Annotated in this window: 52 protein-coding genes and 1 pseudogene (2 of these 53 running past the window's edge); 33 read left to right on the top strand and 20 right to left on the bottom strand. The window is 72.7% G+C overall.

All coding sequences use genetic code 11. The features are described from left to right. Positions 1-150, bottom strand: partial view of an oxygenase MpaB family protein gene (locus ACFYZA_RS01870; RefSeq protein ID WP_388486296.1) — the beginning only. It extends 741 nt beyond the left edge of the window; only the first 150 of its 891 coding nucleotides appear in the window; the start codon lies at positions 148-150; its stop codon lies beyond the left edge, outside the window. A 118-nt stretch (positions 151-268) separates the two neighbouring features. Further along, positions 269-1,459 carry an acyl-CoA dehydrogenase family protein gene (locus ACFYZA_RS01865; protein WP_388486294.1) on the bottom strand — a complete coding sequence of 397 codons (1,191 nt, stop codon included), beginning with the start codon at positions 1,457-1,459 and terminating at the stop codon, positions 269-271. Between the two features lie 262 nt (positions 1,460-1,721). Between ACFYZA_RS01865 and ACFYZA_RS01860 the strand changes: the two genes are divergently transcribed. Together ACFYZA_RS01860 and ACFYZA_RS01855 are read left to right on the top strand one after the other, a co-directional pair. Beyond that, the gene (locus ACFYZA_RS01860) at positions 1,722-2,141 is read left to right on the top strand and encodes a CBS domain-containing protein (RefSeq protein WP_382587549.1); all 420 of its coding nucleotides are present in this window, start codon (positions 1,722-1,724) and stop codon (positions 2,139-2,141) included. Between the two features lie 102 nt (positions 2,142-2,243). After that, positions 2,244-2,441, top strand: coding sequence for a hypothetical protein (locus ACFYZA_RS01855; RefSeq protein ID WP_382587552.1), 198 nt, complete (start codon positions 2,244-2,246; stop codon positions 2,439-2,441). A gap of 30 nt (positions 2,442-2,471) precedes the next feature. Here the strand turns inward: ACFYZA_RS01855 and rho are convergent, their stop codons facing one another. Both rho and ACFYZA_RS01845 read right to left on the bottom strand, forming a co-directional pair. Further along, the gene (gene rho / locus ACFYZA_RS01850) at positions 2,472-3,674 is read right to left on the bottom strand and encodes a transcription termination factor Rho (protein ID WP_388486292.1); all 1,203 of its coding nucleotides are present in this window, start codon (positions 3,672-3,674) and stop codon (positions 2,472-2,474) included. Between the two features lie 246 nt (positions 3,675-3,920). Then, complete coding sequence (locus tag ACFYZA_RS01845; protein ID WP_388486290.1) at positions 3,921-5,291, bottom strand: DUF2252 domain-containing protein; 1,371 nt, start codon at positions 5,289-5,291, stop codon at positions 3,921-3,923. 156 nt (positions 5,292-5,447) lie between these two features. On the opposite strand from ACFYZA_RS01845, the pseudogene ACFYZA_RS01840 reads away from it, so the two are divergent. Continuing rightward, positions 5,448-5,561: pseudogene (locus tag ACFYZA_RS01840) on the top strand (D-2-hydroxyacid dehydrogenase family protein); the annotation flags it as partial. A 52-nt stretch (positions 5,562-5,613) separates the two neighbouring features. On the opposite strand, the gene ACFYZA_RS01835 reads toward ACFYZA_RS01840, so the two are convergent. Both ACFYZA_RS01835 and ACFYZA_RS01830 read right to left on the bottom strand, forming a co-directional pair. Beyond that, a complete protein-coding gene (locus ACFYZA_RS01835; RefSeq protein WP_388486289.1) occupies positions 5,614-6,456 on the bottom strand; it encodes a carboxymuconolactone decarboxylase family protein in 843 nt (280 codons plus the stop codon). A gap of 29 nt (positions 6,457-6,485) precedes the next feature. Continuing rightward, the gene (locus tag ACFYZA_RS01830; protein WP_388486286.1) at positions 6,486-7,232 is read right to left on the bottom strand and encodes an AraC family transcriptional regulator; all 747 of its coding nucleotides are present in this window, start codon (positions 7,230-7,232) and stop codon (positions 6,486-6,488) included. Positions 7,233-7,334: 102 nt separating this feature from the next. Here ACFYZA_RS01830 and ACFYZA_RS01825 point away from each other — a divergent pair, with 102 nt between their 5' ends. Then, the gene (locus tag ACFYZA_RS01825) at positions 7,335-8,546 is read left to right on the top strand and encodes an MFS transporter (protein WP_388487950.1); all 1,212 of its coding nucleotides are present in this window, start codon (positions 7,335-7,337) and stop codon (positions 8,544-8,546) included. A 6-nt stretch (positions 8,547-8,552) separates the two neighbouring features. Here ACFYZA_RS01825 and ACFYZA_RS01820 read toward each other — a convergent pair whose 3' ends face one another. The 3 genes from ACFYZA_RS01820 to ACFYZA_RS01810 all read right to left on the bottom strand — a co-directional run bounded on the left by ACFYZA_RS01820 (position 8,553) and on the right by ACFYZA_RS01810 (position 11,815). Continuing rightward, on the bottom strand, positions 8,553-10,112 hold the full coding sequence (locus ACFYZA_RS01820; RefSeq protein ID WP_382587924.1) for a bifunctional phosphatase PAP2/diacylglycerol kinase family protein: 1,560 nt from the start codon (positions 10,110-10,112) through the stop codon (positions 8,553-8,555). Between the two features lie 51 nt (positions 10,113-10,163). Then, positions 10,164-10,541 (bottom strand): DUF488 domain-containing protein, encoded by a 378-nt coding sequence (locus ACFYZA_RS01815; RefSeq protein WP_388486284.1) that lies wholly within the window; start codon positions 10,539-10,541, stop codon positions 10,164-10,166. 146 nt (positions 10,542-10,687) lie between these two features. Beyond that, positions 10,688-11,815, bottom strand: a complete 1,128-nt coding sequence (locus ACFYZA_RS01810; protein WP_382587569.1) for a hypothetical protein — start codon at positions 11,813-11,815, stop codon at positions 10,688-10,690. Between the two features lie 150 nt (positions 11,816-11,965). On the opposite strand from ACFYZA_RS01810, the gene ACFYZA_RS01805 reads away from it, so the two are divergent. Next, a complete protein-coding gene (locus tag ACFYZA_RS01805; protein ID WP_388486281.1) occupies positions 11,966-12,907 on the top strand; it encodes a tellurite resistance/C4-dicarboxylate transporter family protein in 942 nt (313 codons plus the stop codon). On the opposite strand, the gene ACFYZA_RS01800 is transcribed toward ACFYZA_RS01805, so the two are convergent. Further along, a complete protein-coding gene (locus ACFYZA_RS01800; protein ID WP_388486279.1) occupies positions 12,904-13,860 on the bottom strand; it encodes a TIGR01777 family oxidoreductase in 957 nt (318 codons plus the stop codon). The genes ACFYZA_RS01805 and ACFYZA_RS01800 overlap by 4 nt on opposite strands. A gap of 182 nt (positions 13,861-14,042) precedes the next feature. Between ACFYZA_RS01800 and ACFYZA_RS01795 the strand changes: the two genes are divergently transcribed. The 8 genes from ACFYZA_RS01795 to ACFYZA_RS01760 all read left to right on the top strand — a co-directional run bounded on the left by ACFYZA_RS01795 (position 14,043) and on the right by ACFYZA_RS01760 (position 20,565). Continuing rightward, positions 14,043-14,561, top strand: a complete 519-nt coding sequence (locus ACFYZA_RS01795; protein ID WP_382587578.1) for a DUF5709 domain-containing protein — start codon at positions 14,043-14,045, stop codon at positions 14,559-14,561. A 19-nt stretch (positions 14,562-14,580) separates the two neighbouring features. Beyond that, on the top strand, positions 14,581-14,829 hold the full coding sequence (locus ACFYZA_RS01790) for a type B 50S ribosomal protein L31 (protein ID WP_382587581.1): 249 nt from the start codon (positions 14,581-14,583) through the stop codon (positions 14,827-14,829). Positions 14,830-14,937: 108 nt separating this feature from the next. Further along, positions 14,938-15,930 carry a dihydroxyacetone kinase subunit DhaK gene (gene dhaK / locus ACFYZA_RS01785; RefSeq protein ID WP_388487947.1) on the top strand — a complete coding sequence of 331 codons (993 nt, stop codon included), beginning with the start codon at positions 14,938-14,940 and terminating at the stop codon, positions 15,928-15,930. Positions 15,931-15,950: 20 nt separating this feature from the next. After that, positions 15,951-16,547 (top strand): dihydroxyacetone kinase subunit DhaL, encoded by a 597-nt coding sequence (gene dhaL, locus ACFYZA_RS01780; RefSeq protein ID WP_388486277.1) that lies wholly within the window; start codon positions 15,951-15,953, stop codon positions 16,545-16,547. Further along, positions 16,544-16,957 (top strand): PTS-dependent dihydroxyacetone kinase phosphotransferase subunit DhaM, encoded by a 414-nt coding sequence (locus tag ACFYZA_RS01775; RefSeq protein ID WP_388486275.1) that lies wholly within the window; start codon positions 16,544-16,546, stop codon positions 16,955-16,957. The genes dhaL and ACFYZA_RS01775 overlap by 4 nt, the downstream gene beginning before the upstream one ends. Positions 16,958-17,350: 393 nt before the next feature. Then, entirely contained in the window at positions 17,351-19,372 is a 2,022-nt protein-coding gene (locus ACFYZA_RS01770; protein WP_388486273.1) for an FAD-dependent oxidoreductase, read from the top strand. A gap of 57 nt (positions 19,373-19,429) precedes the next feature. Beyond that, positions 19,430-19,975, top strand: a complete 546-nt coding sequence (locus ACFYZA_RS01765; RefSeq protein ID WP_382587592.1) for a PadR family transcriptional regulator — start codon at positions 19,430-19,432, stop codon at positions 19,973-19,975. Positions 19,976-20,130: 155 nt separating this feature from the next. Beyond that, entirely contained in the window at positions 20,131-20,565 is a 435-nt protein-coding gene (locus tag ACFYZA_RS01760; protein WP_382587594.1) for a MarR family winged helix-turn-helix transcriptional regulator, read from the top strand. 40 nt (positions 20,566-20,605) lie between these two features. Here ACFYZA_RS01760 and ACFYZA_RS01755 read toward each other — a convergent pair whose 3' ends face one another. Then, positions 20,606-21,169, bottom strand: coding sequence for a helix-turn-helix domain-containing protein (locus tag ACFYZA_RS01755; RefSeq protein WP_382587597.1), 564 nt, complete (start codon positions 21,167-21,169; stop codon positions 20,606-20,608). A 136-nt stretch (positions 21,170-21,305) separates the two neighbouring features. Between ACFYZA_RS01755 and ACFYZA_RS01750 the strand changes: the two genes are divergently transcribed. The 3 genes from ACFYZA_RS01750 to ACFYZA_RS01740 all read left to right on the top strand — a co-directional run bounded on the left by ACFYZA_RS01750 (position 21,306) and on the right by ACFYZA_RS01740 (position 25,765). Then, positions 21,306-22,442: an aryl-sulfate sulfotransferase gene (locus tag ACFYZA_RS01750; protein WP_388486270.1), complete on the top strand. Its 1,137-nt coding sequence runs from the start codon at positions 21,306-21,308 to the stop codon at positions 22,440-22,442. Then, a complete protein-coding gene (locus tag ACFYZA_RS01745) occupies positions 22,439-23,773 on the top strand; it encodes a uracil-xanthine permease family protein (protein WP_388486268.1) in 1,335 nt (444 codons plus the stop codon). Before ACFYZA_RS01750 ends, ACFYZA_RS01745 begins: the two co-directional genes overlap by 4 nt. 81 nt (positions 23,774-23,854) lie before the next feature. Beyond that, a complete protein-coding gene (locus ACFYZA_RS01740; RefSeq protein WP_388486267.1) occupies positions 23,855-25,765 on the top strand; it encodes an NAD-binding protein in 1,911 nt (636 codons plus the stop codon). A 41-nt stretch (positions 25,766-25,806) separates the two neighbouring features. Here the strand turns inward: ACFYZA_RS01740 and lysA are convergent, their stop codons facing one another. Further along, the gene (gene lysA, locus ACFYZA_RS01735; protein WP_382587605.1) at positions 25,807-27,147 is read right to left on the bottom strand and encodes a diaminopimelate decarboxylase; all 1,341 of its coding nucleotides are present in this window, start codon (positions 27,145-27,147) and stop codon (positions 25,807-25,809) included. A gap of 482 nt (positions 27,148-27,629) precedes the next feature. On the opposite strand from lysA, the gene ACFYZA_RS01730 reads away from it, so the two are divergent. From ACFYZA_RS01730 to ACFYZA_RS01695, 8 genes are all read left to right on the top strand, one after another. Next, complete coding sequence (locus tag ACFYZA_RS01730; RefSeq protein ID WP_388486265.1) at positions 27,630-28,433, top strand: GNAT family N-acetyltransferase; 804 nt, start codon at positions 27,630-27,632, stop codon at positions 28,431-28,433. 29 nt (positions 28,434-28,462) lie between these two features. Continuing rightward, positions 28,463-28,906 (top strand): VOC family protein, encoded by a 444-nt coding sequence (locus ACFYZA_RS01725; protein WP_388486263.1) that lies wholly within the window; start codon positions 28,463-28,465, stop codon positions 28,904-28,906. 84 nt (positions 28,907-28,990) lie between these two features. Continuing rightward, complete coding sequence (locus ACFYZA_RS01720) at positions 28,991-29,455, top strand: NUDIX domain-containing protein (protein ID WP_388486261.1); 465 nt, start codon at positions 28,991-28,993, stop codon at positions 29,453-29,455. A 152-nt stretch (positions 29,456-29,607) separates the two neighbouring features. Then, positions 29,608-30,921 carry an ROK family protein gene (locus ACFYZA_RS01715; RefSeq protein ID WP_388486258.1) on the top strand — a complete coding sequence of 438 codons (1,314 nt, stop codon included), beginning with the start codon at positions 29,608-29,610 and terminating at the stop codon, positions 30,919-30,921. 280 nt (positions 30,922-31,201) lie between these two features. Continuing rightward, positions 31,202-32,599 (top strand): family 2B encapsulin nanocompartment shell protein, encoded by a 1,398-nt coding sequence (locus ACFYZA_RS01710; protein ID WP_388486257.1) that lies wholly within the window; start codon positions 31,202-31,204, stop codon positions 32,597-32,599. After that, on the top strand, positions 32,586-33,854 hold the full coding sequence (locus ACFYZA_RS01705) for a SufS family cysteine desulfurase (protein ID WP_388486255.1): 1,269 nt from the start codon (positions 32,586-32,588) through the stop codon (positions 33,852-33,854). The genes ACFYZA_RS01710 and ACFYZA_RS01705 overlap by 14 nt, the downstream gene beginning before the upstream one ends. Positions 33,855-34,016: 162 nt before the next feature. Further along, positions 34,017-34,364, top strand: a complete 348-nt coding sequence (locus ACFYZA_RS01700) for an SH3 domain-containing protein (RefSeq protein ID WP_382587618.1) — start codon at positions 34,017-34,019, stop codon at positions 34,362-34,364. 217 nt (positions 34,365-34,581) lie between these two features. Beyond that, positions 34,582-36,705: an NPCBM/NEW2 domain-containing protein gene (locus ACFYZA_RS01695; RefSeq protein WP_388486253.1), complete on the top strand. Its 2,124-nt coding sequence runs from the start codon at positions 34,582-34,584 to the stop codon at positions 36,703-36,705. A 70-nt stretch (positions 36,706-36,775) separates the two neighbouring features. Here the strand turns inward: ACFYZA_RS01695 and ACFYZA_RS01690 are convergent, their stop codons facing one another. The 3 genes from ACFYZA_RS01690 to ACFYZA_RS01680 are packed head-to-tail and all read right to left on the bottom strand — an operon-like array spanning position 36,776 to position 39,068. Then, the gene (locus tag ACFYZA_RS01690; protein ID WP_388486251.1) at positions 36,776-37,483 is read right to left on the bottom strand and encodes a class I SAM-dependent DNA methyltransferase; all 708 of its coding nucleotides are present in this window, start codon (positions 37,481-37,483) and stop codon (positions 36,776-36,778) included. A 41-nt stretch (positions 37,484-37,524) separates the two neighbouring features. Then, complete coding sequence (locus ACFYZA_RS01685; protein ID WP_388486249.1) at positions 37,525-38,322, bottom strand: lysophospholipid acyltransferase family protein; 798 nt, start codon at positions 38,320-38,322, stop codon at positions 37,525-37,527. After that, positions 38,319-39,068, bottom strand: a complete 750-nt coding sequence (locus ACFYZA_RS01680) for a GNAT family N-acetyltransferase (protein ID WP_388487945.1) — start codon at positions 39,066-39,068, stop codon at positions 38,319-38,321. Before ACFYZA_RS01680 ends, ACFYZA_RS01685 begins: the two co-directional genes overlap by 4 nt. A 380-nt stretch (positions 39,069-39,448) precedes the next feature. On the opposite strand from ACFYZA_RS01680, the gene ACFYZA_RS01675 reads away from it, so the two are divergent. Further along, the gene (locus ACFYZA_RS01675; RefSeq protein WP_388486247.1) at positions 39,449-40,933 is read left to right on the top strand and encodes a peptidoglycan D,D-transpeptidase FtsI family protein; all 1,485 of its coding nucleotides are present in this window, start codon (positions 39,449-39,451) and stop codon (positions 40,931-40,933) included. Here the strand turns inward: ACFYZA_RS01675 and ACFYZA_RS01670 are convergent. Further along, complete coding sequence (locus tag ACFYZA_RS01670; protein ID WP_388486245.1) at positions 40,930-41,949, bottom strand: alpha/beta fold hydrolase; 1,020 nt, start codon at positions 41,947-41,949, stop codon at positions 40,930-40,932. The genes ACFYZA_RS01675 and ACFYZA_RS01670 overlap by 4 nt on opposite strands. Positions 41,950-42,213: 264 nt before the next feature. On the opposite strand from ACFYZA_RS01670, the gene ACFYZA_RS01665 reads away from it, so the two are divergent. Beyond that, positions 42,214-43,680 (top strand): hydrolase, encoded by a 1,467-nt coding sequence (locus ACFYZA_RS01665; RefSeq protein ID WP_388486244.1) that lies wholly within the window; start codon positions 42,214-42,216, stop codon positions 43,678-43,680. Positions 43,681-43,720: 40 nt separating this feature from the next. On the opposite strand, the gene ACFYZA_RS01660 is transcribed toward ACFYZA_RS01665, so the two are convergent. Further along, positions 43,721-45,004: a cytochrome P450 gene (locus ACFYZA_RS01660; protein ID WP_388486242.1), complete on the bottom strand. Its 1,284-nt coding sequence runs from the start codon at positions 45,002-45,004 to the stop codon at positions 43,721-43,723. A gap of 283 nt (positions 45,005-45,287) precedes the next feature. On the opposite strand from ACFYZA_RS01660, the gene ACFYZA_RS01655 reads away from it, so the two are divergent. Continuing rightward, positions 45,288-46,358: an esterase-like activity of phytase family protein gene (locus ACFYZA_RS01655; RefSeq protein ID WP_388486239.1), complete on the top strand. Its 1,071-nt coding sequence runs from the start codon at positions 45,288-45,290 to the stop codon at positions 46,356-46,358. Between the two features lie 67 nt (positions 46,359-46,425). Then, positions 46,426-47,334, top strand: coding sequence for a DUF4436 family protein (locus ACFYZA_RS01650; RefSeq protein WP_382587637.1), 909 nt, complete (start codon positions 46,426-46,428; stop codon positions 47,332-47,334). A 45-nt stretch (positions 47,335-47,379) separates the two neighbouring features. On the opposite strand, the gene ACFYZA_RS01645 is transcribed toward ACFYZA_RS01650, so the two are convergent. The 3 genes from ACFYZA_RS01645 to ACFYZA_RS01635 all read right to left on the bottom strand — a co-directional run bounded on the left by ACFYZA_RS01645 (position 47,380) and on the right by ACFYZA_RS01635 (position 52,493). Beyond that, complete coding sequence (locus tag ACFYZA_RS01645) at positions 47,380-49,689, bottom strand: glycosyl hydrolase family 18 protein (RefSeq protein ID WP_388486236.1); 2,310 nt, start codon at positions 49,687-49,689, stop codon at positions 47,380-47,382. A 244-nt stretch (positions 49,690-49,933) separates the two neighbouring features. Continuing rightward, positions 49,934-52,156, bottom strand: coding sequence for an NADP-dependent isocitrate dehydrogenase (locus ACFYZA_RS01640; protein WP_382587641.1), 2,223 nt, complete (start codon positions 52,154-52,156; stop codon positions 49,934-49,936). Between the two features lie 130 nt (positions 52,157-52,286). Beyond that, on the bottom strand, positions 52,287-52,493 hold the full coding sequence (locus ACFYZA_RS01635) for a cold shock domain-containing protein (protein WP_382587643.1): 207 nt from the start codon (positions 52,491-52,493) through the stop codon (positions 52,287-52,289). Positions 52,494-52,874: 381 nt separating this feature from the next. Here ACFYZA_RS01635 and ACFYZA_RS01630 point away from each other — a divergent pair, with 381 nt between their 5' ends. The 5 genes from ACFYZA_RS01630 to ACFYZA_RS01610 all read left to right on the top strand — a co-directional run. Further along, positions 52,875-53,435, top strand: a complete 561-nt coding sequence (locus tag ACFYZA_RS01630; RefSeq protein ID WP_382587645.1) for a hypothetical protein — start codon at positions 52,875-52,877, stop codon at positions 53,433-53,435. Positions 53,436-53,672: 237 nt separating this feature from the next. Then, positions 53,673-54,797 carry a mechanosensitive ion channel family protein gene (locus ACFYZA_RS01625; protein ID WP_382587647.1) on the top strand — a complete coding sequence of 375 codons (1,125 nt, stop codon included), beginning with the start codon at positions 53,673-53,675 and terminating at the stop codon, positions 54,795-54,797. 57 nt (positions 54,798-54,854) lie between these two features. Next, on the top strand, positions 54,855-55,313 hold the full coding sequence (locus tag ACFYZA_RS01620) for a helix-turn-helix transcriptional regulator (protein ID WP_388486233.1): 459 nt from the start codon (positions 54,855-54,857) through the stop codon (positions 55,311-55,313). Positions 55,314-55,323: 10 nt separating this feature from the next. Then, positions 55,324-55,734: a VOC family protein gene (locus ACFYZA_RS01615; RefSeq protein ID WP_388486230.1), complete on the top strand. Its 411-nt coding sequence runs from the start codon at positions 55,324-55,326 to the stop codon at positions 55,732-55,734. A gap of 70 nt (positions 55,735-55,804) precedes the next feature. Beyond that, on the top strand, positions 55,805-56,114 hold the beginning of the coding sequence (locus ACFYZA_RS01610; RefSeq protein ID WP_382587653.1) for a hypothetical protein. Its footprint extends 419 nt past the window's final position; only the first 310 of its 729 coding nucleotides appear in the window; the start codon lies at positions 55,805-55,807; the stop codon falls past the right edge of the window.

Raw genomic sequence — 56,114 nt, 5'->3', positions numbered from 1 at the left:
GTCGGAGTTCTGCATGACTCCGCGCACGGCCCGGGGGTGCAGGGCCTGGAGGTAGAGCGCCCTGACGCCCGCGATCCACATCATGGGGTCGCTGTGCAGCTGCCAGGTGACCGAATCGGGCCCGAAGTACCCCGGGTCGGCATCCGTCATCCGCCACCTCCAGTGAGTGTGCACTCAGGACCGGGCGTGCTGTGACACCAGCAGGTTAGTCCGCGCCCCGCGCCCGGGGTACCCGCCCGGTGGGCCGGGCTGCTCCCCGGACGTCGGGTCAGCGCCGGACCCGGGGCATCCCCAGGCCGATCCAGGCGATGATCTCGCGCTGGATCTCGTTGTTCCCGCCGCCGAAGGTGAAGATCACGGCGGAGCGGTAGCCACGTTCGAGCTCGCCGTGCAGGACGGCCTTGGCGGAGCCCTCCTTCATCGGGCCCGCGGCCGCCACGACCTCCATGAGCGAGGCGTAGGCGTCCCGGCGGGCTTCGGATCCGTACACCTTGACGGCGGAGGCGTCCTGCGGGGTGAGGGTGCCTTCCTGGACGGCGTTGACCATCTGCCAGTTGAGGAGCTTCATCGCGTCCAGGCGGGTGTGGGTGCGCGCGAGGTTGCGGCGGACCCAGCCGAGGTCGATGACGCGGCGGCCGTCCGCGAGCTTGGTGTCGGCCGCCCAGCGCTGGACGTCGTGCAGGGCGCGGATGGCCATGGTGCCGTGCGCGGCCAGGGTGACCCGCTCGTGGTTGAGCTGGTTGGTGATGAGCCGCCAGCCCTTGTTCTCCTCGCCGACCCGGCGCGTGGCGGGGACCTCGATGTTCTCGTAGTAGCTGGCGGTGGTGTCGTGCGAGGCGAGGGTGTTGATGAGGGTGCAGCTGTAGCCGGGGTCCGACGTGGGCACGAGGAGCATCGTGATGCCCTTGTGCGCGGGAGCCTGGGGGTCGGTGCGGACGGCGAGCCAGACCCAGTCGGCGGTGTCTCCGTTGGTGGTCCAGATCTTCTGCCCGTTCACGGTGTAGGTGCCGGTGCTCTCGTCGCCCTCCCGCACCGCGCGGGTCTTGAGCGCCGCGAGATCGGTCCCGGCGTCGGGCTCGCTGTAGCCGATGGCGAAGTCGGTCTCGCCGGAGAGGATCCTCGGCAGGAAGTACGCCTTCTGCTCGTTCGTGCCGAACTGCATGATCGTCGGGCCGACGGTGTTCAGGGCCATCAGCGGCAGCGGGACCCCGGCCTGGGCGGCCTCGTCGAAGAAGATGAACTGCTCCATGGGGCTCAGGCCGCGCCCGCCGTACTCCTTGGGCCAGCCCACGCCCAGCCAGCCGTCGCCGCCGAGCCGCCGCACGGTCTCGCGGTAGAACCGCTTCTGGGCGGCCGGGTCGGCGTACCGGGCGTAGACGTTGTCCGGCACGAGCTCGGCGAAGTAGGTCCGCAGCTCGGTGCGCAACTGCTGCTGCTCAGGCGTGTATTCGAGGTGCACGGCCCCTCCAGGACGGTCGCGGTACGGCGGCGCACACAGTAGAACGTGTTCCAAGAATCTGGAAGGGGAGCGCCGCCCCCGCACCCGACGCGGGGTCCGCGCGTGCGGGCCGCCGGGCCCCACCGGCCCCGGGGGACTCCGGGGCGCGCCCGGGACACCCGATCGGCGCCGAGCGGTCGCCGAAGGACCGGCGTGCGGCGAGCATGGCCGAGGCGCGTGCGCCGCACCCGCACCCCTTCCGCACCCTCGACCGGAGGCCTCCGTGACCACTGCCCGTGACCTGATGACCGCGGACGTCCGCTGCGTCCCGGCGACCGAAACCCTCGACCGGGCGGCCCAGTTGATGCGCGACCACGGGATCGGCGCGCTGCCCGTCAAGGGCGGCGAGGGCGAGCTGGCCGGGATCGTGACCGACCGGGACATCGTGGTCAAGGCGCTGGCCGCGGGCAAGGACGCCGCGAAGGTGACGGCGGGCGACCTCGCCGAGGGCGGCGTGCACACCGTCGACGCCGGCGCGGACGCCTCGCTCGCCGTCAAGGCGATGAGCGAGGCGCGGATCCGGCGGATCGTGGTGGTCGAGGACGGCACGCCGGTCGGCATGATCACCGAGGCAGACCTGGCGCGCAAGCTCACCGCGGAGGCCTTCGCCTCGTACGCGGGCCGGGTGTACGCACCCTCCTGAGCGGGGCCCGGCGCACCCGCGCGAAAGGGGCGTGTGGGCCGGATGCGGCCCGGGTAGGCGGGGGCGAGAATGGTGCATTACCGGACGAACACAGGAGGCGGCATGAACGACCGGCCCGAATCCAGCCCGCACGAGCCCGTGACCCCCGACGCCCTGCTGCACACGGGATCCGGGGGCGAGGTCAGCGCCGAGGACATCGTGCTCGCGTCCGGGCGGGACGTCACCCCGGAGAACCTGGCCTGGGCCGAGCGCAAGCTGGCCGCCGAGGGTCCCGCCGCCCTCGACAAGCTGCTCCCCTGAGGGCCTGACCCGGGTGGGCCCCCGGGCGCGCTACGCGGTGAGGCGGATCTGCCGCAGGAAGGCCGCGTTGTCGGGGGTCTGCCTCATCTTGTCGAGCAGCGCCTCCAGGGCGCCGTGCGCGTCCTGGTGGTGCAGCGCCCGGCGCAGACCGCGCACCGCGCTCAACTCGCCCGGTTTCAGGAGGAGTTCCTCGCGCCGGGTCCCGGAGGGTGTGATGTCGACGGCCGGGAAGAGGCGCCTTTCGGCGAGGGCGCGGGTCAGGCGCAACTCCATGTTGCCGGTGCTCTTGAGCTCCTCGAAGAAGAAGTCGTCGGCCCGCGATCCGGTGTCCACCAGGGCGGTCGCGAGGATGGTCAGGGAGCCGCCCTCCTCGGTGAGCCGGGCGGCGCCGAACAGGCGCTTGGGGCCGTGCAGCGCGGCCGCGTCCACTCCCCCGCTGAGGGTGCGCCCGCCCGGGCCCGCCGCGTTGTTGTGGGCGCGGCAGAGGCGGGTCAGCGAGTCCAGGAGCACGACGACGTCCTGACCCTGCTCGACCAGGCGCTTGGCGCGCTCGATGGCGAGTTCGGCGAGCGCGATGTGCTCCTTCGGCGGCCGGTCGAAGGTCGAGGCGAGCACCTCGCCGCGCACCGAGCGCAGCATGTCGGTGACCTCCTCGGGCCGTTCGTCGATCAGCACCACCATCAGATGGCACTCGGGGTGGTTCTCGGCGACGGCCTGGGCCAACTCCTTGAGCAGGATGGTCTTTCCGGTCTTCGGCGGGGCCACGATCAGACCGCGCTGGCCCTTGCCGACGGGGGCGACGAGGTCGACGACGCGGGTGGTGAGCCGGTCGGGCCGGGTTTCCAGGAGCAGCCGCTCCCGGGGGTGCAGCGGGGTGAGGTCGGCGAAGTGCGGCCGGCGCAGCGGCGCCTCGGCCGGGCGGCCGTTGACGCGCACGATCCGCTCGGGCGCGGCACTCTCGCATTCGATGAAGTCGCCCTTGCGCAGGGCGTGTTGGCGGATGAGGGCGGGCGGCAGCTTGATGTCGCCGGGGCCGGGGGCGTATCCGGTGGTCCGGAGCCTTCCCTGGCCGCCGGTGAGGTCCAGGACGCCGGCGAGCGGGGCCCCGGTGGGGTGGTCGTGGTGGATGGGGGTGGGGTGTTCGAGCGTGCTCAGCACAGGGGGGTCCCTTCGCGCGACGGGGCGCAGGAGAAGTCCGGGCCGTACAGCGGCCGGGAGGGGAACAGCGGGCACCGCGCTGGAGGCGGCACCGGGAGGAAACGAGCACGGACGCCGCGAAGAAGGGGCGTACACACGTGCTGGTCGCAGAGTAGCACCCTCGGCGCCCGGCGGGGGAGGTGACGTCGGGACAACGGCTCGTTCTGGACACAACTCCCTTGCGAGGGCGGCCATTTGAGGACTGTCACAGACTTGCGGGGGCGGCTGTTCGAGGACCGTCACAGAAACGGCGGCCCGCCGTCCGCACCGGCCTGACGGCCTTCAGACGTCGGTGACGGCCGTGATCGTGCCGTCGGTCAGCGCCGCCACCAGGGCCGCGTGGTCGGCGGCGTTCTGGTCGGCGTAGCGCACCGCGAACGTGGCGACGGCTCGCTCGAAGGCGTCGGAGCCCCCGAGGTAGGCGGCGATCGCGATGCGGTCGCCGGAACGGGCATGGGCCCGGGCCAGAGCCGTGCCGCACAGGCTCGCCCAGCCGGCCAGCAGGTGCGGGGTGAGGCCGTCGAGCTCGAAGGAGCCCTGAGGGGCGCGGAGTTGGCGCCAGTAGTAGTGCCGCCCCTGCGGCCCGGTCGTCCAGCCGAGGAAGATGTCGGTCCCGGCCTGGATGAGGCGCTGGCCCGCGACCACCCGGTGGCCGTGGTGGGCGTGGGCCGCGCCGGGCAGATGCGGTTCGACGACCGACCGCTCGGCCTCCTTGATCTGGAGGAACAGCGGGTCGTCGGCGCCCCGGCCCTCCAGGAGCACGACATGGCAGCGGACGCCGACGCCGCCCACCCCGGCGGTCCTGCGGGCCGCGTCCACGAAGCGGTACCGGTCGAGGAGAACGCGCCGCTCCTCGGTCAGCGACGACCGGTAGTCGTGGAAGACCTTGCGCAGGGCCACCAGGTCGGCGCCGGTCACCGGATCGAGCAGCGGCGGACCGGCCACGATGCGGCGCGTCCCGTCACGGATCTCAGTGAGCCGGGCCGGCGTGCGCGGGCCCGCACGGCCGCGCGACCCGCCCGGGCCCGCTCCGGCGGCCCCGCCCCGGCCGGTGCGGCGGAGCAGGCGGGCGATGTCCCGGGGGTCGACGCGCTCGTACCAGACGTCCAGCTCGCCGCGGCCGGCCAGCCTGCGCAGGCCACGGCGGTACGCCTCCGCCGCCGCCAGGGCCGCGGCGCGCACGGCCTCGTCGGGGTGCCCGTTGTCGCGGGCGGCGACGGCGGCACCGGCGGCGAGGCGCTTGACGTCCCATTCGAAGGGGCCGGGGCACGTCTCGTCGAAGTCGTCGATGTCGAAGAGGAGGGTGCCGTCGGGTGCGGCGAACACGCCGAAGTTCAACGGGTGCGCGTCGCCGCAGAGTTGGACGAGGAGACCGGTGTGCTCGGATGCGGCGAGATCGGCGGCCATCACGGCGGCGGACCCGCGCAGGAAGTGGAAGGGGCTCCGGGCCATCCGCCCGTACCGGACCGGCACCAGTGCGGGCACCCGGGTGCGGGCCTGCCCCGCGAGGACGGCCAGCGGGTCGGGCCGGTCGGCGCCCGGGATCCACCGGCCGTGCGCCGAGCGGGAGAGCCGCTTGCGGGCGGCGCGGCCGTGCCGCGCCCGCTCGTCGGGGCTCCCCGCGGGGCGTGCGGCGGGGCTCGGGCTCGTCATGGGCACACACTCCGGCGTTCGTCCGGGGCGGGCGGGCGGTGGGCGGGCCGGTCCCGTGGGAAGGGCGCCTGCTGCGGCTTCCCGCCGAACCGAGCGTATCCACCCCGGGCGCTCCCGGCACCCGCTGCGCCGGCCGGCCTGGCCGTGCGGGGCGGGCACGGGGTGACGGTGTGCGGGACGGAGAGCGGGCCCACTCCCCCGGTCGAGCTGACCTGGGCCCCGCCGCTCGGCCTGGCCCGGGGGCCCGTCGAGGAGAGCACGGCGCCGCGTTGACGGGGTGCCCGGTGCGGCGGACCGGCTGAGCGGGCCGGGGCGGTGCGGGTCACTGGCCCGCGCCGCGCTCCTCGAAGACCTCGCGCGCGGCGGTGATGCCGTTGAGCGCGGCGGGGAAGCCCGCGTAGCCCGCCATCTGGGTGATGAGCTCGATGACCTCCTCGCGGGTGCCGCCCACGTTGAGCAGGCCGTGGATGTGGACGCGCAGCTGGGCCGCGGCCGTGCCGAGCGCGGTGCACATGGCGACGCTGGCGAACTCGCGCGACCTCAGGTCGAGCGCGGGGCGGGAGTAGATGTCGCCGAAGGCGAACTCGATGATGTAGCGCGTCAGGTCGGGGGCGATGTCCCGCATCGAGGCGACGACCTGGTCGCCCGCGTGCCCGTCGACCTCGGCGAGCTTGGCGAGCCCGCGCTCGTACCGGTCGCCCGGCAGGGGCTCGGTGTCGACCGGGGCGGCGGAGACGTCCGGGCGCTCCTCGAAGACGTCGCGGGCGACGGCGAGGCCGTTGAGGGCGGCCGGGAAGCCCGCGTACACCGCGGTGTGGATCAGGATCTCGACGATCTCGACCGGACTGACGCCGACGTTGAGCGCGCCGTTGATGTGGAAGCGCAGCTGGGGCGCCGCGTTTCCCATGGCGGCCAGGGCGGCCACGTTCGCGATCTGCCGCTGCCGCAGGGTGAGTCCGGGCCGGGACAGGACGTCGCCGTATCCGAAGGCGACGGTCATGTGGCCGAGGTCGGGGGCGATGTCGGCCAGGCTGTCCAGGACCGCCGGACGCTCCTGGCCGCCGACGGTCCGGAGCAGGGCGAGCCCGCGCTCGTACCGCTCGTCGGTGGTCTCGGCGCCACGGGAGGAGGTGGGGGCGTTGCGTGCGTCGTCTGCGTTGCTCATGGACAAGACGCTACGAGTTGGAGCGTGCTCTAACGCAAGCGGCCGTGCGTGCCCGGCGTGTGGCCGAAGGCCCGGCGGAACACGTCGATGAACGCGCTCGTCGAGGACCAGCCACACCGGTGGGCCACGGCGGTCACCGGCGTGTCATCGGCCAGCAGTTGCAGCGCCCGGTAGAGGCGGAGCTGGGTGCGCCACTGCGGGAACGTCATCCCGAGGTCGGCGCGGAAGAGCCGGGTCAGGGTGCGCTCGCTCGCGCCGACCCGCGCGCCGAACTCGGCGAGGCCGCGCCGGTCGGCCGGGTCGGCTTCGAGCAGGGCGCACACGGCGGCCAGCCGGGGGTCCTTGGGCGCGGGCAGGGTGACGGGCCGTTGCGGCGAGGCGCGCAGCTGGTCGAGCAGCACGGCCCGCAGCCGTGCGCCTTCGGGAGTGCCGTCGTCGGGCGCGCGGGTGTGGGCGAGGAGCAGCTCGCGCAGCAGCGGCCCGACCATGAGCACGGTCGGGGCGTCCAGACCCAGCGGGTTCTCGTCGGCGGCGATCCCCATCAGATGCAGCTCAAGGCTGCCGTGCGCCCGATGGGAGTGCACGGTCCCGGCGGGCACCCAGATCGCGCGGCTGGCGGGGGCCACCCAGGTGCCCGCCCCGGTCGTGACGGCGAGGACGCCGCGGCTGGCGTAGACGATCTGGTGGTCGTCGTGCCGGTGCGCCTCGATGCTGTCGCCGGGCGCCATCGGCTGGGCTCGGGTGGGGGCGACGGGGGTGTGGCGGATATTCGGCATTGCTTGGCAATTTATCGGAAGCGGGACAGCCGCGTCGCTGGCGATGATCGGGCCGTGCGGAAGATACAGCGTGGTGAGTACGGGAAAGAGCCGGTGCGCGGGATGCGGGGGCGGGGTGGCGGACTGCTGCGACGGCCGGTGTTCCTGCTGGCCGTGGGGCATTCCTGCGTCGATGTGTACCAGGGTGCGGTGGCGGCCCTGGTGCCGTTCTTCGTCGCCGAGCGCGCCTACTCCTATGCGGCGGCCTCCGGGATCGTGCTCGCCGCCTCGCTGCTGTCCTCCCTCGTGCAGCCGCTGTTCGGCGCGCTGACCGACCGGTGGGCGATGCCGTGGCTGCTGCCGGTGAGCACGGCGGTGGCCGGGGCCGGTATCGCGCTGAGCGCCTGCGGCGGCACCTACGCCACGACCCTGGCGACGGTCGCCGTGTCCGGGGTGGGCGTGGCCGCCTACCACCCCGAGTCCGCCCGGGTGGCCCGCCTGGCGAGCGCGGGCAGCCACACCGCGATGGGCTGGTTCTCGCTCGGCGGCAACCTCGGCTTCGCCGCGGCTCCGCTGCTCGTCGCGGGGGTCGTCGGGGTGGGCGGCCTGCGGGCGGCTCCGCTGCTCGTCGTGCCGGCCGCGCTCGGCAGTGTGCTGTGCGTGCTCGCCCTGCGGGCGGCGCGGTCGCCGGGGCGGCCCGGGGCGGGTTCCGGCCGGGTGGTGGGCCGGGACGACCTGGCCGCGTTCGTGAAGCTGTGCCTGGCCGTCGTCTGCCGCTCGCTGGTCTTCGTGGGGCTCGCGGCCTTCGTCGCGCTGTACGCGCGCCAACGGGTGAGCGGCGGCCAACTGGTCGGCTCCGCCGCCCTGTTCACCCTGTACGCGGGCGGCGCGGCGGGCACCGTGGTGGGCGGCAGGCTCGCGGCCCGCTGGGACCGGGTGCGGGTGGTGTGCTGGTCGTACGCGGCCGCGGTGCCGGCGGTGGCCGGGGTGGTGTTCGTGCCGGGGCCGGCCTTCTACCTGTTCGTCGCGCTGACCTCGGCCGCCCTGTACGTTCCGTTCTCCTTGCAGGTGACGCTCGGTCAGGACTATCTGCCCAGCCGGATCGGTACGGCGAGCGGGGTCACCCTCGGCCTGACGGTGAGCGTGGGCGGTGTGGCCAGCCCGCTGATCGGGGCCGCGGCCGACGCGACCTCGCTGCGCACGGCACTGGCCCCGCTCATCGTCTTCCCGGTACTGGCCTGGCTCCTCACCCGTACGCTGCCGGAACCCGCGCGGCCCGAGCCTGCGGACGTGATGCAGCGGTCGCCCAACTCCCCCGCTCCACAGGGAGGTTGAGCCGTCTCAAGGCCGGGATCCCGCCCGGATCGCGGTGGCCCCGGCGGCGATGGCGGCCGTGGCGGTGCGGGCCCGCTGGGCGAGTTCGTCCTGGGGCTCGGCGGGGCTGTAGACGACGAGCACCCGGTCCGCCTTGTCGAGGAGCAGGGCGTCCGGCGCCGGCGCGGTCTCCCCGTCGTAGGCGAGGGAGTTGACGCCTTCGAGGCCGGTGAGCCGGACCGACCTCACACGCTCGCCCCGGTAGACGTGGGAGCGGCGCAGCGCCCCGGCCAGCGCGGAGACGACGAGCCGGGTGCGGGCGAGCCGCGCGTCGGCGTCGACCGTCCGCACGTCCAGAAGGCCCTCGTCGAGGCGGGGCCGGTGCGAGGGGGCGAGCCCTTCGGGCTGGTAGTGCCCGTTGCCCGCGAACAGCAGCCACAGTGCCCGTGGGCGGCCGTCGACCTGGAGGCGGAGGGGGGCGGCGGTGCGCAACACCCTCACCAGCGCGATCGCGGCGGCCGGCCACTTGCCGATCCGGCCCTCCATGCTTTCGCGCAGCCGTACCAGATCGGGGTAGAGGCCGATGCTGAACGTGTTGACGAACGCGGTCACGTCCTGGCCCGAACCGTCGCGGACCCGGGCCAGGTCGACCCGGATCGCCTCGCCGTGTTCGAGGGCGTACGCGGTGTCCTCGAAGGCGGAGACGCCCGCGTCGAGGGCGAAGTGGTTGAAGGTGCCGCCGGGGAACACCGCGAGGGCGAGGCCCTCGCGGGCGGCGCGTTCGCAGGCGGCGTTGACGGTGCCGTCGCCGCCGCACACCCCGAGCACCCGGTCGAGCTGCCCGGCGCGCGCGACGGCTTCGTCGAGGAGCTCGCCGAGGTCGTCGTCCGGGCCGAGTTCGACGATCTCGGCCTTGGGCAGCAGCAGCCGCAGATGGTCCTGGGCGGGCAGCCGGCCCGGAACCCCTTTGCCGGAGCCGGAGTTGACGACCACCACCAGCCCCTCGCCGCGTGCCAGCGTGGGCGCCGCGGCGCGGGTGTGCAGCGGGTGCGGGGGGTGGGGCCGGGGCGGCCACCAGTAACAGGTGACGGCGGCCGCGGCCACGCCGAGCGCGCACCCGGCCAGGACGTCGCCCGGGTAGTGGACGCCGACGTAGACGCGGGAGAACGCCACGGCGGCGGCGAGCGGGGCGACCAGCGCCCCGTAGCGGCTGGATTCCAGGGCCACACCGGCGGCGAAGGCGGCGGCGGACGCGGAGTGCCCGGAGGGGAACGAGGTGGTGCCCGGCGCCTTCGCGAGGCGGCGCACCAGCGGCACCGCGTCGATGACCGGACGCCGGCGCCGGGTCGCGTACTTGGCGACGGTGTTGGTGGTGAGCGAGGCCAGCGCCAGGGCGCCGATCCCGCGCCGGGCGGCCCTGCGGGCGGTGGGGCCGCCGGCCACCGCGAGTACGCCGGCCGCGGCGAACCACAGCTTGCCGTGGTTGGCCGCGTGGCTCAGCCGGGGCAGCACCTGATCGGCGCCGGCGAGCCGCATGGTCGCCACCCGCTCGAACCAGCGGCGGTCGATGGTCCCCATCCGTGACATCGGTGACATGCCTCCTGCCTAGCCCGGATGGCGAGCGGCCGCCCGCCGGGTTCACCCGGACGGGCAGCTCCGCCCGAGGACCGCGAGCAGTGTCGGCACATGGCTGTGGTCGATGTCCCGCACGGCGGTGACCAGGGTCAGGGCGTGGCCCTCGGCGAGTGCGGAGAGGCGGTCGAGGGCCCGGGTCTGCTCGGGTCCTGCCAGTTCGGCCTCGTAGCGCTCCTGGAAGGCGGCGAAGCGGGTGCGGTCCTCGTGGTACCAGCGGCGCAGTTCCGTCGAGGGGGTGACGTCCTTGGGCCACTCGTCGACGGCCGCACGCTCCTTGGACAGGCCTCTGGGCCAGAGCCGGTCGACCAGGACGCGTACGCCGTCGGCCTCCTCGGGCGGGTCGTAGACGCGGCGGACCCGCGGTTCTCTGCTGCTCGGCATCGTGTCTCCCGGCTCTCGCTCCGCACGGCTGTCGACCGTCCAACCCTGTCAACGGCCGAGGGGTTCCGCGACCGGCGGGAGAGGTCCACGGCGAACGCGCGGGGCGGCCCGGCTCGGCCGGACCGCCCCGTCGCGAGACGAGCGCGTCAGACGCCGACGGTTTCCTCGATCTCCTCTTCCTCCTCCTCTTCGGCGGATTCCGCCGGTAGCGCGGCGGGGGCCGTCTCCTGGGGCGCGGCGGGGGCGGCCGCCCCCGCCGGGGCCCGGCGGCGTTCGACCGCGCCCGCGATCGCCGTCACGGCCATGCCGAGGAGCAGCCAGGCGGCGAGGACCCACACATCGCGGCCGAGGCCGTGGCCGCCGAAGTAGACCAGGTCGCGGATTCCCTCGACGAGCCCGGCGCCGTTCCAGAAGGCGTGCAGGCTGCCGAAGAAGCCGTTCTGCAGCTCGGGCCGGAACAGGCCGCCGGAGCTGGTGAAGTTGAGCATCACGAAGAGCACCATCACGGCGAGCGTGGTCCAGCGCTTGAGGAAGGTGTGCAGTCCGGCGCCGAGGAAGAGGATGCCCGCCGAGTACAGCCAGGACATCGCCCACACGCCCCACAGGCCGTGGTCGACGAGGTGGAACAGCGGTCCCGCGAAGGCGGCCCCGATCAGGGAGACCACGAAGGAGACCCCGGCCACGAGGGCCGCCCGGGTCCGCTGCGAGAGCCCGGCTCCGGCCGCGCCGAGGACGGCGACGGAGGCGTACGAGCCGATGCTCACGGCGATGAGCAGGAAGAAGATGCCCGATCCCGTCGGGTCGCCGGGGACCGGCGGGACGACGTCGGTGACCTTGAGGGGGACGCCCTGGGCGGTGGCCGCCGGGGTGAAGACCTTCTCGACGGCGGTGGCGCTCATGTCGGACCCGGCCGAGGCGACGACGAGTTCGGGGGCCTTCGCGTCCAGGACGTAGGCGCCGGAGATGTCCCGGTCCTTGAGCTGGTGGACGGCGGTCGCGCGGTCGGCGAGGGTGCGGACGTCGAGCTGGTCGCCGGCCTTGTCCTTCAGCGTCTGCGCGAACACCTTCGCCTCGGGGCCCGCTCCCACGACCGCGACCGGCAGGTGGTGCGGCTCGGGGGTGGCGAAGGCGCCCAGGTAGGCGAGTCCCATGCCGAGGCACATCAGCAGCGGGGTGATCAGATGCGTGAGGACGTGTCGCAGCGCGGGGTTCGACGGCGCCGTACGCACGTCGCCCGGCGCGGTGACCCGACCGGCCTTGTGGCCTCCGGACATGACAGGACCCTTCTGATCGGACCCGCGGCCGGAAGCGGCCGCGAACCCAATGGTTGGCTTTTACAACTCCTATGAGTTGTACTATACAAGCATCTCCTCGGGGAAGCCACCACGGTGGCGAGCGGGACCCGGCCGCGCTGAGATGGGGCCATGGACCGCCAGGTGAACCCGTGGTGGGCGGAGCTGCCCCCGGCGGCCGGAGCCGCCGTGATGGCCACCGCGATCATCTCCATCGGGCTGCATCTGACCGGCCACGAGGCGCTCTCCCGGGTGGGGCTCGTGCTCGCGGGCGCGCTGTGGCTGCTGCTCGCCGGGGACTTCCTCGCACGGTTCCTCGGCAACCGGGCCCGCTGGTCGGGGGAGGCCGACACCCCGCCCGCGCTCACCGCCGTCGCGGCGACCACGGTGCTCGGCACCCGGCTCTCCGCCCTGGGCTGGCAGACGCCGGCTGCGGCCCTGCTCGCGCTGGCCACCGCGCTCTGGCCGGTACTGCTGACCGCCGTCGTGCGCCACTGGCAGCGCCGCATGCCCGGCGCGGCCTTCCTGGTGTGCGTGGCCACCCAGGGCCTCGGCGTGCTCGCCGCGACGCTGTCCCTGGCCGACGGGGCCGCGTGGCTGGGGTGGGCCGCGCTCGTGGCGTTCGGCCTCGGCCTCGTCCTGTACGGCGAGGCGCTCGTCCGGTTCGACTTCCGCGAGGTGCGGGAGGGGGCGGGCGACCAGTGGATCGCCGGAGGGGCCCTGGCCATCTCGGCGCTCAACGCGTCGAAGCTGACCCTCTCCCCCCTGTGGACCGGCGCCGCGCACACGGCCCTGCGCACGGCCGCGCTCGTGCTGCTCGGCCTCAATCTCGCCGCGTGCGCGGTGCTGCTCGCGGCCGAGGTGTACCGGCCGCGCCCGCGCTACGACATCAGACGCTGGTCCACGGTCTTTCCGCTCGGCATGACGGCGGCCGCCGCGCTGTTCACGTCGGCGGCCACCGGTATCGGCGCGCTGCACACGCTCGGCGAGGTCGTGCTGTGGATCGCGGTGGCGGCCTGGCTGCTCGTGCTCGCCGGATTCGCGCGATCCCAACTGCCGTACGAAAACGGCTAGTTGACCCTCCGACGCTCGGCACGCGACCGCCGGACCAGGTCGTCGGCGGCCCCGGCCCACTCGGGATGCCCGAAGGCGAAACCCGCGTCGAGGAGGCGGCCGGGCACCACGCGGCGGCTCTTGAGGAGCAGTTCGGTGTCCGAGCGCAGGGCGAACGCGCCGAGTTCGGCCATCCACTTCGTCGCGGGCAGCCCCACCGGGACGCCCCGTGCGGCGCGCAGGGCCCGCATGAAGTCGCGCTGCGGCAGCGGAACGGGCGCGGCGAGGTTCACCGGTCCGGTCAGGTCCTCGCGCTCGACGAGGAACTCCACCGCCCGGACGAAGTCGTGGTCGTGGATCCAGGACACGTACTGGGCGCCGCCCGCGACCGGCCCGCCGAGGCCCAGCCGGACCAGCTTCAGGAGCACGTCGAAGACGCCCGCGCGGTCCGGGCTCATCACCATCGCGGAGCGCAGCGCGACCTTGCGGGTCCTCGGCGTGCGGACCTGCTCCTGGGCCGCCTCCCAGGCCTTGGCGATCTCGACGCTGAACCCCCAGTAGCCGGGCACGTCCGGCTCGGCGCCGCCGACGACTCCGTCCGCCTCGTCGTTGGCCGCGTCGAAGCGGTGGGCGTACACGGTGGCGGTGCTCATCTGGAGCCAGAGCTTCGGCGGTCGCGCGGCGGCCTCGATCGCGTCGCCCACGACCCGGGCCGAGCGCACCCGCGAGTCCATCATGGCGCGCAGGTTGGCCTCGGTGTAGCGGCAGTTCACGCTGCGGCCGGCCAGGTTGATGACGACGTCGCTGCCGTCGACGACGTCCCCCCACGCACCCGGCGTCTCGCCGTCCCAGCCCACCTCGCGCTCGCGGCGCGGCCGGCGGGTGAGGATCACGACGTCGTGGCCGGCGGCCGTCAGCGCGCGGTCCAGGATCGCTCCGACCTGCCCGGTTCCGCCGGGAATCACTATCTTCATTGCGCCCCCTCGATGTGGAAGCGACCCTAGCGCATCGAATTGAACGCGTTCAAAGCAGCCCGATGATCACCCGGGTGGCTCGTCTGCGGTGGTCCCGGGGTCCGGGCGGGCCGAGACTGGGAACGGCTGCCGGATCGGACCGCGCGGCGTGCGAGCCGGCGGCCGCAACCCAGGAGGTAGCCGTGGTCGACAGTGAGGCGTGGGGGGACGAGGTCTATCAGCCCGACGGATCCGAGGTACAGGACGACGAGGGCATCCTGGGCGCCGAGGACACCCTGGACGACGGCCCCCAGGACCCCCTGGACGTGGGCTACTCCCCGCCGGAGCGCCCCTGGGCCGTGGAGCGCCCGGGCGTGACGGCCGCCGAGCGGCTGCGCGGCGACAGCCTGGAGCAGCGCCTGTCCGACGAGGTCGCCGAGGTGTCGGCGGCCGACGGCGACGGCATGGGCGACACCTGGGACACCGACGGCGAGCCGCGCGACAACGAGGTCGGCGGCGCCCGCGCCGGACGCCTGGTGGCCCCGGACGAGGGCGCCCACCCCGACGACGAGACCCGGATGCTCGCCACCGACGTGGGCATCGACGGCGCCGCCGCGTCGGCGGAGGAGGCGGCCATGCACATCGTCGACGAGGACGACACCGAGTACCTCGACGGATACGAGGACCCCGCCGGCACCCGCCAGTCCGGCGAGAACCGCTGACCGACACCCCGGAGCACCCATGCGACGCGACAAGCAGCCCTCGTACCAGCCGGTCGTCTTCCGTGACCGGGCGGCCGGATTCGCCTTCCTGACCCGGTCGACCGCGACGAGCGAGGAGACGATCGACTGGGACGACGGCAACACCTACCCGGTCATCGACGTGGAGATCTCCGCGGAGAGCCACCCGTTCTACACCGGCCGGGCCAGGACGGTGGACACGGAGGGGCGGATCGCCCGCTTCGAGCGCCGGTACGAGGGCAAGGAGTGACCTCGCAGGTCCGGCGGCCCCGGCGCCCCTGACCGGCCCCGCACCGGCAGGGTGCGTCGCGTGATACTGGGGTGGTCACACTCCGCACGCCTCGCCCTGGAGGTCCTGGTGAACATGCTCATCAATGTGCCCGAGACGGTCGTGGCGGACGCGCTGCGCGGCATCGCCGCGGCGCATCCCTCACTCACGGTCGACGTCGAGAACCGCGTGGTCGTCCGGCGGGACGCGCCGGTGGCCGGGCAGGTGGCCCTCGTGTCCGGCGGCGGGTCGGGGCACGAGCCCCTGCACGCGGGATTCGTGGGGCCCGGGATGCTCTCCGCCGCATGCCCCGGCGAGGTGTTCACCTCGCCCGTGCCGGACCAGATGGTGCGGGCCGCGGCGGCCGTGGACGGCGGCGCCGGGGTCCTGTTCGTCGTCAAGAACTACACCGGAGACGTCCTCAACTTCGACATGGCGGCCGAGCTGGCCGAGGACGAGGGGGTCGCGGTCGCCAAGGTGCTCGTCGACGACGACGTCGCGGTGACCGACAGCCTGTACACGGCGGGGCGGCGCGGCACCGGCGCGACCCTGTTCGTCGAGAAGATCGCCGGGGCGGCCGCGGCGGAGGGCGCACCCCTTGAGCGGGTCGAGGCGATCGCGCGCCGGGTGAACGCGAACGCGCGCAGCTTCGGGGTGGCCCTGACCGCCTGTTCCACCCCCGCCAAGGGCAGCCCCACCTTCGAACTCCCGCCGGGTGAGCTGGAGTTGGGGGTGGGCATCCATGGCGAGCCGGGGCGCGAGCGGCGGGCGATGATGACCTCGCGGGAGATCGCGGACTATGCCGTACAGGTCGTCCTCGACGATCTGCGGCCCACCAGTCCCGTGCTGCTCCTGGTCAACGGGATGGGCGCCACTCCCCTGCTCGAACTGTACGGATTCAACGCCGAGGTGCACCGGGTGCTGGCGGAGCGCGGGGTACCGGTCGCCCGTACGCTCGTCGGGAACTACGTGACCTCCCTGGACATGGCGGGCTGCTCGGTGACGCTGTGTCAGGCCGACGAGGAGCTGCTGCGGTTGTGGGACGCGCCCGTCAACACGCCCGCCCTGCGCTGGGGTTGCTGACCATGCCCGAAGGAGTGCTTGTGCTCGACGCCGCTTTCACGCGCCGCTGGATGTCCGCCACCGCCGCCGCGGTGGACCGGGAGGCGGCCCGGCTGACCGACCTCGACTCGGCGATCGGCGACGCCGACCACGGGGCCAATCTGCAGCGCGGCTTCAACGCCGTGACCGCGGTGCTCGACAAGGAGGCGCCGGACACCCCGGGAGCCGTACTCGCCCTCGCGGGGCGGCAGTTGATCTCCACGGTCGGCGGCGCCTCGGGCCCGCTGTACGGGACGCTCCTGCGCCGCACCGGCAAGGCGCTCGGGGACGCGGCCGAGGTGAGCCGGGAGCAGCTGGCCGAGGCGCTCGGCGCCGGGGTCGCGGCGGTCGCGCAGCTGGGCGGCGCGGCGGCCGGGGACAAGACGATGCTGGACGCGCTGCTGCCCGCCGTCGAGGCGCTCGGCGAGTCGTTCGCGGCGGCGGCCGAAGCCGCCGACTCGGGCGCCCTGGCGACCGTGCCGCTGCGCGCCCGCAAGGGGCGGGCCAGCTATCTCGGCGAACGGTCGGTGGGCCATCAGGATCCCGGGGCGACCTCCTCGGCACTGCTGATCGGCGCGCTGGCCGAGGCCGCCGCGTGAGCGCGCCGGGCCCGCTGGTCGGGGTGGTCCTGGTGTCGCACAGCGCGGCCGTCGCGGCGGCCGTCGCCGAGCTGGCCCGGGGCCTGGCCGCGGGCGGCGCCACCGCGCCCGTCGCGGCTGCGGGCGGGCTGCCCGACGGGAGCCTCGGCACCAGCGAGGAACTCATCGTGCGGGCGGCCGAGTCCGTGGACCGGGGTGCGGGCGTGGCCGTCCTCGTCGACCTGGGCAGCGCCGTCCTCACGGTCAAGGCGCTGCTCGCCGAGGGAGACGAACTGCCGGACGGAACGAGGCTGTTGGACGCCCCGTTCGTGGAGGGCGCGGTGGCCGCGGTGGTCAGCGCCTCGGCCGGGGCGGACCTGGACGCGGTACAGGCCGCGGCGGCGGAGGCGTACGGGTACCGCAAGGTGTGAGGCGACGGGTACCGCAAGGTGTGAGGCGTACGGGTACCGGGCGGCGTGAGGGCCGGCGGGCGGGGAGTGCGGGCCCGGAGGCCGCCCCGGTGCGGTCGGCCGTTGGCGGAGCCATTCCGGCCGGAGGTCATCCGCGGCGCACGCCGAGTACACCAAGGGGCTCGGCGCGGAGGCCGACGCCTTCGCCCCGCGCCGGTTCCTGACCTGGATCGCGCGCGCCTCGGGCCCGGCCCTGGGTGTGGAGGCCGCCGTGCTCTTCGATGTCCATCAGCTGGCCCCCGAGGGGCCGCCACCCTGGGTGTGAGCGGCACCTCACTGTTATGCAACTTGTTGCATAACCGGGTGCGCTGGTCTACAACGGGTGGCGACGACATCCCATCCGGAGGCGCCCCCATGACCGCGTACCCCCATCTGCTGAGCCCCCTCGACCTCGGGTTCACCACGCTGCCCAACCGGGTTCTCATGGGCTCGATGCACGTCGGTCTCGAAGAGGCCGAGAACGGCTTCGAGCGGATGGCCGCGTTCTACGCCGAGCGGGCGCGCGGCGGGGTCGGCCTCATGGTCACCGGCGGCATCGCCCCCAACGACGCGGGCCGGCCCTACCCGGGCGGCGCCCGCCTGACCACCGGGGAGGAGGCCGCCCAGCACCGGGTGGTCACCGACGCGGTGCACCGCGAGGGCGGCCGGATCGCGATGCAGATCCTGCACTTCGGGCGGTACGCCTACCACGAGGACCTGGTCGCACCCAGCGCGCTCCAGGCGCCCATCAGCCCCTTCGTCCCGAACGCGTTGAGCGACGACGAGGTCGAGGGGACCGTCGAGGACTTCGTGCGGGCGGCCGGACTCGCCCAGGACGCCGGGTACGACGGCGTCGAGATCATGGGCTCCGAGGGCTATCTGATCAACGAGTTCATCGCGGGCGCCACCAACCACCGCACCGACCGCTGGGGCGGCTCGTACGAGAACCGGATGCGCTTCCCGGTCGAGATCGTGCGCCGCACGCGCGAGCGCGTCGGCCCGGACTTCATCATCATCTACCGGCTCTCGATGCTGGACCTGGTTCCCGGCGGCTCCACGTTCGACGAGGTCGCCACCCTCGCCCGGGCCGTCGAGGCGGCCGGGGCGACGATCATCAACACCGGCATCGGCTGGCACGAGGCGCGCATCCCGACCATCGCGACCTCGGTGCCCCGGGGCGCCTACACCTGGGTGACCAAGAAGCTCATGGGGTCGGTGTCGATCCCGCTGATCACCAGCAACCGCATCAACACTCCCGACGTGGCCGAGCGGTTGCTCGCCGAGGGCCGGGCGGACATGGTGTCGATGGCGCGGCCCTTCCTCGCCGACCCGGAGTTCGTCGCCAAGGCGCGCGCGGGCCGCCCCGAGACCATCAACACCTGCATCGGCTGCAACCAGGCCTGCCTGGACCACACCTTCAGCGGGAAGATCACCTCCTGCCTGGTCAACCCGCGCGCCTGCCACGAGACCGAGCTGGTCCTGTCCCCCACCCGGCTGCGCAAGCGCCTGGCCGTGGTCGGCGCGGGGCCCGCCGGTCTCGCCTTCGCCGTGTCGGCGGCCGGGCGCGGTCACGCCGTCACCCTGTTCGACGCGGCCGACCGGATCGGCGGCCAGCTGAACATCGCCAAGCGGGTGCCCGGCAAGGAGGAGTTCGACGAGACGCTGCGCTACTACCGCACCCAGCTCGAACTGCTCGGCGTGGACGTCGAGTTGAACACCGAGGTGAGCGCCGACGACCTGCTCGCCGGCGGCTGGGACGAGATCGTGATCGCGACCGGCGTCACCCCGCGCACCCCCGAGATCCCGGGCTCGGACCACCCGAGCGTGGTGACCTATCTCGACGTCCTGCGCGACGGGGCGCCCGTCGGCGAGCGGGTCGCGGTCGTCGGCGCGGGCGGCATCGGCTTCGACGTCGCCGAGTTCCTGACCGACGGCGGGGACGCCGCGAGCCTGGACGCCGAGACGTACTTCCGGCAGTGGGGCGTCGACACCGCCTACGGCGAGCGCGGCGGGCTGCGCCGGGCCGAGCGGCCCAAGCCGCCGCGCCAGGTGCACCTGCTCCAGCGCAAGACGTCGAAGGTCGGCGCGGGCCTCGGCAAGACGACGGGCTGGATCCACCGCACCGAGCTCAAGCACCGCGGCGTGACGATGGTGCCGGGCGTGCGCTACGACCGCATCGACGACGCGGGCCTGCACATCACCGTGGACGGCGAGTCCACCGTGCTGCCCGTCGACACGGTCGTGCTGTGTGCGGGCCAGGAGTCGCGGCGCGGCCTGTACGAGGAGCTGAGCACGGCCGGCGCGGCCGTCCATCTGATCGGCGGCGCGGACGTGGCCGCCGAGCTGGACGCCAAGCGCGCCATCGACCAGGGCACCCGGCTCGCCGCGACGCTCTGACGGGACCGGGCCGGGTCCGGGCCGGACGCCGAGCCGGCCCGAACCTAGGATGCGGTCATGTCCCTGCCCCATGCGATCTTGACCGCACTGCTCGAAAAGCCCTCCTCGGGCCTTGAGCTGACGCGCCGCTTCGACAAGTCGATCGGCTACTTCTGGTCGGCCACGCATCAGCAGATCTATCGCGAGCTGGCGAAGCTGGAGCAGTCCGGCTTCATCCGGGCACTGCCGTCCGCCGCCCCGGCCCGGGGGCAGAAGAAGGAGTACGAGGTGCTGCCCGGGGGCCGTGCGGAGCTGGCCGCGTGGGCGGCGGCCGGGCAGGACCCGAAGCCGATGCGGGACCCGCTGCTGCTGCGGATGCGGGCGGCGGCGGTGATCGGAACGGGCGGTCTTCGCGCCGAGCTGGAGCGTCATCTCGCCCTGCACCGGGCACAGTTGACGACATATCAGGGGATCGAGACGAAGGACTTCCCGCCGGAGCGCGACAGCGAGCGGGACCGGCTGCGGCATCTGGTGCTGCGCGGCGGCATCGAGCTGGAGACGTTCTGGATCGGCTGGCTGACCGAGGCGCTCGACACCCTGGGCGAGGAGCCCGCAGGAACGTAGGCGGAGCCGCCCGCGGAGACGTGGGCTGAGCCGCCCACGAAGGAGGCTGAGCCCCTGGGGTGGCGAGGCGGGCGGCCCGCCCGGCGTGGCGTTCCGCGCATCCACCGTGGCGTTGTATTCTGCAACCGATCCGTGGAGACGAAAGGGGATCAGTCGTGCTCAGCCGAGACCAGTCGGTCGTCACCATCCAGCGTGAGCTGACCGCGTTCGCCCGGCGCGCCCGGGCCGCCGCCGCCCGGATGCACCCGGAGCTCTCGCTCGTCTCGTTCACCCTGCTCTCCCACCTGGAGGACCAGCAGGGCTGCCGGGCGACCGATCTGGCGGCCTACTACATGCTCGACAAGTCGACGATCAGCCGGCAGATCGCCGCCCTGGAGAAGCTCGGCTTCGTCGAGCGGATCAGCGACCCCGACGACCACCGCATCCAGCTGCTCCAGCTGACCCCGGCGGGCACCGCGAAGCTCGCCGAGGCCGCCGTACTGCGCCGCCAGGCCTTCCACGAGCGCCTCGCCGACTGGGAGCCGGCCGATCTGGACCGCTTCGCGGAGTATCTGCTGCGCTACAACAGCCGGGCCGAGGGCGGCAGTTGAGCCCCGACGCGACCGCCCTCCCCCAGGCCCCGACGCCCGCTCACGCCCCCTCGACGTGGTCGGAGACGGCGACGACGAGGACCCGGGTGCCGGGCAGCGTCGCCCGCCAGCGGTGGCGCACCCCGCCGGTGAGGTAGAGCGTGTCCCCCTTGGACAGGGCGTAGCCGCGGCCCTCCGCCTCGACCTCGGCCGCACCGTCGGCCACGTACATCAACTCGTCGTTGTGGTGCAGGAATTCACGGTCCGCCGCGCGCTCCCCGGTGAACTCCAGGGCATGCATCTGATGACGGCCCCGCACCAGCGGACGCACCCCGGCGTCCGGGGACAGGCCCGCGTCGTCGGCGGCGCGCACGACGTCGACCGCGCGTTCGGTGGCGTCGGCGGCGGCGAGCAGCTCCACCGCGGTGGTGTGCAGGGCGTCCGCGATGCGCTGGAGGGAGCGCATGCTGGGGCGGGCCCGTTCGTTCTCGATCTGGCTGAGGAACGGCACGGAGAGGCCGCTGCGGTCCGCGACGGCCGCGAGCGTGAGCTCCAGGGCCCGGCGCCGACGGCGCACCGCCCCGCCCAGGCGTGGCCCCGCACCCTTGTCACCTGCGTCGTTCACCGGCATCACCCCTCCCTGGGGATCACCTTACGCAGCGCCCGGAACGGTTTCGCACTCCCGTCACACCGCTGACACACAACGCCTCTACCTTCGAAGCTGTTTGAAGTCATCAAAGAAAGTTTGAAGGAGAGTCGTCGTGACCGCTCGTCCGACCGTCGTCGACCAGAACCAGCGCCGCCGCCGCGGCACCGGTCTCATCGCGCTCGACCCGGGCGCGGCCTGCCCGGGCTTCACGCTCTACGCACCGCTCACCGGGGGCGGCGAGGTGCATCTCGTGGACCTGCGCGGCGAGTCCGTGCACACCTGGCACCTCCCCTACCGGCCCGGGCGGCACGCCCGCGTCCTCGGCAACGGGAACCTGGCGTACAACGGCGTCCTGCCCGGCCAGGAGGCGCTGTTCCCCATGTGGCACAAGTACCGGGGCGGCGTGCTCCTGGAGGCCGCCCCGGACGGCACGGTCCTGCGCGAGCACCGCGATCCCCTCCAGCACCACGACGCGCACCACCTCGACGACGGGCGCATCCTCTACACGGCGCTCGAACCGCTGCGCGGCGCGGAGGCCGCCGCCGTCCTCGGCGGGGTCGAGGGCTCCGAGGCGGCGGGGGACACCGTGTGGGCCGACACCATCAAGGAGGTCGGACCCGACGGCACCGAGCTGTGGTCCTGGCGGGCCGCCGACCACCTCGACCGGGCCGAGTACCCGCTGCACCCCGACTACGCCCGCGAGCACTGGCCGCTGATCAACAGCGTGACCCCGCTCGCCGACGGGAACGTCCTGGCCAGCCTGCGCAGCGTGTCCGCGGTGGTCGTGATCAGCCGGGAGACCGGCGAGATCCTGTGGCGCACCGAACCCGGGTCGGTCTCCCAGCAGCACCATCCGACCGAGCTGGCGAACGGCAACATCCTCGTCTTCGACAACGGCGTGTTCCGGCCGGGCCACGACGTCCCGTACTCACGCGTCGTCGAGATCGAGCGCGCGAGCCGCGCGGTGGTGTGGGAGTACCACGATCCGGCCCGGGAGTCGTTCTTCGCGCCGTTCATGGGATCGGCACAAAGGCTGCCGGGCGGCAACACGCTCATCACCGACTCGCCCGCGGGCCGTCTCTTCGAGGTGACCCAAGAGGGCTATCTGTGCTGGGAGTTCGTGGTGCCGCAGTTCGGCGGTTACGAGGAGTCCGAGGTGCGCCGGCTCTTCCCCGCCGAGCCGAACGCGGTGTTCCGCGCCTACCGCTACAGCGCCGAGGAGCTGCCGTGGCTGGAGGCCCGCCCATGACCTCCCCGGTCGACGAGCGCGTCCCGCTGGGGCGGCTCGTGCCGCTCGCCCTCCAGCACGTGCTCGCCATGGTCGCGGCCCCCGTCTCCACCGTCTTCCTGACCGCGACCGCCCTGCGACTGCCGCCTGCCCAGACCGCCTCCCTGCTCAGCGCGGTCCTCGTGCTGTGCGGCGCCGGGTCGCTCCTCCAGTCGCTCGGCGTCTGGAAGTTCGGTGCGCGGCTGCCGTTCGTGATGCTGCCGGGCGGGGCGGCCGCCGCGCTGTTCCTCCAGATCGCCCGCGACCACGGCCCGGCGGTGGCGAGCGGTTCGGTGCTGCTCGCCGCCGCGCTGCTGCTCGCGGTGCTGCCGCTGTACGCCCGGGTGGTGCGCCTCTTCCCGCCGCTGGTGATGGGGGTGACCGTGCTCCTGATCGGGATCTCCATGGTCAAGGTCGCGGCCCAGCTCATCACCGGGCCCGGCGGCACGGCCGCCCCGCGCGCGGTGCTGCTCGCCACGGTGACCGTGGCCGCGACGATCGTGGCCCATCTCGTGCTGCGCGGGGTGTGGCGGCGCACGGCCGTCCTGATCGGCATGGCGGTGGGCACGGTCGTGGCAGTGAGCACGGGGCTCGGCGCGTTCACCCCGGCCGCCGGCTCCGGCTTCTCGCTGCCGGGCCTCTTCCCTTACGGAGCACCGGAGTTCGACCCCCTGGCGGCCCTGCCGCTGCTGGTGTTCAGCCTCACCACGCTGGCCGAGATCACCGGCCAGACCGTCCTGAGCAGCGAGACGGCGGGCCGCGTGCCCGACCCCGGCCGTGACGTGCCGGGAGTGGCCCGCGCGGACGCCCTCATCTCCCTCGTCGGCGGGCTCTTCGGTACGTCGCTGATGGTGACCAGTTCCGAGAACATCGGGATCGGCCGGCTCACCGGGGTGCGCAGCCGGTATGTGACGGCTGCCGCCGGAGCCCTGCTGGTCGTCGCCGGGCTGCTCTCCCCGCTCTCCCGCCTGGTCGCCGGGCTGCCCGCCGCGGTCGTCGGCGGCTCGGCGCTCGTCGTGTACGCGGTCATCGCCGTCATGGGCGTGGAGATGCTCGCCCGCGCCGAGCTCGGCGAGCGCTCCCACTCCCTCGTCGCGGCACTGGCGTTGGCGGTGGGCCTGCTGCCCCTGCTCGCCCCCGGCCTCTACAACGGATTCCCGGGCTGGGTCCGCACGGTCGCGGGCAGCGGGGTGGTCGCCGGGACCCTGGCCGCCGTGCTGCTGCACGCCCTGTTCACAACGGCGCGCGCCGACAGGGGAGTTGCCGCCCCGGCGCGCCTCGAACCGGCGGGCCGTCGACGCGGTGCCACCTGATGGGGCAAGGTCTGGAGTGTGCCCTCACTTCCTCAACAGCCGCTTCCGTCCCAGCCGCGGCCCAGGCCGCCCGTCGGACACATGATCGTCAGCGGGGACGGCGCGCTGGCCCACCGGCTCGCCGGTGAACTGCGCGAGGTGTACGGGGAGCGGGTGGTCCTCGTCGTGCCGCCGGCCGACACGACGCCCGCGTCCCGTCTCCCCGCCGGTGGCCGGGCGCGCGCCTCCGCGCTGTTCGGCCGCATGTCCTCGGTGGTGCTCCGCACCCCGGTCCCCGGGCCCGAGGGGGGCGGGGACACCCGGCTCGTGGAGGCGGTCGAGCCCAACGACGAGACCCTGACGGAGGCCGGCATCGGGCAGGCCGCGGCCGTCGCGCTGGTCCACCGCGACGACGAGACGAACATCCGGGCCGCCCTGATCGCCCGCCGTCTCAATCCGCGCGTCCGGCTCGTCATCCGCCTCTACAACCGCAAACTCGGCCAGTATCTCCAGGAGTTGCTCGACCAGGCCGCCGCCCTCGCCACACCGGGCCTCGGCCCGGGCGCGCCGGAGGCCTCCACCACGGTCCTGTCCGACGCCGACACCGCGGCGCCCGCCCTCGCCGCGACCGCGCTCGCCGGCACCAGCAAGGTCGTGCACGCCGACGGGGTGCTGCTGCGGGCCGGGCAGCGCCCGCCGCCACGCCCCGGCGAGGTCACCGACCCGGGCCTGTGCACGCTGGCCCTCCTCTCGTCGACCACCAACGACCCGGCCGGAGCGGAGGGTTCGGACCGCAGCGGCTCGGAGGGGCCCCGGCTGCTGCCGGACGAACGGTCGATGGACGAGGCAGGCCACCGCGGCCGGGTGGTCCTGGAGACCGTCACCTACACCGGGCCCGCTCAACCACCGGGCCGCTTCGCCGATCTGGGGGCGCCGCTCGGCAGGCTGTTCTCCCGGCGCCTTCGCTGGTCGCTCGCCGGGATCGTCGCCTCCGTGCTCGCGCTCGCCGTCGCGACCTGTCTGACCACCGGCGCCGACCCCCTGCACGCCGCCTATCTCACCCTGCTCGACATCTTCGCCATCGACGACCCGGCCAAGGGCCAGCCCGTTGGGCGCCAGATCCTCCAACTCCTGTCCGGGCTCGTCGGGTTGCTGCTTCTGCCGATCCTCGTCGCCGCCGTACTCGAAGGCCTCGGCACCTTCCGCAACGCCTCCGCGCTGCCCCGCCCCCCGCGCGGACTCTCGGGGCACGTGGTGCTGCTCGGCATGGGCAAGATCGGCGCGCGGGTCCTGGTACGGCTCCGCGAACTCGACATTCCCGTCGTGTGCGTGGAGGCCGACCCCGAGGCCCGGGGCATAGCGCTCGCCAGGCGGCTCCGCGTGCCCACCGTCATCGGCGACGTCACCCAGGAAGGGCTCCTGGAATCGGCCCGCATCCACCGGGCGCACGCCCTGCTCGCCCTGACCAGCTCGGACACCACCAACCTCGAAGCCGCCCTGTACGCCCGCTCGGTCAAGCCCGACCTGCGGGTGGTCATGCGGCTCTACGACGACGACTTCGCGACCGCCGTCCACCGCACCCTGCGCGCCGCCCATCCGGGAGCCCTCACCCGCAGCCGCAGCGTCTCGCACCTGGCCGCGCCCGCCTTCGCCAGCGCCATGATGGGCCGTCAGATCCTGGGCGCCATACCGGTGGAGCGCAAGGTGCTGCTCTTCGCGGCCGTCGATGTGGCGGGCCATCCGCAGCTGGAGGGCCGCACGGTCGAGGAGGCGTTCCGCGAGGGCGCCTGGCGGGTGCTCGCGCTCGACACGTCGTCGCCCGCCGACCGGGTGCCCGACCTGGGCGCCGCCCGCCGGGGCCGGGCCGGCTCCCCAGGCGACCTGGTGTGGCAGGTGCCGCCCGGCTATGTGCTGCGGCCCGAGGACCGGGTGGTGCTCGCCGCGACCCGGCGGGGCCTGGCCGAACTCCTCGGCCGCCGCCCCGCGTCACGAGTGGCCCAGCGTCCCCAGTGAGGACGCCTCAGGGCCCGGTGCCGTTCCGGCCCGGGGCCGGCTCACAGCCCGATGTCGCGGCTGCGGAAGTCGTCGAGCGACTCCCGACGCACCAGCAGCCGGGCGTGCCCGTCCGCGACCGCCACCACCGGAGGGCGGCCCACCATGTTGTAGCCGGAGGCCATGGACAGCTGGTAGGCGCCGGCCACCGGTACAGCGAGCAGATCGCCGGGGTGGATGTCGCCGGGCAGGTCCACCGCGGCCGCCAGGACGTCGCCCGCCTCGCAGTGCCGCCCGACGACGGTCGCCTTGCGGGGCGCGGCAGTTGAGGCCCGCCCGATGAGCCGGGGCGCGTACCGCACTCCGTAGAGCGCGGGCCTCGGGTTGTCGCTCATGCCGCCGTCGACCGCGACGAAGAGATTGTCGCCGGTGCGCTTCACGGCGAGCACGCGGTAGAGCGCGACGCCGGCGGGCCCCACCACCGCGCGGCCCGGTTCGACGAGCAGCCGGGGCACCGTGAGGGAGGCCGCCGCGCAGCTCTCGACGAGTTCGGCGCGCATCCGGCGGGCCAGCGCCGTGATGTCGAGCGCGTCCTCGCCGGGCCGGTAGGCGACACCGTGACCGCCGCCCATGTCCAGCTCGGGCAGCACCACCCCGTGGGTGTCGCGGATGCGGGCCATCAGGCCGACCATGCGGCGCACCGCCGACAGATAGGGCTTGACGGTGGTGATCTGCGACCCCAAGTGGCAGTGCAGTCCGGTGAGTTCGAGCTGCGGCTGGCCCAGGATGCGGGCGATGGCGTGCTGGGCGTGGCCGTCGGTGAGGGAGAGCCCGAACTTCTGGTCGTCGGTACCGGTACGGATCTTGTCGTGGCCGCCCGCGCTGATGCCGGGCACCACCCGGACCATCACCTTCTGGTGGCCGCCCGGGCCGACCGCCGCGGCGAGCCGGGCGATCTCGGAGGGGCTGTCGATGACGATGCGGCCGACGCCGAGGCGCAGCGCGGCCTCGATGTCGTGCGGGGACTTGGCGTTGCCGTGCAGCACGATCCGGTCGGCCGGGAAGCCCGCCGTGACGGCGAGTTCGAGTTCGCCCGCCGAGCACACGTCGAGGCCGAGCCCCTCGTCCGCCACCCAGTGGGCCATGGCACGGCACAGGAACGCCTTGGCGGCGTACAGCACCTCGGCCTCGGGGAACGCGCTGCGATAGGTGCGGCAGCGCTCGCGCACCTCGCCCTCGTCCAGCACATAGGCGGGGGTGCCGAAGCGTTCGGCGATCTCGGCGAGCGCGACGGCGCCCACCGCGAGGCCGCCGTGGCCGAGCCGGGAGGTGGAGGCCGGCCACACGGACAGGTCGTCCGGGGTGTGGGCGGGGGCGGTGGCCGGCAGGTTCATGGTGGTCATGGCTAGGTGCTCCTTGTCAGCCGATCCACCGGGTGAGCCCGTCGGCGGGGCGGCCGCCCGGTTCCGGGTCGTCGTCGCCGACGGGCTGTGCCATGGGAGCCTCCTGGAGGATCCGCGCGGTGGGTGGGGCGGCCCCGGCACGGGGAGGCGGGCCGGGGCACGTCGGCGACGCTACGCCCGCGCGCCCCGGCCGCCCGGCGCCCTGACGCGATGCTGACGGGAAGCGGGCACACACTGACGCGACGCTGACGCCGGGGGCGCGGGGAGCCTGCTTTGCTTGTCACTCCGGGGCGGCGCGCCCGCCTTGGGGGGGTCGCGCTCTTACCTGGCCGCACACGGGGTACCCATTCCTCACGGCAAAGCACGAGTAAAGGCACCTCGCCGCGCTCGCCGCACCGCACTGCGCAGCGCCTCGCACCAGCCGGCCTCGCCCCTCGCCCCACCCGAGGCCCGACATCCCCGCCGCCGGAACGGAGCCCGACGTGATCGAACTTCCCTTACCCCAACTCGCCACGCACGTAAGCCGTTTGGCGACCGACGAGCCGGGCCCGTCCGCCCTGGCCGAGCACGTGCTGACCACCGGGAACGGGCACGCCCTGGCCGACCGCGCCGTGCGCCCGCGCGCGCTCGCCCTGGACTGCGCCCGTCATGTACTGCTGCGCGGGGACCCGGACGCGCTCGACGCGGCGGACCTCGCGCCGCTCGCCCACCGCTACGTCGACGCGCCCGCCCCCTTCCTGCCGGTCCTCGGCGCGGCCTTCGACCAGGTGGTGCCGCGTGAGCGCATGGTCTACGTACAGCAGCGGCAGGTGACGCCCCCGCGTCCGCCGCGCACCGTGACGTTCCGCCCGCTGACCTCGTCCGACGCGCCCGCGCTGATCTCACTTCCCGCCGAATCGGCCTGGATTCACGCGAGTTGGGGAGGCCCTTCGGGGCTCGGCCGGTCCGGGCACGCCTGGGGCGCCTTCCACCAGGGGAGACTCCTGGCGCTCGCCTGCACCTACTTCCGCGGTGCCGCCTACGAGGACATCGCCGTGCTCAGCGCACCCGGCCGGCGCCACCAACGCCTGGCCCCGCACTGCGTGCTGGCGCTGAGCCGCGACATCGCGACGCGCGGACGCGAGGCCAGCTGGACCTGCTCCCGCCACGACCGGGCGAGCAGGCTGCTCGCCTGGACGGCCGGATTCCGGCTGGTGCGCGAGTGCGTCCACTACGCGACCGGCGCCCCGGTCGCGGACGGCGGCCGCGTGCCCGACGGCCACCGGGGCCCGGCCCGCGCCGGTTAGGCGGGGCGCGGCGGGGGCACTCGTCCGGCATGAGCGTACCCAAGACCAGCATCCTCGTACTGGACTGTGCCGAGCCCGTCGAACTCGCCGAGTTCTACGCCCAGTTGCTCGGCGGTGAGACCCGTGTCGCCGAGAATCCGGACTTCGTCGAGGTCATCGGCAGCAATGGCGTCCATCTGGCGATCCGCCGCGACCACGGGTACGCGCCGCCGAGCTGGCCGCGCCCCGAGGACTCCCAGCAGGCGCACCTCAGGATCGTCGTGGCGCTCGGCGACATGGACGCCGCCGAGCGCGAGGTGATCACCCTCGGCGGGATGCCCGTCGACACCAAGGACAACAACGGGCCGCGCGACGAACGTGTCTACGCCGACCCGGCCGGCCACTCCTTCACGCTGGCCGTGTCGGCCAAGCGCTCCGAGTACTCCGGCCCCGGGGCCCGCCCGGAGGACCCTGCCCGGGACTTACAGCCCTAGGACGCGCGGTCGTCGTATCAGCCGGCACCCCGCCAACGCCCCCGCCCCATGGCGCCGCGCGCGCCGGGCCCTCACACTGGCGGCATGGCAGGAAAGCGCAGCGCCGGGCTGTTGTTGTACCGCCGGTCGGCGGACGGTCTCGAAGTACTGGTCGGCCACATGGGCGGCCCGTTCCACGCCGGGCGCGACGCCGGGTCCTGGTCGGTTCCCAAGGGTGAGTACGGCCCCGAGGAGCCGCCCGAGGCTGCGGCCCGGCGCGAGTTCGAGGAGGAGTTCGGGCTGCCGGCACCCGAGGGCACGTGGGTGCCGCTGGGCGAGATCGTGCAGCGCGCCGGCAAGACCGTGACGGTGTGGGCGGTGGAGGGGGAGCTGGATCCGGCGGACGCGGTGCCGGGGACGTTCACCATGGAGTGGCCGCGCGGCTCGGGCACGCTGCGCGAGTTCCCGGAGATGGACCGCTTCGCCTGGCTGACCCCCGAGGCGGCGGCCCCCCTGCTCATCCAGGGCCAGCAGGCCTTCCTGGAACGCCTCATGGCACACCTGGCCTGAGGGACGTACTCCCCCACGAACCGGAACCCACCAGTCGGGCCTCCTTCACGCCCCTCAAGCTCATGGCTTAATTTAGGGCATGAGTTAAGACCAGGGACAAGGGCGCGGCAGGGGCTCTCGCACCGGTATGTTGCACGCAGGGAGGGAGCCACATGGCCACACCGAACAGAAGGACCGTCCGCGACCTGCGCCGGGACAACCGCAGCGCGGTACTGCGGCGGTTGTACTTCGACGGACCGATGAGCCGACAGGCGCTCGGCCCCGCCACCGGGCTGAGTTCAGGATCCATCAGCAACGTCGTCGCCGAACTCGCCGCCGACGGACTCCTGGAGGACGCCGGGGTGGTGGACTCCGACGGCGGACGGCCCCGCACCCTGCTCCGGGTCGCCCCCGACTGCGGCCACCTCATCGGCGTGGACGTCGGCGAGACCCGGGTCAGGGTCGAGCTGTTCGACCTGGTCCTGCGCGAACTCGCCCGCGCCGAGCTGTCGTTGGACGCGGGCGGCTACGACGTCGACCACATCGTGGGCCACATCCGCGAGGGCGTCGCCACCGTGCTGCGCGAGAGCGGACTCGATCCGGCGCGGCTGCTCGGCGTGGGGGTGGGCGTGCCGGGCATCGTCGACCGCAGCTCCCCCGACGGGGCCGTGGTGCACGGCCAGACCATCGGCTGGGACGCGGTGCCGCTGGAGTCCCTGCTGCGCGAAAGCCTCCAACTGCCGCCGGACACACGCTACTTCATCGAGAACGGCGCCAAGACGCTCGGCCAGGCCGAGCTGTGGTTCGGCGGCGGCCGGGGCGCCTCCGACGCGGTGATCGTCCTGTTCGGCTCGGGCGTCGGCGCCTGCATCGTCTCGGGCGGCGCGATCTACGGGGGCGCGCACAGCAGCGCCGCCGAATGGGGCCACACCACGGTGCACGTACGCGGCAGGCGCTGCCGGTGCGGCGCGCTCGGCTGCCTGGAGGCGTACGCGGGCGCCGAGGCGCTCATCCAGCGCTGGCGCGAAGCCGGCGCCGAACTGCCCCCCGACACCGGCGAGGAGACGGCGGTCACGGCGCTGCTCGCCGCCGCGTACCCGAAGGACCGGAGCGCCACCGCGAGTCCGGTCGCCCTCGCGGTGATCGAGGAGACCGCCGAGTACCTGGGCGCGGGCCTGTCCGACCTGATCAACCTCTACAACCCCGAGCGCATCCTCATCGGCGGCTGGGCCGGACTCCAACTCGGCCCGCACATCCTGGAGTCGGTGCGTCGGCATGCCACCGCCTACGCCCTGCGCCATCCGGCGGAGCGCGTCACCATCGGGCTCGGCCGGCTCGGCCCGGACGCGGTCACCGTGGGCGCGGCCACCCTCCCGCTGGCCGGCTTCTTCGCCCGCGGCGGCCATCGCGCGCCCGCCACCGAACAGGAGATCCCCGCGGAAAAGGCGGGCTGGCGCAGCGCGGTGGAGGAGAGGGCGGCCCGCTGAACCGCCCCTGATCAATTCACGCCGTCGATCTCCGAGTGCGACTGAAAAGGGCTTGGAACAGGCATTCCCATAAGTCCGGCTTTCAGGATCTAATAGGGGGTGCGACCAGTTTGAATCGAGTCCTTCATGTGATGATCCGAAACCGCCCCGACCTGCGTCGGGGCGGTTTTTCGTGGCCCCGCCACCGCATTTTCAGGACTGCCAGCGGCACATGCCTCTTGTGGCGCCGGAATTCCAGGAACACGATCGGTTCTCGTCCAACCCCGACGAGGAGGTACCGGTGAACACTCCTGCGTATAACGGCCGTTCGAGTCTCGGCCCGGACGCCGCACGGCAACTCGCCACCGCCACCAAGACCGTTCCGCAAATGCGCGGCATCACTCCGCGCTATCTGCTGCGCGCCCTGCCGTGGGTGGACGTCGAATCCGGCGTCTACCGGGTCAACCGCCGCCGCTCCTTCATCCTGGGCGACGACCGGATCAGCACCTACGACGAGGACGGCACCCCGCGCGTCATGGCGGGCGACCTGCGCGAGCTGCCCTACTTGCGCGAGGCCGACGACGCCCTCCTCGACGAACTCGCGGGCGCCTTCACCCCGGTGACCTTCGACGCCGGCCAGGTGCTCGTCCAGGAGGGGGACCCCGCCGAGCGGCTGTGGGTCCTGGTGCAGGGCCGCGCCGAGAAGCGGGTCACCGGACGCTACGGCGAGGACGCGCTGCTCGAAGTCGTGGGCGACGGACAGTACTTCTGTCTGGACTCCTGGACCCGCGGCGATCCGATGCCCTTCCGCGTCAAGGCGCTCACCCCGGGCACGGCGCTGTGCGCGGACCGGGCGACGCTCGCCCAACTCGCCGACCGCAGGTCGGAGTTACGCACCGCGATGGACGCGTACGCGTCGGGAGACGGGATACGGCCGGGCGCGGAGGCGCCCATCGACCTCAGCTCGGGGCACGTCGGCGAGGTCGAACTGCCGGGCACCTACGTCGATTACGAGGACGCGCCACGCGAGTACCACATGACGCTCGCCCAGACGGTGTTGCGCGTCCACACCCGGGTCGCGGACCTGTACAACGGCCCGATCGACCAGACGCGCGCCCAGTCCAACCTGACGGTGCAGGCGCTGCGCGAGCGGCAGGAGGCGGCCCTGCTCAACCACCCCGAGTTCGGCCTCCTGAACAACGTCTCCGCCGGCCAGCGCGTGCAGTCCCGCACCGGCTCGCCGACCCCGGACGACCTCGACGAGCTGCTGGCCCGGGTGTGGAAGCAGCCCGGCTTCTTCGTCGCGCATCCCCGCGCGATCGCCGCCTTCGGCCGCGAATGCACCCGCCGGGGCGTGCCGCCGGTCACCGACAACCGGTTCGGCAGCCCCCTGCTCACCTGGCGCGGGGTGCCGCTGCTGCCCTCCGACAAGGTGCGGTTCTCGGGCGGCGGAAACGTCGGCACCACGGAGATCCTGCTCATGCGTCTGGGCGAGGCCGAGCAGGGAGTGGTCGGGCTGCGCCCGGCCGGTGTCCCCGACGAGGTCGAACCGGGCCTGTCCATGCGGAACATGGGCGTCGACCAGAAGGGCATCACCTCGTACCTGATGACGGCCTACTTCAACACGGCCGTCCTGGTGGAGGACGCGATCGCCGTGCTCCAGAACGTCGAGGTGTCCAACTACCATGACTACGCCTGACGTTGGGGAGCGGATCGCCCGGCCGGGACGAGAACCCGGCGGATTCGCACCGGAGTCGGCGCGCAAGGACTTCCCGATCCTGCACCGCACGGTCAACGGGCATCCGCTGGTCTGGCTGGACAACGCGGCCACCACGCACAAGCCGCGCCAGGTCATCGAGGCGATCGCCGGTTACTACGGCACGGCCAACTCCAACATCCACCGCGGCGCGCACACCATGGCCCGCGAGGCCACCGAGATGTACGAGGCGGGCCGGGCCGCCGTCGCGGACTTCCTGGGGGCGCCCTCGCCCGACTCCATCGTGTTCGTACGGGGCACGACGGAGGCCGTGAACCTGGTCGCGCAGAGCTGGGGGCGGGCCGGCCTCGGCCCCGGCGACGACATCCTGGTACCGGTTCTGGAACACCATTCGGACATCGTTCCCTGGCAGTTGATCGCGCGGGAGACCCGGGCCCGCGTCGTCCCGGTGCCGCTCCTCTCCGACGGGCGGATCGACCAGGACGCCTACGCGGACCTGCTCTCCTCGCGCACCCGGCTCGTGGCGATCAGCCAGGCCTCGAACGTGCTCGGTACGGTTCCGCCGGTGCGCGAGATGACGGCGCTCGCCCATCGCTACGGGGCGAAGGTGCTGGTCGACGGCGCTCAGGCGGTGGCTCACCGGCCCGTCGACGTCACCGATCTGGACGCCGACTTCTACGCCTTCTCCGGGCACAAGCTGTACGCGCCCACGGGCATCGGCGCGCTCTACGTCAAGCCGGAGGTCCTCGCGGATCTGCGGCCGTGGCAGGGCGGCGGCAACATGATCGACTCGGTGTCCTTCGAACGCACCACGTTCGCGCCGGTGCCGCACCTCATGGAGGCCGGCACCGGGAACATCGCCGGGGTGGCCGGCCTGCTCGCGGCGCTGAACTGGTTCACGTCCTTCGACCGGGACGCGGTCGCGGCGTACGAGGACGCGCTCACGGCGTACGCCCAGCAGGCGATGGCGATGGTGCCGGGTCTGGAGGTCCTGGGGTCGGCGCCGGGCCGGATCGCGGTGCTCACGTTCACCATGGCCGGTCACGACCCGGCGGCCATCGCGTCCTGGCTGGACCGGGACGGCATCGCGATCAGGGCCGGCCACCACTGTGCGCAGCCGGCGCTCGCCCACTACGGACTGGAGTCGGCGGCCCGCGCCTCCTTCGCGCTCTACAACACCCCGGAGGAGGTGGACGAGCTGGTGGCGTCGCTGCTGAGCCTGCACGCGTCGGCCTGACGGCGTCCGGCGGGGGCCCGGGATCCCGGTGGATCCCGGGCCCCCGCCGTTCGGGTCGCATCCCGGGTGGGCCGGGTGTGTGATGGAGGGGACGCGTCGAGGGGTCCCGGCCGCCAACGGGCGGGGCGCCCCAGGGGGCGGCAGTGACGAAGGGAGTCGCTCATGCACACCGGACGCACCCGTCGAGCCCTGGCCGCAGGCCTGCTCGCCTGCGGTCTGACCGCGGGCAGCGCCGCCATGGCGGTCACCGCCACCGCGGCCCCGGCACACCATGACGACGGAACCGTGTGGGGCACCGTGACCTCACGCATCGAACTGAACGTGCGGGACGACCCGACGCTGCGCGCCGATGTGGTGACGAGCCTGTCGCCGGGCGCCCAGGACCGGGTGGAGTGCAAGACGCGCGGGACGAACGTGAACGGCACCAGCTGGTGGTACTGGCTGGGCAACGCGCGCGGCTGGGCCAGCGCCTCGTACGTCGACGCACAGGGACGCGTCCCGGACTGCTAGCGGCGCCGGCGGTCCACCGCCGGTCGCGACGGAGCCCCACCGCCGGGTGCGGTGGGGCTTCCGCCTGCGCGGGGCACGTCGGCAGCCACGGGCGGCGGGACCGGTCACCGACTCGCCCTCCCTTTCTCTTGACATGCACTTGCCCGCCCGCTGAGATGTGGTTGCTTTCGTTCGACACCGTTCGTTTGTGCGCCAATCATCCTCACCGGAGCCGCACTTGACTGCCGAACTGCACAGCTTCAGACAGCGCCTGACTGCCTCTCTGGGCACCCTCGCTCTCGTCGCGGGCGGTGTGACGGTCGCCGTGGAGGTGGCGGCCGCGCCGCCGGCCGCGGCCGTGGACAACGGTCTGGCCCGCACCCCGCAGATGGGGTTCAACAACTGGAACTCCACGCACTGCCGCGGCGAGTTCAACGAGTCGATGGTCGAGGGCATCGCGGACGCGTTCGTCGCGCAGGGCCTCAAGGACGTCGGCTACACCTACGTCAACATCGACGACTGCTGGGCGCTGCCGAACCGGGACGCCTCCGGCAACCTCGTCCCCGACCCGGTGCGCTTCCCGCACGGCATCAAGGCCGTCGCGGACTACGTGCACGCCAAGGGCCTCAAGTTCGGGCTCTACTCCAGCGCCGGCACCAAGACCTGCGACAACCAGGGCTTCCCCGGGGGCCTCGGCCACGAGCGGCAGGACGCCGGCCTGTGGGCGTCCTGGGGCGTCGACTACCTCAAGTACGACAACTGCAACAACACCGGAGCCGACGCCAAGCAGCGCTACCGGGCGATGGGCGACGCGCTCAAGGCCACCGGCCGGCCCATCCTCTACAGCATCTGCGAGTGGGGCTCCAACCAGCCCTGGAACTGGGCCTCGGGCACCGGCAACTCGTGGCGCACCACGGGCGACATCAGCGACTCCTGGTCGAGCATGATCGGCATCGCGCACCAGAACCAGTCGCTCGTCCCCTACGCCGGCCCCGGCGGCTGGAACGACCCGGACATGCTGGAGGTCGGCAACGGCGGCATGACGGACACCGAGTACCGCACGCACTTCAGCCTGTGGTCGCAGATGGCGGCGCCGCTGCTCATCGGCAGCGATCTGCGCGCCCCGAGCGCGGCCACCCTCGCGATCCTCAAGAACACCGACGTCATCGCGGTCGACCAGGATCCGCTCGGCAAGCAGGGCACGGTGGTGTCCAGCTCCGGCGGTCTGGTGGTGATGTCCAAACCCCTTGCGGACGGCGGCCGTTCGGTCACCCTCACCAACGAGAACACCTCCGCCCGGACCGTTTCGACGACCGTCGACGCCCTCGGGATCGGCGGCGCCTCCTCGTACGCGCTCAAGGATCTGTGGTCCAAGCAGACCAGCGGCACCACGGGCGCCATCAGCGCGTCGGTGCCGGCCCACGGCACGGTGATGTACCGGGTGACGCCCGGCGCCCCGGTGCTGCCGCCGACCGGGCTCAACCAGCTCGGCGACCTGCCCTGGACGTCGGCCGTGAACGGCTGGGGCCCGGTCGAGCGCGACCGCAGCAACGGCGAACAGGCGGCGGGCGACGGCCGGACGCTCACCATCAACGGCACCACCTACCCCAAGGGCCTCGGCACCCACGCCGCCTCGGACATCACGTACTACCTGGGCGGCGGCTGCCGTTCGCTGAACGTCGACGTGGGCGTGGACGACGAGTCCACGGCGGGCGGTTCGGTGGTGTTCCGGATCTACCGGGACCAGACGCTCGTCGCCGACAGCGGGCTGCGCACCGCGAGCGATCCGCCCGCGCACCTCTCGGCCGACCTGAGCGGCGGCGGCAAGCTCCGGCTCGTGGTGAGCGACGGCGGGGACGGCATCACCCACGACCACGCCGACTGGGCGAACCCCCAACTCGCCTGCGGCCAGGGCCCGTCGGCCGGTACGCACGCCCTGAGCGACCTGGCGTGGAGCTCGGCCAACGGCGGCTGGGGCCCGGTCGAGCGCGACCGCAGCAACGGCGAACAGGCCGCGGGCGACGGCAAGCCCCTGACCCTCGACGGCACCGTGTACGCCAAGGGGCTCGGCACGCACGCGGCGTCCACGGTGACCTACTACCTCGGTGGCACCTGCACCGCGTTCGAGGCGAGCGTGGGCGTGGACGACGAGGTGGGCGCGAAGGGTTCGGTCGTCTTCCAGGTGTACCGGGACGGGGTGCTCGCCGCCGACAGCGGCAAGGTCACCGGCGCGGACCCGGCGAAGGCGATCGGCGCCGATGTGAGCGGCGCGAACGAGCTGAGGCTCGTCGTCACCGATGCGGGCGACGGCGTCGACTACGACCACGCCGACTGGGCATCGCCTCAACTCACCTGTTCGTGACGGCGAGTTGAGGCCGTTCGAGGACGGTACCGGGGCCCCGGCCGTGCCGGGCGGGGCCCTCCCGGGTTCGCTACTTCGTGGCCACGACGAGGCGGGCGCGCGGGCTGCCGTCGGGGCGGCGGCCGAGCTCCTCCAGGGCGTACAGCTCGACGGAGAAGCCCGCCGTCGCGAGTTCCCGGCGTACGTCCGCGAGGCCGAAGCCTCGGTAGTACATGACGAACGGCGGCCGCCACAGCGCGTTGCGGATCCGCATGGCCGCGTCGAAGCCCAGCAGGGCGAGGTGGCCGGGGGTGCCGGGCCGGGCCGGCGCCATCACGGGGAACGCGAACCGGCCGCCCGGACGCAGCGCGGTGTACGCCTGGGCGTAGAGGTTCGGCCGCTCCTCGGGCAGGAAGTGGCCGAACGCCCCGAAGCTGACGGCGAGGTCGTACTCCGCGCGCAGCGGCAGCGCCCGCACGTCGCCGCGCAGCAGGTCGGCCTCCGGGTGCGCCCGGGCGGCGACCTCCAGCATCCCGGCGCTGATGTCGACGCCGGTGACCCGCTCCCGGCACACCTTGCCCAGGACGTCGAGGCCCGCGCCGGTGCCGCAGCACAGGTCGAGGCCCCGGCCGAACGGGCCGAGGCCCGCGAGTACGGACGCCGTGGCGTCGAGGATCACCTCGGGCGTGCGGAACGGGGTGTGGTCGAACTTCGGGGCCAGGAGGTCGTAGCCGTGCTCGACGGACGACAGCGCCTGGACGGTGAGCTCACGGAAGCTGGGGCCCTCGGGTGTGAACATGGCTGCTCAGCTTAGAGGGCCACCGGGGTGCCTCGTGCCGTTCAGGCGGGTACGCGCGGCGCGGTATGGGCGGGCGGACGGGTGCCGCACACCGCGGCGCCGGCCGCGGCGGCCAGGGTGCGGCGGTCGGTGCCGCGCAGCTCCGGGTGCGCGGTGACCCGCACGCTCAGGCCGCGGGCGGCGGTCACCCGGCGCAGCGAGGTCGTGAAGTCGTCGCCGCCGAGGAAGGCCGCGACCGTACTGGGGAGGCCGCCCTGGAGGTAGTCGACGGTCATCGGCCGCACCGGGGCTCCCGCGTCGACGGCGGCCTGGAACGCGGCCCGCCGGAACCGGCCGCCCGCGACGGTGCACCAGGTCGTGGCCTGCGGGAAGACGAGGACGGACCGGCCCGAGCGCAACAGGTCGGCCAACTCGGCTACGGTGTCCGGCAGTTCACGTACGGCGCCGCGGTCGATGAAGCGGGTGCCGATCCGGCGGGCGAGCGTGCCGACCACCGGCCACTGGCCGACCTCGCGCTTGGCGAGGACGGTGACCGGCTGGACGGCGAGGAGCGCCACGGCGTCGAGCCAGGAGATGTGGTTGGCGACGATGAGCGCACCCGAGGTGGGCTCCCGCTCGGGCGGCCCGGTTTCGAGGCGTACGCCCAGGGCGTCGAGGACCGCGCGGGACTGGCCGCGCAGCGCGCGCGGGTCGGCGAGCCGCTCCCCCATCGCCACGCTGCGGATCAGGGTGTGGGCGAGGGCCGCGTACCGGCGGGCCGACTCGGTGAGCGGGACGCGCGCCGTGGTGTCCCCGACGCAGTCCGGGGTGCAGGGCGCCTCCACCGACCAGGGGTTCATCGGGTGTCCCCCAGGAAGTAGCGGCGGTAGCGGTCGCCGAGCCGGTCCATGTCGAGCAGCACGAAGAAGTCGGCCACATTGAACTCGGGGTCGTATGTGGGCGCGCCACACATCCAGGCGCCGAGCCGGAAGTAGCCGCGCAGCAGCGGCGGCAGGTCGGCGTAGCTGGGGCGGCCCTGCGCGGGGCCCGTCGGCAGCCACGGGCGGCGGGGGTGTACCCGCAGCTCGGGCGGCGAGGAGTGCTTGGCGTTGCCGAGCAGCCAGGCGCTGGAGGCGGCCGCGCCGCCGTCGGCGAGCGGCACGGAGGCACAGCCCGCGAGATAGCGGTGCCCCGAGAGGAGCACATAGCGGGCGAGCGCGGACCACATGAGGTTGATGACGGCTCCCGAACGGTGGTCCGGGTGCACACAGGAGCGTCCGGTCTCGATCATCGATGGCCGTAGCGCGGCGAGCGATCCGAGGTCGAACTCGCCCTCGCCATAGGAGAGTTGGGTCCGGCCGGGCGGCAGCAGCCGGTAGGTGCCGACGACCTCGCCGGTCGAGGTGTCGGTCACGATCAGATGGTCGGCGAGCGCGTCGAAGGCGTCGACGTCATGGCCGGGCAGCGGGGTGGCGAGGGCCGCTCCCATCTCCTCGCCGAAGACGCGGTACCGCAGCCGCTGCGCGGCCCGGATCTGTTCCTCGGTGTCCGCGATGGAGGTGGTGTAGGAGCCGGTGGCCGTGGGTGCGGTGGATATCGAGAGCATGGGGGTGCCGTTCTCCGCGACGTGATGCACAGTCGAATCCCTCTGTGGTTTCCGCATGGGCTTCCGCGCAGTGAGTATGGGATCGCCATATGTGCTGCCGGTGAATTGCACACGACGCGGCGTCGGGCATTGCCCGGCCCCGAGACACCCGGGGCCCGGTCGGCACGGGTGGACACGATGCCCGTTTTATGACCCTTCCGTAACAGACGTATCGCCACACGCCGCCGAGTAGGGCCCCTCGCACCGCTATGACCTGCACCGATAGCCGAATCTCTATGGCGCCTACGTCCTGAACGCTCTTGGACATCCGGGTGCCGGACCTGTTCTGCTGATCAGCACATGTCCGGTTCAACCCCATTCGGTATGTCTCTGGGAGCGTGATGAACAAGCCGCTGCGGCACATAGCCGCCTTCTGCGGGGTGATGGTGCTCGCCCTGCTGGTCCGGGCGACATGGGTCCAGTTCGTGAAGAGCGACACCCTGGCCAACGACAAGCACAACCGGCGGGTGGGGATCGACGCGTTCTCCCAGCCTCGCGGCGACATCGTGGTGGGCGGCCGGCCGATCACGGGGTCGGTGGCGACGCCGGGCTCCGACTTCAAGTACAAGCGGACCTACCAGGACGGGCCGATGTACGCGCCGGTGACCGGCTACCTCTCGCAGGCGCAGGGGGCCACCTTCCTGGAGGGCGTGCACGCGAAGGTGATGAACGGCAAGGACGACCGGCTGTTCTTCGACCGGGCCAAGTCCCTGTTCACCGGGGAGACCCCGCGCGGCGGCGATGTGATCACCACCATCGACCCGGCCGCACAGAAGGCCGCGTACGAGGGCCTGACGAAACTCAAGGCCAAGGGGGCGGTGGTCGCGCTCGACCCGCGGTCCGGCAAGATCCTCGCGATGGTGAGCACGCCCTCCTACGACCCGTCGGTCTTCTCCGGGATCTCCAAGAAGGAGGGCGAGGAGTTCCTGAAGCTCGACGCCGACAAGAGCAAGCCGTTGCACAACCGGGCGATCCGCGAGGTGTATCCGCCGGGGTCGACCTTCAAGATCCTCACCGCGGCCGCCGCCCTCGACCACGGCGTGGTCACGGACATCAACGCGGCCATGCCCGACGCGCCGGCCCCGTACACCCTGCCGCTCAGCACCACCAAGGTCGGCAACGACGTCGACAACTCGCTGTGCGACAAGGTGTCCCTGAAGACCGGCATGCAGTGGTCGTGCAACAACGTGTTCCTGCAAACCGCGTTGAAGACCGGCAAGGACAGGATGCGCGAGACGGCGGAGAAGTTCGGCTTCAACGAGGAGCAGTTCATCCCCGTCCGCACGGCGAAGAGCGGCTACCCCGACAAGCTGGACAAGCCGCAGACGGCGCTGACCGGCATGGGCCAGGGCAGCCTGACCAGCACGCCGCTCCAGATGGCCATGGTCACCGCGGGCATCGCCAACGACGGCAAGGTCATGAAGCCGTACATGGTCGACGAGCTGCGCGGTCCCGACCTCGCCTCGCTGGAGAAGTCCAAGCCCGAGGTGCTGAACCAGGCCGTCTCGGAGAGCACCGCGAAGAAGGTGCAGGAGATGATGGAGTTCACCGCGAGCGACGGCACCGCGAAGAAGGTGCGGATGGACGGCGTCACGGTCGGCGGCAAGACCGGCACCGCCCAGCACGGCGCCGATGTGCGCGAGCAGCGCCCCTACGCCTGGTTCGTGTCGTACGCCAAGCAGAGCGACGGCACCTCGCCGGTGGCGGTGGCCGTGTTCGTCGATCCCGCCGACATGGACATCCAGCGCTCGGAGATCGCCGGCGGCAAGCTGGGCGCGCCGATCGCCAAGTCGGTGATGGAGGCGGTCATGAAGAAGGGGGGTTAGGTCGCGCTGCGCTCGCTCTCCACTCTCAACTCCCTTTCCAGTGCGGCCTCGTGGGCGGGGTCGGGCTCCGCGACCGCCGTGCCGAAGCGGCCCGCGCGCAGCAGGTCGTGCCAGTGTCCGGGGCTCCAGTCGGCGGGCGGGGTGCTCTCGATGAAGTCCTCGACGAGGGCGAGGAAGCGGGCCGGGTCCGTGTGGAAGGGGAAGTGCCCGGCCCCTTCGAAGACTTCCAGCCGGCTGCCCGGCATGGCGGCGTGCGCGCGGTGGCCGTGGGCTTCCGGCACGACGCTGTCGCGTGAGCCCCAGATGAGCAGGGTGGGCATGCCCGCGGTCAGATAGCAGCGGTCGAGCATGGTGACGACCTGGCCGCGCGGGTCGACGACCGCGCGCAGGGTGCGCACGAAGACGCTGCGGGACCTGGCGTCGGGCAGCGCGTCCACCAGGCCGAGCAGATCCGGGGCGTCCTGGCCCAGGTCGGTGCCGAGCAGCCGCATCAGCTCGACGACGAGCCGGGTGGGCCGGCGCAGCGCGGGCCGCGCGAGCAGGGCGAGGACCAGTTCGGCGCCGGGGAGCGTGGCGGCGCGCAGCACCGGGTTGACCTCGCGGCCCACTCCCCCGGCGCCGACCAGGACGAGACGTTCGGTCAACTCCGGGTACTGGTAGGCGAATTGCATGGCCACGCCGCCGCCGAGGGAGTGTCCGACGAGGGTGGCGCGCTCGACGCCGAGCACGCCGAGCAGATCGCGCAGGCCGTTGGCGTAGGCGGCCACCGAGTAGTCGGCGCGCGGTTTGTCGGAGGCGCCGTGGCCGAGCAGATCGGGCGCGAGGACGGTGTAGCGGCGGGCGAGGCCGGGGATCAACTCGGCCCAGGTGGCCGAGGAATCGCCGATTCCGTGGATCAGCACGACGGGCGGACCCTGGCCCGCCGTGCGGTACGCCCGGCGGTAGCCGTGCACCACCCGGTGGCGCAGCCGTACGTCCTGGTCGTCCACCGGGCGCAGCCTGGTGCCAGTAGCCATCGACAACCTCCCCGATCCCGCCCGCACCACGTCCCCGTGCGCGTTCCCGTCCGCGTTCCCACTGGGTTCCCGGTAACGAGCGTAGAACCTTCACCGCATCCGCGATTACCAGCAGATTTCGCCACGGCGAAGCTCTGCCGCCGCACCCTTTCTGCCATGTACGGTTCAACCGCGCGCCGCACGGGTGTCCGTACAACGACGTTCTACGCGCGCAGACTTGGTGTCCCCACCACCTTGCCCCCACCCCTCATGGAGGTACGCAGGATGCTCGGAGCCAGCAGTTCCGCTCCCTCGCGCCGCCGGACCGCCGGTGTGCTGACCGCGCTCGCCGCGCTGGTCGTCGCCGGTGGCGCCGCGGCCCGGGCCGCCACCCCGCCCACGGCTTCCGCGCCGGCCGTCGCGGCGGCGGCCCAGCACCGGGTGCTGTTCGACAACTCCAAGGCCGAGACGGCCGGCAACGCCGACTGGATCATCAGTACCAGCCAGCCGGACCCGCTGGGCCAGAACCCCTCCCCCTCGGCCGAGAAGGACTGGACCGGCGCCCTGTCCTCCTGGGGCGTCGCGCTCCACAAGAGCGGCGGCTACGCCCTGAAGACGCTGCCTTCGGGCAACACGATCACCTACGGCACCTCCTCGGCGCTCGACCTGAAGAACTTCGACACCTTCGTGCTCCCGGAGCCGAACGTGCTGCTCAGCGCGGCCGAGAAGACCGCCGTGATGCAGTTCGTGCAGAACGGCGGCGGCCTCTTCCTCATCTCCGACCACACCGGCTCCGACCGCAACAACGACGGCGCGGACGCGGTGAAGGTCATCAACGACCTGATGTCCAACAACTCCGTCGACAGCACCGACCCGTTCGGCTTCTCGGTGGACTCGCTCAACATCGTCACCGACAACCCGAGGGCCATCAGCGACAGCGCCGACCCGGTCCTCAACGGCTCGTTCGGCAAGGTGACCGGCAGCATCATCCGCAACGGCACCACGGTGACCCTCAAGCCCGCCGACAACCCGGCCGCCAAGGGCGAGGTGTACCGCACCGGTTACTCCGGCAATACCGGCGCCTTCTTCGCCACCAGCACCTTCGGCAGCGGCCGCGTCGCCTTCTGGGGCGACAGCTCGCCCATCGACGACGGCACCGGCCAGTCGGGCAACACCCTGTACGACGGCTGGAACGACCCGGCCGGCACCGACGCGGCGCTCGCGCTCAACGCCACCGAGTGGCTGTCGGGGGCGGCCGGCAGCAGCGGCGGCGACCCCACGGGCTGCACCGGCGGCCAGCTCCTCGCCAACCCCGGCTTCGAATCGGGGAGTTCGGGCTGGACGGCCACCAGCGGCATCATCAACACGAGCGGCGGCGAGCCCGCCCACAGCGGCGCCTACAAGGCCTGGCTCGGCGGGAAGGGGACCGCGCACACCGACACCCTGTCCCAGCAGGTGACGGTCCCGGCGGGCTGCGCCGCCTCGCTCGGCTTCCAGCTGCACATCGACACGGCCGAGACGTCGAGCACGGCGTACGACACCCTCAAGGTCCAGGTCCTGAACGGCAGCGGGTCGGTCCTGGCCACCCTCGGCACGTACTCCAACCTCAACGCGGCGAGCGGCTACACCCAGCGCACCTTCGACCTCGGTGCCTACGCGGGGCAGACCGTGACCCTCAAGTTCACCGCGACCGAGGGCTCCAAGCTCCAGACGTCGTTCGTGATCGACGACACCGCGCTCACGGTGAGCTGACCCGGGCGCTCCGCCCCGGCTCCGGCCCGGGCGGACCGCGTCACCCCCGCAGCCGTACCGGCAGCGACTCGACCCCGTACACGATCGACAGCTTGCGGAAGGCGAGTTCGTCCGCCGGGACCGCGAGGCGCATCTCGGGGAAGCGGCGGGCCAGGGCGGGGAAGGCGGCGCGCAGTTCCATGCGGGCGAGTTCGGCGCCGATGCAGCGGTGGATGCCGTAGCCGAAGGCGAGGTGGCCGCCCGCCTTGCGGTGCGGGTCGAAGCGGTGGCCGTCCGGGGTGTGGGCGGCGTCGCGGTTCGCGCCGCTGAGCGAGCACAGCACCATGTCGCCCTTGGGTATGAGCCGGCCCGCGACTTCGACGTCCTCGCGGGCGAAGCGCGGGAAGGCCAGCTGGACGACGGTGAGGTGGCGCAGCGATTCCTCGACGAAGGCCGCGGCCGCCTCCTCGTCGTCCGCTATTCGCGCGAAGGCGTCCGGGTCCCTCAGCAGCACCAGGGCGCCGAGGGCCAGCATGCTCGCGGTGGTCTCGAAGCCGCCCGTCAGGACGCCGTCCGCCAGACCCGCGAGCTCATCGTCGCCGACGCTGTCGCCGTGCTCCTTGACGATCATGCCGATCAGGCCGTCGCCCGGGTTCTCGCGCTGCTTCTTGACGACATCGCGGAAGTAGGAGAGGGACGCGGACATCGCGCCGAGCGGGGCGGTGGCCCCGGCGAACAGGTCGAAGCGCTCCATGGCGAGCTGCTGGAAGTCGTGGCGGTCCTCGTAGGGCACGCCGAGCAGTTCGCAGATGGTGAGCGAGGGAATGGGCAGTGCGAAGGCCTCGACCAGGTCGACGGTGCCGTCCCCCGCCGCCTCCATCGCGTCCAGCCGCTCCTCGACCAGGGCGTCGATGCGCGGGGTCAGCCGGCGCAGGCGGCGCATGGTGAACTCGGGCGTCAGGATGCGGCGCAGCCGGGTGTGCACCGGCGGATCGCTGAATCCGAGCCCGCCGGGATGCTGCTCCTCGACGACGCCGGCGTTGCCCGCGAGGTGGGTGAAGTCGTTGCTGAAGCCGTCGGCCGAGCCGAGCACGGCCCTCACGGCGTCGTGCCCGGTGACCACCCAGGCGTCCATGCCGAACGGCAGCGGCACCTTGGTGACCGGCTCCTCGGCCTGCCGGGCGGTCAGCTCGGGCACCGGGTCGAGCCCGTCCCGGCGCAGCGGCATGAGCAGCGCGTCCGGCAGCAGCGAGATCGTGCCGGGGCCGATGCCGCGCTTCTGGATCCTGGCTAGGTAGGTGCGCCCGAGCCACAGGGTGACTCGGGAACGGAGATTTACCCTCAAGGCGGACTCCAAGGACAAGTTGTCCGGCCAGGACGCCGGGTACGGACTGAGTGGCTCAGGATAAGTGGCCCTGGGCGCCTCCCGGTCCGCCAGGGGCCGGGCTCCCGCGCGGTTTGCGGCCGCGACGCCCCTGGCGATCGCCTTCCGGGGCGGGGCGCCGTCCGGCCGGGCCGTGCTCCGAGCGGCGGTCCAGCGTTTGCGCGCACGATGGCGGAACTCAACTCGCCCTTCACACAAGGCGATCTACCGTGTGGTGCCATCCGCATCCGACCCGGGAGGAACCGTGCGTCTGCGCACCCTCGTCACCGCCGCCACCGCTTCGCTGGCCGTCGTCGCCTCGGTGACCGTCACCGATGCGACCGCCGCGGTCCGGCCGCCCGCCGGCGTCCCGCACGCCTGCTCCGCCTCCACCGCCCTCGAAGGCTTCTCGGACGGCCTGGACAAGACGCTGTTCCGGGGCACGGTCGTCGGCAATCTGTCCGGGCTCGCCGTGGACACCGACGGCACGATCGCCGCACTGTCCGACCGTTCGCAGCTGTTCAGCCTGAAGGTGGGCGGGCACCTCGCGGCCGCCCCCACCCGTGTCGTACCGCTCGCCGACGAGAAGGGCGCGCAGCTGGACTCGGAGGCCGTCGTCGTCGAACGCGACGGCACGCGGCTGATCACCTCCGAGGTCGAGCCGTCCGTACGCCGTTACGCCCGCGACGGCAAGCTCCTGGGCCGGCTGCCGGTCCCGGACGCCCTGCGGGTCGCCCCGGCCGGGCGGGCCATCGCCAACGCGACGTTCGAGGGCCTGGCCCTGCAGCCCGGCGGCCACACCCTGATCGCCTCCATGGAGGCCCCGCTCGCGGGCGACGCCAAGGACGCGGCCGGCCGCACCCTCGTCCGGTTCCAGACCTGGCACCGGGCCCGGGCGAAGGGCGACTTCACGCTCGCCCGGCAGTACGCCTACCCCGTCGAACCCAACGCGGGCGTCTCCGAGATCACCGCGACCGGCGACGGGCGGCTGCTCGTCCTGGAGCGCGGCTTCACCGCGGGCGTGGGCAATTCGATCCGCCTCTTCCTCGCCGACCCGCGCGGCGCGAGCGATGTGAGCGGGGTGGAGAACCTGCCGGGCCCCGCCCGTCTCGTCCGCAAGACGCTGCTCGCCGACCTCGCCGCCTGCCCCTCCCTCGGCGCCACGGCCAAGCAGCCGCAGCCCAACCCGCTGCTCGACAACATCGAGGGTCTTGCCGTGACCGGCCGCACCGGGGACGGCCGGCTGCGCCTCCTCCTGGTCAGCGACGACAACGAGAACCCGGTGCAGACCACCCGTCTGTACTCGCTGACCGTCCGGCTGCCCCGCCACGTCTGACCCGGCCGACGAGGCCTTGGGGTGTATTCATTCGCCTATGGCCCGTTTCAGACCGAACAAGTACTTTGTGCGTCATGTCATTTCGCTGCTCGTGATCCTGCTGGCCGCCGTCGTGGGGGTGCTGCTCTACTTCAACGAACGCGATGTCCGCCAGCAGGAGCACTTCGCGGGCGACACCCGCCCGGCGAACGGCGTGTACATCGACACCAGCATCCAGAAGGTCGACCCGGTCGCCCGGGAGCTGACGCTGCGCGTCCTGGTGCTCCCCCAGGGCTCCCTGCGCGAGAACGGCGACCCGTACACCCCGGCGGTCGACCTGCGGGTGGAGACCTCCTCGCTGATCCGGGGCACCCTCGACTTCAAGGCCGGGCGGCAGGTCAGCTACGAGGACGTGAAGGTGAGTCTCGACGGCGGTTCCGTCTCGGACTACCCCTTCGACCGGTACTCGACCACCATCGGCTTCGCCGCCGAGGCGGGCGGCAGGGAGGTGCCGGTCTCCCTGTCGCTGCGGGACGTCGACGCGTTCTTCAAGCCGACGATCGTCAGCCGCAGCCAGGACCACGGCTTCGTCGCGTTCGAGGTGCGGGTCAGCCGCTCGCGGGCCACGTTCATCCTGGCCTGGTTCATGATGTTCATCATGTGGGGGCTCGCCCTCGCGGTGCTCGGCGCCAGCTGGGTGATCATCGACCAGCGCCGGGGCCTGGTGTGGCCCGCGATGGCCTGGATGGCGGCGACCCTGTTCGCGCTCGCCGGGTTCCGCAACGCGGCGCCGGGCGGACCGCCGGTGGGCTGTCTGCTCGACTACGCGGCGTTCCTGTGGGCCGAGGCGATCATCTCCGCCTGTCTGGTGGCGGTCGCGGTGACCGGCATCATCTCCGAGACGCGCCACCGGGGCGACGAGGCCCCGGAGGTGCACGCCGACCACCACACCGACGCACACGCCGCGGGGGACGCGGGCGGCGACGGCGGCCACTGAATCCGGCCCGGGGGCGGGCGGGGGTCAACTCCCGCCCGCCGTGCACTACTTGAGGCCCGCGTCGAGAGCGTTCATGAGGGTGCCCGAGGGGGTGTCGCCGGACATCTCCCAGACGAAGGCGCCGAGCAGGTTCTTGTTCTTGATGTACGGCGTCTTGTGGCCGATCGACCAGGCGTCATCGAAGGACCACCACTGGCCGCCGTCCCCGGTGTAGCCGTACGTGGCGACCGCCTGGTCGTCGTGGTAGACGGTCATGCCGGGCACCGAGGCGATCAGGTTGGCGTAGCCACGTACGCCCGCCTCCTCGGGGAACTGGCCGGGCGCGGCCCCGGCGGCGCTCTGCCACGCCCCGTGCGCCCCGCCGTCCGCGACCGTCTTCCAGCCCCGCCCGTAGAAGGGGAAGCCGACGGCGAGTTTGCGCGGGTTGGTGCCCGCCGACAGATAGGCGGCCACGGCCGCGTCGACGCTGAAGTGGAAGGGGTAAGGGTCCTTGGGGTCGGGGTTGAGGTTGGCGGACTGGCCGGTGCGGTTCGGCTCCCAGGAGTTGTCGCTGCCCGCGCCGTGGAAGTCGTAGCCCTGGACCATGGCGTAGTCGAGCGAGGAGAAGACGCCGGAGCCCTGGGTGAGGTCCCAGCCCGCGCCGATCTTCACCGGGTCGGCGGGCGTGAACGCGGTGAGCAGCCGGTGCGGGCCGCCGAGTGCGTCGAGCTGCTTGCGGAACTCGGCGAGCAGCAGGGCGAGATGCGCCTTGTCGGCGGTGGAGTAGTGGTTGCCGGGGTGGCCGTCGGTGCCGGGCCACTCCCAGTCGATGTCGATGCCGTCGAAGACTCCGGCGCCGGTGCCGGGGCCGCCCGCGCCGTTGTAGAGGGGCAGGTTGCCCTTGATCCACACGTCGATGCAGGAGCTGACGAACTTCTTGCGGGAGGCGTCGGTGGCGGCGGCGTCCGAGAAGAACTTGGAGTAGGTCCAGCCGCCGATCGAGACGACGGCCTTGAGGTTCGGGTACTTGGCCTTCAGCTTCTTCAACTGGTTGAAGTTTCCGCGCAGTTGGCCCCATCCGTCGTCGGCCACCCCGTCGACGGACTGGGCGGCGGTCATGGCCCGCCCGTAGTCGGCGTCCGCGTCGCCCGCGCCGGTCCCCTCGTCGGGGTCCTGCGGGTTGCCGCTGACGCCCTTGGTGACGCCGGCCTGGCAGGTGAGGTTGGTGGGGTCGATGTTCTCGAAGGCGTAGTTGAGCACGTCCAGTCTGGCCGCGGCACCCGAGGTGTCGAGGTTCTTCACGAAGTACTGGCGGCCGTAGATGCCCCACTGCGCGAAGTAGCCGGCCTTCAGGTACTTGCCCTGGCCGACGAGGTCGTCGGTGGTGACGGAGAGCGCGGGCGAGGGGGCGGAGGCGTTGTCGGCGGCGTCGCGCGCCCGGACGGTGAAGGCGTACGTGGTCGAAGGGGTCAGGCCGCTCACGGTGGCGGTGGTGGCGGGGGCGGCGACCGTGGTCGCGAGGGTGCCGTCGCGGTAGACGTCGTAGGCGACCACGCCCACGTTGTCGGTGGCCGCGCCCCAGGCCAGGGTCACGCTGGTGGAGGACTTCGCGGGGGTGCGCGGGGCGCCCGGCGCGGTGGGCGGGACCGGATCGGAGGCGGGGTCGACGGTGGTCACCGCGAGCGGCTCGCTGCGCGGGCCGGGGTTGCCGCGGGTGTCCTTGGCCCGCACGGTGAAGGCGTAGCCGGTGGCCGGGGTCAGGCCGGTGACGGTGACGGAGGTGGTGGCCGTGGTGGCGAGCACGGTGTCGCCGGCGAGCACCTCGTAGGAGGCCACGGGGTGGTCGCCGGCGGTGGCCGGGGTCCAGGCGAGCGAGACGCTGTGCGCGGTGACGGCGCCGGCCTGCGGCTTGCCGGGCGCGGTGGGCGGTGTGTCGGGGGTGCCGTCGCACTTGTCCCCGTTGACGGTGCAGCCCGTGGGGGTGCCGAGCGGGCCGTTCGCGACGAACCAGTAGCTGTAGGGCTCGGTGGTGCCGCCGGGCGGGACGGTCGCGTTGTAGTAGGCGTTCTTGACGCTGACGTGGCGGCCGGTGACGGTCGCGTCGCCGTTGTAGTGGCCCGTGACGCTCACCCCGGCGGGCAGGTCGAACTCCAGGGCCCAGCCGGTGACGGGCGCCGAGGTGGCGTTGTGCACGACGAACGTGCCCTTCCACCAGGACCCGTTGTCCTGGGCGGCGAAGGTGGCGGTCAGGCCGGAGGCGGCCGCGGCGGGGGCCGCGCCGAGTCCGGTGAGGGCGGCGAGCGGCAGCAGGAGCGCGGCGAGCAGGACGGCGAGTCTTCGCCGGCGGCGCGCGGCGGCGGAACGCGGTGCGGACATGGTTCTCCCTGCGGTGAGGTGGGGGTGCCAGGGCTGTGCAGAACCGTGTGCCTTGCGGAGCGGTGCGGGTGACCCGCCCGATGCGACGCACCGTAGAAGGTCTGGACCAATCGGTCAACGGGTCGCGCGGTACGAGCCGTCGCGATCCCGCCGCCCGCGCCGCACAACACCGCCGCCCCGGCCGGAAGGAATCCGGCCGGGGCGGCGGGGTGCTCAACTGCGCTCCCCCGCAGGGGAGTCGGGGTCAGGCGAGGGTGGCGATGGCCTGGTTCAGGGTCGCCGAGGGGCGCATGACAGCGGAGGCCTTGGCGGCGTCCGGCTGGTAGTAGCCGCCGATGTCGACCGGCGAGCCCTGCACCGCGATGAGCTCGTCGACGATGGTCGACTCCTGCTCGCTCAGCGTCTTGGCCAGAGCCGCGAACGCCTCCGCGAGCTGGGCGTCCTCGGTCTGCTTGGCCAGCTCCTGCGCCCAGTACAGGGCGAGGTAGAAGTGGCTGCCGCGGTTGTCGATGCCGCCGAGCTTGCGGCTCGGCGACTTGTCCTCGTTGAGGAAGGTGCCGGTGGCGCGGTCGAGGGTGTCGGCGAGGATCTGGGCGCGCGCGTTGCCCGTGGTCGTCGCGAGGTGCTCGAAGCTGACCGCGAGCGCGAGGAACTCGCCCAGGCTGTCCCAGCGCAGGTAGTTCTCCTTGACCAGCTGCTGGACGTGCTTGGGGGCGGAGCCGCCGGCGCCCGTCTCGAAGAGGCCGCCGCCGTTCATCAGCGGGACCACCGAGAGCATCTTGGCGCTGGTGCCCAGCTCCAGGATCGGGAACAGGTCGGTCAGGTAGTCGCGCAGCACGTTGCCGGTGACCGAGATGGTGTTCTCGCCGCGGCGGATGCGCTCGAGGGAGAACGCGGTCGCCTCGACCGGGGACATGATCTCGATCCGCAGGCCCTCGGTGTCGTGCTCGGCGAGGTAGGCGCGGACCTTCTCGATGAGGACGGCGTCGTGGGCACGGCCCTCGTCCAGCCAGAACACGGCCGGGTCGCCGGTGGCGCGGGCGCGCGTGACGGCCAGCTTGACCCAGTCCTGGATGGGCAGGTCCTTGGTCTGGCAGGCGCGGAAGATGTCGCCCTCGGCGACCTCCTGCTCCAGGACCACGTTGCCGGCGGTGTCCACGAGGCGGACGGTGCCCGCGGCCTGGACCTCGAAGGTCTTGTCGTGGCTGCCGTACTCCTCGGCCTTCTGCGCCATCAGGCCGACGTTGGGCACGGAGCCCATCGTGGCCGGGTCGAAGGCGCCGTGCGCACGGCAGTCCTCGATGACGGCCTGGTACACGCCGGAGTAGCTGCTGTCCGGAAGCACCGCGAGGGTGTCGGCCTCGGCGCCGTCCGGGCCCCACATGTGGCCGGAGGTGCGGATCATGGCCGGCATGGAGGCGTCGACGATGACGTCGGACGGCACGTGCAGGTTGGTGATGCCGCGGTCGGAGTCGACCATCGCGAGGGCCGGGCCCTCGGTCAGCTCGGCCTCGAAGGCCGCCTTGATCTCGGCGCCGATGTGCGGCACGTTGTCGAGGCCCTTGAGGATCCCGCCGAGGCCGTCGTTGGGGGAAAGACCGGCGGCGGCGAGCACGTCACCGTACTTGTCGAAGGTCTTCGGGAAGAAGGCGCGGACCACGTGGCCGAAGACGATGGGGTCGGAGACCTTCATCATGGTGGCCTTCAGGTGCACCGAGAACAGCACGCCCTCGGCCTTGGCGCGGGCGATCTGCGCGGTGAGGAACTGGCGCAGCTCGGCCACGTGCATCACGGACGCGTCGACGACCTCGCCGGCCAGCACCGGTACCGACTCGCGCAGCACGGTGGTGGTGCCGTCGGCCGCCGCGAGCTCGATGCGCAGCGAGCCGTCCTCGGCGATGACCGTGGACTTCTCGGTCGACCGGAAGTCGTTCTCGCCCATGGTGGCGACGTTCGTCTTCGAGTCGGAGGTCCACTTGCCCATGCGGTGCGGGTGGGCCTTGGCGTAGTTCTTGACCGACGCGGGGGCGCGGCGGTCGGAGTTGCCCTCGCGCAGGACCGGGTTGACGGCGCTGCCCTTGATCTTGTCGTAGCGCGCGCGGACGTCCTTGTCCTGGTCGCTCTTCGGGTCGTCCGGGTAGTCCGGAAGCGCGTAGCCCTGGGCCTGCAGCTCGGCGACGGCGGCCTTGAGCTGCGGGATGGAGGCCGACACGTTCGGCAGCTTGATGATGTTCGCGCCGGGCGTCTTCGCCAGCTCGCCGAGCTCGGCGAGGGCGTCGTCGATCCGCTGGCTCTCCTCGAGGAACTCGGGGAAGCTCGCGATGATGCGCCCCGCGAGCGAGATGTCACGGGTCTCCACAGTGACACCTGCGGTCGAGGCGTACGCCTGGATCACGGGCAGGAACGAATGCGTCGCCAGGGCCGGCGCCTCGTCAGTGTGGGTGTAGATGATGGTCGAGTCAGTCACCGGGTGCTCCGCTCCACGTCTGCAACATTGCTCGACATCAAGATATCTCGTGATCGCACCGGGTCACGACGGGCCCCCGGCCCGGCCCCCTGATGCGCGGGGCGGGCCGGGGGCCCCGAAGGCCCTCGGCTCACGGGCGCACGGCACGGGCCTCGAAACGGCCGCGGCCCAGTTCTATGACGAAGGAGACCTGCTGTCCCTCGGACAGGGTCCTGGTCTCCCCCTCGATGTCCTCCCGGCGCACGTAGATGCCGTCGTGGTGCCCGATCGGCACGACGAATCCGTATCCCTTCTCCCGGTCGAAGTACTGGACGATCCCGTCACACCGCTCGTTCATGCCTCGCTCCTCGGGTGATCGCTCCACGGCTTGGCGAGCCGAGCCGGGAAGGGCGAAACCGGCTCGGTTCGCCAAGGATGGGGACGGGACGCGGACAACCGCGCCGGAACAGGGCCTGCCCGCGATGGGGCTCCCGCCGTCCCTGCGGCGGAACCGTCCATGGCGCCGGCCGCGGCCGGCCGCCCGTCGAACCGGACAGGTTCCTTGCCGGTAGGTATACCGCCGTGCTCCGCGTTTGATACCTCCCCCAGGGCCGCCGTCGCCCAGGATGCGGGGAAGGCGGGCCCGGCGTATGGCCCGCGTCAATTCGGGCGGGCGGACCATCAGCGGCCCGTCAAGGTACGGGGTCATATGTGGGCCGCACCCCTAGCGTCCCGACCCATGGGACAACAGACCACCCGCAGTGTGGCGGGACACGGCGCCGCATCCCCCGGCGGTGCCGAAGCGGTGGTGTACGACACCACCTGGGCCGGTGAGGCCCGCTCGGCGGCGGGGTGCGCGGCGGTGCTGCTCGGCCTCCTGCTGGCCGTCGACACCGTGGCCGGAACGCTGGACCTCGCGCGCGGCGGGCTGTGGAGCCTGCTGGCCGCCCTGCTGTTCGCCGTGCTCTGGCCGGCCCGGGTGTCGGCGGGCCCGGGCCTCCTGGTCTCGCGCGGGCTGCTGCGGCGGTCCGGGGTCCGCACCGACCGGCTGGTGTCGGTGCGCTGGTCCGACGGCGTCGCCCAGCGTCTGGTGCTGCGGGACACCGAGGGCCACCGCGTCGAGATCGACCCGAAGGTGCTCGTCGCCAATCCCCCGCTGTGGCACATCCTCGACCGGGACGCCCGCACGAGCCGCGACCGGAACGTGCTCTGCTGCGGCGAGACGGCCCTGCGCCAGCTGGCCGCCCGGGTGGACAGCGAGACGGCCCGCGCCGTGTGCGAAGTGTCCGGCCTCCGGTAGCGCCCCCGGCGCACCTTGCCCGGGACGCGCGCCCTGGCGCACCCGGCCCACCTGCGAGGACACTCGGCCCATGGGGCAGGATGGCAGCCCGTTCCGGGTGTCCGACGGTGTCCGTCCGCCCGAACGAGGCTCCAGGCAGCACGATCTGACAGGTGACAAGGTGACGACACATCACATACGGCGGTCGACGGCGCCCCTCGTTCCACCCTCCTCTGCTCAGCCGCGGGAGGGTGTCCGTTGAACCGGGGTCTCGTCCTGCACGACTGGGTGGTGGCGGCCACCGCTCTGACGGCGGGCATCGCGGCCGGGCTGCTGCTCCGCGTGCTGCTGAGATGGCTGGGCATCCACGCCCGCAGAACGCGCTGGAGCGGGGACGACGTCATCGTCGACGCGCTGCGCACCATCGTCCCCTGGGCGGCCACGATCGCGGGCATGGCGGTGTCGGCCTCGGCGCTGCCGCTCACCGCCCGGGTCGCGGGCATCGTGAACCATTCGCTGACCGCCCTGCTCGTCCTCATCATCACGTTCACGGCGGCCCGGGTGATCGCGGGACTCGTCCAGTCCGTCGCGCACTCCAGGACCGGGGTGGCCGGCTCGGCCACGATCTTCGTGAACATCACGCGCGTCGTGGTGGTCGCGATGGGCGTCCTGGTCGCCCTGGAGACGGTGGGCATCTCCATAGCCCCGCTGCTGACCGCCCTCGGCGTGGGCGGCCTCGCGGTCGCCCTGGCCCTCCAGGACACGCTCGCCAACCTCTTCGCCGGGGTGCACATCCTCGCGTCGAAGACGGTGCAGCCCGGTGACTACATCCGGCTGAGCAGCGGCGAGGAGGGCTATGTCGTCGACATCAACTGGCGCAACACGGTGGTGCGCAACCTGGCGAACAACCTCGTGATCATCCCCAACGGCCGTCTCGCCCGTACCAACATGACCAACTACGCCCGTCCGGAACAGGAGTTGACGGTCCTGGTGCAGGTGGGGGTCGGCTACGACAGTGATCTGGAGCACGTCGAGCGGGTCACCCTGGACGTCGTCGACAGCGTGATGACGGACGTGACGGGCGCGCTGCCCGGCCATGAGGCCGCGGTCCGCTTCCACACGTTCGCGGACTCCCGGATCAACTTCACGGTGATCCTGGGGGTGGGCGAGTTCAGCGACCAGTACCGGATCAAGCACGAGTTCATCAAGCGCCTGCACCGGCGCTTCCAAGCGGAGGGCATCTCGATCCCGGCTCCGGCCCGGACGGTCTCGCTCCAGCGGGACCCCTTCGAGCCGCCCGCCCCGGCGTCCTTCCCGCACCAGCGCGAGGCGCCGCCTGCCACCCTCGCGGGCCTGCCCGACCCCTCGGAGCCGCCGTACTAGAGGGTCCGTTCTCGCAGGTCAGAGGCGTTGTCGGCGGCCGGTGGTAGCGTCGGACGCATGACGCCGGAAGAGCTCGCCAACCTCACGCATCTGCGCCGGGCACGCGATCTCATCGACCGCGAGTACGCCAGGCCCCTGGACGTTCCGACCATGGCCCGGCACGCGCTCATGTCCCCCGCGCACTTCTCGCGACAGTTCCGGGCGGCCTACGGCGAGACCCCGTACAGCTATCTCATGACCCGCCGGATCGAGCGGGCGATGGCGCTGCTGCGCGGGGGCATGAGCGTGACCGACGCGTGCATGACGGTCGGCTGTACGTCTCTGGGCTCGTTCAGCTCCCGTTTCACCGAGGTGGTGGGCGAGACCCCGAGCGCGTACCGCCGCCGGGCGCACGAGGCGGTGTCGGCGATGCCCGCGTGCGTGGCCAAGGTCCACACGCGCCCGACGCGCGAACGCCCGAGCGCGCCGAGCGCGCCGAGCAGGATCCGAGAAGCGGGCGGCAACGCCGCGGCCTAACGTGGGCGGCATGACGATCGCTCTCCAGTACTGCCACATCACCGTCAACGACCCCGACGAGTCGCTCGGCTTCTACCGCGACGCGCTCGGCCTGGACGTGCGCAACGACGTCTCCGCGGGCGGGCACCGCTGGGTGACGCTCGGCAGCGCGACCCAGCCCGGTCTGGAAATCGTGCTCTCGGACCCGCACGCGGGCCGTTCGCAGGCCGACGGCGACACGATGCAGGAGCTGCTCACCAAGGGTGTCCTGCCGATGTTCGTCTTCCGCACCGACGACCTCGACGCGACCTTCGAGAAGGTGCGGGCCTCGGGCGCCGAGGTGCTGCAGGAGCCCATCGACCAGCCCTGGGGCCCGCGCGACTGCGCCTTCCGCGACCCCTCGGGCAACCTGATCCGCATCCAGCAGGAAGCCAAGGGGTAGCCCGGCGAATACGCCCGATCCCCGGGGCCGCCCGGCCGCCGCGTGAGAGACTGCGCGACACCTGCATGTCATGAACAAGTCATGTGCAGGCCATCTCGCACCGCCCACCCACGCGGCGCGCAAGGAGAAGGGCAACGACGCCATGTTCACATCCCCCCACAAGGGCTTAGGCCGGGCGAGCCTCATGCTGGGCGCGGCCCTCGCGTCGACCGTGCTGTGTGCCACGGCGAGCGCCGCGGCGCCCTCGGCGGCGCGCGGCGCCACGGCCGCGGACGCCGTCCCGCTCGCGGGCACCGCCATGCTCGCCAGCGCCCAACACGCCTGCCCCGTCGTGTACTTCGACCTGGGCGAGACCCTGGTGCACACCGCCGAGGACGGCA

Source organism: Streptomyces sp. NPDC001828 (assembly GCF_042892175.1).
GTDB lineage: Bacteria > Actinomycetota > Actinomycetes > Streptomycetales > Streptomycetaceae > Streptomyces.
This window is presented reverse-complemented; position numbering and strand designations above follow the sequence as displayed.

Bases quoted from the DNA above. Each gene is read 5' to 3' on its own strand.
- ACFYZA_RS01855 (WP_382587552.1), top strand. From the start codon at position 2,244: ATGAACGACCGGCCCGAATCCAGCCCGCACGAGCCCGTGACCCCCGAC.
- ACFYZA_RS01845 (WP_388486290.1), bottom strand. From the start codon at position 5,291: ATGACGAGCCCGAGCCCCGCCGCACGCCCCGCGGGGAGCCCCGACGAG.
- ACFYZA_RS01835 (WP_388486289.1), bottom strand. From the start codon at position 6,456: ATGAGCAACGCAGACGACGCACGCAACGCCCCCACCTCCTCCCGTGGC.
- ACFYZA_RS01830 (WP_388486286.1), bottom strand. From the start codon at position 7,232: ATGCCGAATATCCGCCACACCCCCGTCGCCCCCACCCGAGCCCAGCCG.
- ACFYZA_RS01825 (WP_388487950.1), top strand. From the start codon at position 7,335: ATGCGGGGGCGGGGTGGCGGACTGCTGCGACGGCCGGTGTTCCTGCTG.
- ACFYZA_RS01820 (WP_382587924.1), bottom strand. From the start codon at position 10,112: ATGTCACGGATGGGGACCATCGACCGCCGCTGGTTCGAGCGGGTGGCG.
- ACFYZA_RS01815 (WP_388486284.1), bottom strand. From the start codon at position 10,541: ATGCCGAGCAGCAGAGAACCGCGGGTCCGCCGCGTCTACGACCCGCCC.
- ACFYZA_RS01810 (WP_382587569.1), bottom strand. From the start codon at position 11,815: ATGTCCGGAGGCCACAAGGCCGGTCGGGTCACCGCGCCGGGCGACGTG.
- ACFYZA_RS01805 (WP_388486281.1), top strand. From the start codon at position 11,966: ATGGACCGCCAGGTGAACCCGTGGTGGGCGGAGCTGCCCCCGGCGGCC.
- ACFYZA_RS01800 (WP_388486279.1), bottom strand. From the start codon at position 13,860: ATGAAGATAGTGATTCCCGGCGGAACCGGGCAGGTCGGAGCGATCCTG.
- ACFYZA_RS01790 (WP_382587581.1), top strand. From the start codon at position 14,581: ATGCGACGCGACAAGCAGCCCTCGTACCAGCCGGTCGTCTTCCGTGAC.
- ACFYZA_RS01770 (WP_388486273.1), top strand. From the start codon at position 17,351: ATGACCGCGTACCCCCATCTGCTGAGCCCCCTCGACCTCGGGTTCACC.
- ACFYZA_RS01765 (WP_382587592.1), top strand. From the start codon at position 19,430: ATGTCCCTGCCCCATGCGATCTTGACCGCACTGCTCGAAAAGCCCTCC.
- ACFYZA_RS01745 (WP_388486268.1), top strand. From the start codon at position 22,439: ATGACCTCCCCGGTCGACGAGCGCGTCCCGCTGGGGCGGCTCGTGCCG.
- ACFYZA_RS01740 (WP_388486267.1), top strand. From the start codon at position 23,855: ATGATCGTCAGCGGGGACGGCGCGCTGGCCCACCGGCTCGCCGGTGAA.
- lysA (WP_382587605.1), bottom strand. From the start codon at position 27,147: ATGACCACCATGAACCTGCCGGCCACCGCCCCCGCCCACACCCCGGAC.
- ACFYZA_RS01725 (WP_388486263.1), top strand. From the start codon at position 28,463: ATGAGCGTACCCAAGACCAGCATCCTCGTACTGGACTGTGCCGAGCCC.
- ACFYZA_RS01720 (WP_388486261.1), top strand. From the start codon at position 28,991: ATGGCAGGAAAGCGCAGCGCCGGGCTGTTGTTGTACCGCCGGTCGGCG.
- ACFYZA_RS01715 (WP_388486258.1), top strand. From the start codon at position 29,608: ATGGCCACACCGAACAGAAGGACCGTCCGCGACCTGCGCCGGGACAAC.
- ACFYZA_RS01705 (WP_388486255.1), top strand. From the start codon at position 32,586: ATGACTACGCCTGACGTTGGGGAGCGGATCGCCCGGCCGGGACGAGAA.
- ACFYZA_RS01700 (WP_382587618.1), top strand. From the start codon at position 34,017: ATGCACACCGGACGCACCCGTCGAGCCCTGGCCGCAGGCCTGCTCGCC.
- ACFYZA_RS01690 (WP_388486251.1), bottom strand. From the start codon at position 37,483: ATGTTCACACCCGAGGGCCCCAGCTTCCGTGAGCTCACCGTCCAGGCG.
- ACFYZA_RS01685 (WP_388486249.1), bottom strand. From the start codon at position 38,322: ATGAACCCCTGGTCGGTGGAGGCGCCCTGCACCCCGGACTGCGTCGGG.
- ACFYZA_RS01680 (WP_388487945.1), bottom strand. From the start codon at position 39,068: ATGCTCTCGATATCCACCGCACCCACGGCCACCGGCTCCTACACCACC.
- ACFYZA_RS01675 (WP_388486247.1), top strand. From the start codon at position 39,449: ATGAACAAGCCGCTGCGGCACATAGCCGCCTTCTGCGGGGTGATGGTG.
- ACFYZA_RS01670 (WP_388486245.1), bottom strand. From the start codon at position 41,949: ATGGCTACTGGCACCAGGCTGCGCCCGGTGGACGACCAGGACGTACGG.
- ACFYZA_RS01665 (WP_388486244.1), top strand. From the start codon at position 42,214: ATGCTCGGAGCCAGCAGTTCCGCTCCCTCGCGCCGCCGGACCGCCGGT.
- ACFYZA_RS01645 (WP_388486236.1), bottom strand. From the start codon at position 49,689: ATGTCCGCACCGCGTTCCGCCGCCGCGCGCCGCCGGCGAAGACTCGCC.
- ACFYZA_RS01635 (WP_382587643.1), bottom strand. From the start codon at position 52,493: ATGAACGAGCGGTGTGACGGGATCGTCCAGTACTTCGACCGGGAGAAG.
- ACFYZA_RS01630 (WP_382587645.1), top strand. From the start codon at position 52,875: ATGGGACAACAGACCACCCGCAGTGTGGCGGGACACGGCGCCGCATCC.
- ACFYZA_RS01620 (WP_388486233.1), top strand. From the start codon at position 54,855: ATGACGCCGGAAGAGCTCGCCAACCTCACGCATCTGCGCCGGGCACGC.
- ACFYZA_RS01615 (WP_388486230.1), top strand. From the start codon at position 55,324: ATGACGATCGCTCTCCAGTACTGCCACATCACCGTCAACGACCCCGAC.